The organism is Leifsonia sp. NPDC058230 (assembly GCF_042882245.1).
In the GTDB taxonomy this organism is placed as follows: Bacteria; Actinomycetota; Actinomycetes; order Actinomycetales; family Microbacteriaceae; genus Leifsonia.
Genome location: NZ_JBHVWM010000002.1, coordinates 267,641 through 322,050 on the forward strand (window position 1 = coordinate 267,641; position 54,410 = coordinate 322,050).

The 54,410-nt window shown below is 69.4% G+C and carries 57 protein-coding genes; 26 read left to right on the forward strand and 31 right to left on the reverse strand.

All coding sequences use genetic code 11. The features are described 5' to 3' along the window. Nucleotides 1-99: 99 nt before the first annotated feature. The 3 genes from ACFVV0_RS06895 to ACFVV0_RS06905 are packed head-to-tail and all read right to left on the reverse strand — an operon-like array spanning nt 100 to nt 2,358. Nucleotides 100-726: an FMN reductase gene (locus ACFVV0_RS06895; protein WP_387060195.1), complete on the reverse strand. Its 627-nt coding sequence runs from the start codon at nt 724-726 to the stop codon at nt 100-102. After that, complete coding sequence (locus tag ACFVV0_RS06900; protein WP_387060197.1) at nt 726-1,868, reverse strand: LLM class flavin-dependent oxidoreductase; 1,143 nt, start codon at nt 1,866-1,868, stop codon at nt 726-728. Before ACFVV0_RS06900 ends, ACFVV0_RS06895 begins: the two co-directional genes overlap by 1 nt. Nucleotides 1,869-1,908: 40 nt before the next feature. Then, entirely contained in the window at nt 1,909-2,358 is a 450-nt protein-coding gene (locus tag ACFVV0_RS06905; protein WP_387060200.1) for a VanZ family protein, read from the reverse strand. Nucleotides 2,359-2,404: 46 nt separating this feature from the next. Here ACFVV0_RS06905 and ACFVV0_RS06910 point away from each other — a divergent pair, with 46 nt between their 5' ends. Further along, complete coding sequence (locus ACFVV0_RS06910) at nt 2,405-3,589, forward strand: low temperature requirement protein A (protein ID WP_387060202.1); 1,185 nt, start codon at nt 2,405-2,407, stop codon at nt 3,587-3,589. Nucleotides 3,590-3,603: 14 nt separating this feature from the next. Here ACFVV0_RS06910 and ACFVV0_RS06915 read toward each other — a convergent pair whose 3' ends face one another. The 4 genes from ACFVV0_RS06915 to ACFVV0_RS06930 all read right to left on the reverse strand — a co-directional run bounded on the left by ACFVV0_RS06915 (nt 3,604) and on the right by ACFVV0_RS06930 (nt 7,082). After that, nucleotides 3,604-4,281: a lysoplasmalogenase gene (locus tag ACFVV0_RS06915; protein WP_387060204.1), complete on the reverse strand. Its 678-nt coding sequence runs from the start codon at nt 4,279-4,281 to the stop codon at nt 3,604-3,606. Between the two features lie 112 nt (nt 4,282-4,393). After that, on the reverse strand, nt 4,394-4,663 hold the full coding sequence (gene rpsO / locus ACFVV0_RS06920; RefSeq protein ID WP_387060207.1) for a 30S ribosomal protein S15: 270 nt from the start codon (nt 4,661-4,663) through the stop codon (nt 4,394-4,396). A gap of 125 nt (nt 4,664-4,788) precedes the next feature. Beyond that, on the reverse strand, nt 4,789-5,562 hold the full coding sequence (locus ACFVV0_RS06925; RefSeq protein ID WP_387060209.1) for a VOC family protein: 774 nt from the start codon (nt 5,560-5,562) through the stop codon (nt 4,789-4,791). 47 nt (nt 5,563-5,609) lie between these two features. Beyond that, a complete protein-coding gene (locus tag ACFVV0_RS06930) occupies nt 5,610-7,082 on the reverse strand; it encodes a PLP-dependent aminotransferase family protein (RefSeq protein ID WP_387060211.1) in 1,473 nt (490 codons plus the stop codon). An 81-nt stretch (nt 7,083-7,163) separates the two neighbouring features. Between ACFVV0_RS06930 and ACFVV0_RS06935 the strand changes: the two genes are divergently transcribed. Beyond that, the gene (locus ACFVV0_RS06935; protein WP_387060214.1) at nt 7,164-7,601 is read left to right on the forward strand and encodes a carboxymuconolactone decarboxylase family protein; all 438 of its coding nucleotides are present in this window, start codon (nt 7,164-7,166) and stop codon (nt 7,599-7,601) included. Between the two features lie 67 nt (nt 7,602-7,668). On the opposite strand, the gene ACFVV0_RS06940 is transcribed toward ACFVV0_RS06935, so the two are convergent. Further along, nucleotides 7,669-8,043 carry an FKBP-type peptidyl-prolyl cis-trans isomerase gene (locus ACFVV0_RS06940; RefSeq protein WP_387060216.1) on the reverse strand — a complete coding sequence of 125 codons (375 nt, stop codon included), beginning with the start codon at nt 8,041-8,043 and terminating at the stop codon, nt 7,669-7,671. A gap of 310 nt (nt 8,044-8,353) precedes the next feature. Between ACFVV0_RS06940 and ACFVV0_RS06945 the strand changes: the two genes are divergently transcribed. Next, nucleotides 8,354-9,859 (forward strand): carboxylesterase/lipase family protein, encoded by a 1,506-nt coding sequence (locus tag ACFVV0_RS06945; protein WP_387060219.1) that lies wholly within the window; start codon nt 8,354-8,356, stop codon nt 9,857-9,859. A gap of 14 nt (nt 9,860-9,873) precedes the next feature. Here ACFVV0_RS06945 and ACFVV0_RS06950 read toward each other — a convergent pair whose 3' ends face one another. Continuing rightward, nucleotides 9,874-11,265: an FAD-binding oxidoreductase gene (locus tag ACFVV0_RS06950; RefSeq protein WP_387060222.1), complete on the reverse strand. Its 1,392-nt coding sequence runs from the start codon at nt 11,263-11,265 to the stop codon at nt 9,874-9,876. Between the two features lie 133 nt (nt 11,266-11,398). Between ACFVV0_RS06950 and ACFVV0_RS06955 the strand changes: the two genes are divergently transcribed. Both ACFVV0_RS06955 and ACFVV0_RS06960 read left to right on the forward strand, forming a co-directional pair. After that, nucleotides 11,399-12,895, forward strand: coding sequence for an AlkA N-terminal domain-containing protein (locus ACFVV0_RS06955; protein WP_387060225.1), 1,497 nt, complete (start codon nt 11,399-11,401; stop codon nt 12,893-12,895). A gap of 47 nt (nt 12,896-12,942) precedes the next feature. Further along, a complete protein-coding gene (locus ACFVV0_RS06960) occupies nt 12,943-13,707 on the forward strand; it encodes a glycosyltransferase family 2 protein (protein WP_387060228.1) in 765 nt (254 codons plus the stop codon). Nucleotides 13,708-13,722: 15 nt separating this feature from the next. On the opposite strand, the gene ACFVV0_RS06965 is transcribed toward ACFVV0_RS06960, so the two are convergent. Beyond that, on the reverse strand, nt 13,723-14,598 hold the full coding sequence (locus ACFVV0_RS06965; RefSeq protein WP_387060231.1) for a fumarylacetoacetate hydrolase family protein: 876 nt from the start codon (nt 14,596-14,598) through the stop codon (nt 13,723-13,725). A gap of 92 nt (nt 14,599-14,690) precedes the next feature. Here ACFVV0_RS06965 and ACFVV0_RS06970 point away from each other — a divergent pair, with 92 nt between their 5' ends. Then, nucleotides 14,691-15,611, forward strand: coding sequence for an alpha/beta fold hydrolase (locus ACFVV0_RS06970; RefSeq protein ID WP_387060233.1), 921 nt, complete (start codon nt 14,691-14,693; stop codon nt 15,609-15,611). Between the two features lie 29 nt (nt 15,612-15,640). Here ACFVV0_RS06970 and ACFVV0_RS06975 read toward each other — a convergent pair whose 3' ends face one another. The 6 genes from ACFVV0_RS06975 to ACFVV0_RS07000 form a co-directional block, all read right to left on the reverse strand. Further along, nucleotides 15,641-16,033: a RidA family protein gene (locus ACFVV0_RS06975; protein WP_387060236.1), complete on the reverse strand. Its 393-nt coding sequence runs from the start codon at nt 16,031-16,033 to the stop codon at nt 15,641-15,643. A gap of 104 nt (nt 16,034-16,137) precedes the next feature. After that, nucleotides 16,138-17,661 (reverse strand): aspartate ammonia-lyase, encoded by a 1,524-nt coding sequence (locus tag ACFVV0_RS06980; protein ID WP_387060238.1) that lies wholly within the window; start codon nt 17,659-17,661, stop codon nt 16,138-16,140. A 134-nt stretch (nt 17,662-17,795) separates the two neighbouring features. Further along, nucleotides 17,796-19,178 (reverse strand): aldehyde dehydrogenase family protein, encoded by a 1,383-nt coding sequence (locus tag ACFVV0_RS06985; RefSeq protein WP_387060240.1) that lies wholly within the window; start codon nt 19,176-19,178, stop codon nt 17,796-17,798. 9 nt (nt 19,179-19,187) lie between these two features. Continuing rightward, nucleotides 19,188-19,871 carry a tRNA (guanosine(46)-N7)-methyltransferase TrmB gene (trmB, locus tag ACFVV0_RS06990; RefSeq protein WP_387060243.1) on the reverse strand — a complete coding sequence of 228 codons (684 nt, stop codon included), beginning with the start codon at nt 19,869-19,871 and terminating at the stop codon, nt 19,188-19,190. A gap of 82 nt (nt 19,872-19,953) precedes the next feature. Next, nucleotides 19,954-20,277, reverse strand: coding sequence for a DUF4190 domain-containing protein (locus ACFVV0_RS06995; RefSeq protein ID WP_387060246.1), 324 nt, complete (start codon nt 20,275-20,277; stop codon nt 19,954-19,956). Between the two features lie 106 nt (nt 20,278-20,383). Next, on the reverse strand, nt 20,384-21,844 hold the full coding sequence (locus ACFVV0_RS07000) for an NCS2 family permease (protein WP_387061751.1): 1,461 nt from the start codon (nt 21,842-21,844) through the stop codon (nt 20,384-20,386). A gap of 83 nt (nt 21,845-21,927) precedes the next feature. Between ACFVV0_RS07000 and ACFVV0_RS07005 the strand changes: the two genes are divergently transcribed. Continuing rightward, nucleotides 21,928-23,205, forward strand: coding sequence for a uracil-xanthine permease family protein (locus ACFVV0_RS07005; protein WP_387060249.1), 1,278 nt, complete (start codon nt 21,928-21,930; stop codon nt 23,203-23,205). 15 nt (nt 23,206-23,220) lie between these two features. On the opposite strand, the gene ACFVV0_RS07010 is transcribed toward ACFVV0_RS07005, so the two are convergent. Next, nucleotides 23,221-24,030: an AraC family transcriptional regulator gene (locus ACFVV0_RS07010; RefSeq protein WP_387060252.1), complete on the reverse strand. Its 810-nt coding sequence runs from the start codon at nt 24,028-24,030 to the stop codon at nt 23,221-23,223. Nucleotides 24,031-24,176: 146 nt separating this feature from the next. Between ACFVV0_RS07010 and ACFVV0_RS07015 the strand changes: the two genes are divergently transcribed. Further along, a complete protein-coding gene (locus tag ACFVV0_RS07015) occupies nt 24,177-24,857 on the forward strand; it encodes an alpha/beta fold hydrolase (RefSeq protein ID WP_387060254.1) in 681 nt (226 codons plus the stop codon). Nucleotides 24,858-24,944: 87 nt separating this feature from the next. Here the strand turns inward: ACFVV0_RS07015 and ACFVV0_RS07020 are convergent, their stop codons facing one another. From ACFVV0_RS07020 to ACFVV0_RS07030, 3 genes are all read right to left on the reverse strand, one after another. Beyond that, nucleotides 24,945-25,277, reverse strand: a complete 333-nt coding sequence (locus tag ACFVV0_RS07020; RefSeq protein ID WP_387060257.1) for a peptidase — start codon at nt 25,275-25,277, stop codon at nt 24,945-24,947. After that, nucleotides 25,274-26,485 (reverse strand): anion permease, encoded by a 1,212-nt coding sequence (locus tag ACFVV0_RS07025; protein ID WP_387060260.1) that lies wholly within the window; start codon nt 26,483-26,485, stop codon nt 25,274-25,276. Before ACFVV0_RS07025 ends, ACFVV0_RS07020 begins: the two co-directional genes overlap by 4 nt. Nucleotides 26,486-26,646: 161 nt before the next feature. After that, nucleotides 26,647-29,229: a DEAD/DEAH box helicase gene (locus ACFVV0_RS07030; RefSeq protein ID WP_387060262.1), complete on the reverse strand. Its 2,583-nt coding sequence runs from the start codon at nt 29,227-29,229 to the stop codon at nt 26,647-26,649. Between the two features lie 72 nt (nt 29,230-29,301). Here ACFVV0_RS07030 and ACFVV0_RS07035 point away from each other — a divergent pair, with 72 nt between their 5' ends. The 9 genes from ACFVV0_RS07035 to ACFVV0_RS07075 are packed head-to-tail and all read left to right on the forward strand — an operon-like array spanning nt 29,302 to nt 37,755. Beyond that, nucleotides 29,302-30,843 (forward strand): molybdopterin-dependent oxidoreductase, encoded by a 1,542-nt coding sequence (locus ACFVV0_RS07035; protein WP_387060264.1) that lies wholly within the window; start codon nt 29,302-29,304, stop codon nt 30,841-30,843. A gap of 16 nt (nt 30,844-30,859) precedes the next feature. Next, nucleotides 30,860-32,005: a ThiF family adenylyltransferase gene (locus ACFVV0_RS07040; protein ID WP_387060267.1), complete on the forward strand. Its 1,146-nt coding sequence runs from the start codon at nt 30,860-30,862 to the stop codon at nt 32,003-32,005. A 4-nt stretch (nt 32,006-32,009) separates the two neighbouring features. Next, on the forward strand, nt 32,010-33,227 hold the full coding sequence (gene glp / locus ACFVV0_RS07045; RefSeq protein ID WP_387060270.1) for a gephyrin-like molybdotransferase Glp: 1,218 nt from the start codon (nt 32,010-32,012) through the stop codon (nt 33,225-33,227). After that, on the forward strand, nt 33,224-34,231 hold the full coding sequence (moaCB, locus tag ACFVV0_RS07050; protein ID WP_387060273.1) for a bifunctional molybdenum cofactor biosynthesis protein MoaC/MoaB: 1,008 nt from the start codon (nt 33,224-33,226) through the stop codon (nt 34,229-34,231). The genes glp and moaCB overlap by 4 nt, the downstream gene beginning before the upstream one ends. Further along, entirely contained in the window at nt 34,228-34,641 is a 414-nt protein-coding gene (locus ACFVV0_RS07055; RefSeq protein ID WP_387060276.1) for a molybdenum cofactor biosynthesis protein MoaE, read from the forward strand. Before moaCB ends, ACFVV0_RS07055 begins: the two co-directional genes overlap by 4 nt. A gap of 47 nt (nt 34,642-34,688) precedes the next feature. Beyond that, the gene (locus tag ACFVV0_RS07060) at nt 34,689-35,090 is read left to right on the forward strand and encodes a molybdopterin-binding protein (protein ID WP_387060278.1); all 402 of its coding nucleotides are present in this window, start codon (nt 34,689-34,691) and stop codon (nt 35,088-35,090) included. A gap of 2 nt (nt 35,091-35,092) precedes the next feature. Further along, entirely contained in the window at nt 35,093-35,893 is an 801-nt protein-coding gene (modA, locus tag ACFVV0_RS07065; RefSeq protein ID WP_387060281.1) for a molybdate ABC transporter substrate-binding protein, read from the forward strand. Nucleotides 35,894-35,896: 3 nt separating this feature from the next. Next, nucleotides 35,897-36,700 carry an ABC transporter permease gene (locus ACFVV0_RS07070; RefSeq protein WP_387060284.1) on the forward strand — a complete coding sequence of 268 codons (804 nt, stop codon included), beginning with the start codon at nt 35,897-35,899 and terminating at the stop codon, nt 36,698-36,700. Further along, the gene (locus ACFVV0_RS07075; RefSeq protein WP_387060286.1) at nt 36,697-37,755 is read left to right on the forward strand and encodes a sulfate/molybdate ABC transporter ATP-binding protein; all 1,059 of its coding nucleotides are present in this window, start codon (nt 36,697-36,699) and stop codon (nt 37,753-37,755) included. The genes ACFVV0_RS07070 and ACFVV0_RS07075 overlap by 4 nt, the downstream gene beginning before the upstream one ends. A gap of 83 nt (nt 37,756-37,838) precedes the next feature. Here ACFVV0_RS07075 and ACFVV0_RS07080 read toward each other — a convergent pair whose 3' ends face one another. Both ACFVV0_RS07080 and moaA read right to left on the reverse strand, forming a co-directional pair. Continuing rightward, a complete protein-coding gene (locus ACFVV0_RS07080) occupies nt 37,839-38,087 on the reverse strand; it encodes a MoaD/ThiS family protein (protein ID WP_387060288.1) in 249 nt (82 codons plus the stop codon). Continuing rightward, nucleotides 38,080-39,144, reverse strand: a complete 1,065-nt coding sequence (moaA, locus tag ACFVV0_RS07085) for a GTP 3',8-cyclase MoaA (protein ID WP_387060291.1) — start codon at nt 39,142-39,144, stop codon at nt 38,080-38,082. Before moaA ends, ACFVV0_RS07080 begins: the two co-directional genes overlap by 8 nt. Before the next feature lie 62 nt (nt 39,145-39,206). On the opposite strand from moaA, the gene ACFVV0_RS07090 reads away from it, so the two are divergent. The 5 genes from ACFVV0_RS07090 to ACFVV0_RS07110 are packed head-to-tail and all read left to right on the forward strand — an operon-like array spanning nt 39,207 to nt 44,429. Then, the gene (locus ACFVV0_RS07090; protein WP_387060294.1) at nt 39,207-39,800 is read left to right on the forward strand and encodes a sulfite oxidase-like oxidoreductase; all 594 of its coding nucleotides are present in this window, start codon (nt 39,207-39,209) and stop codon (nt 39,798-39,800) included. Beyond that, nucleotides 39,797-40,537, forward strand: a complete 741-nt coding sequence (locus ACFVV0_RS07095; protein WP_387060297.1) for a ferredoxin reductase — start codon at nt 39,797-39,799, stop codon at nt 40,535-40,537. Before ACFVV0_RS07090 ends, ACFVV0_RS07095 begins: the two co-directional genes overlap by 4 nt. Then, nucleotides 40,534-40,857 carry a DUF6510 family protein gene (locus tag ACFVV0_RS07100; RefSeq protein ID WP_387060301.1) on the forward strand — a complete coding sequence of 108 codons (324 nt, stop codon included), beginning with the start codon at nt 40,534-40,536 and terminating at the stop codon, nt 40,855-40,857. Before ACFVV0_RS07095 ends, ACFVV0_RS07100 begins: the two co-directional genes overlap by 4 nt. 32 nt (nt 40,858-40,889) lie before the next feature. Further along, a complete protein-coding gene (locus tag ACFVV0_RS07105) occupies nt 40,890-42,383 on the forward strand; it encodes an SDR family NAD(P)-dependent oxidoreductase (protein WP_387060304.1) in 1,494 nt (497 codons plus the stop codon). Nucleotides 42,384-42,431: 48 nt separating this feature from the next. Next, the gene (locus ACFVV0_RS07110; protein WP_387060307.1) at nt 42,432-44,429 is read left to right on the forward strand and encodes an amino acid transporter; all 1,998 of its coding nucleotides are present in this window, start codon (nt 42,432-42,434) and stop codon (nt 44,427-44,429) included. Here ACFVV0_RS07110 and ACFVV0_RS07115 read toward each other — a convergent pair. Then, nucleotides 44,398-45,090 carry a LysR family transcriptional regulator substrate-binding protein gene (locus ACFVV0_RS07115; RefSeq protein WP_387060310.1) on the reverse strand — a complete coding sequence of 231 codons (693 nt, stop codon included), beginning with the start codon at nt 45,088-45,090 and terminating at the stop codon, nt 44,398-44,400. The genes ACFVV0_RS07110 and ACFVV0_RS07115 overlap by 32 nt on opposite strands. A 42-nt stretch (nt 45,091-45,132) precedes the next feature. Between ACFVV0_RS07115 and ACFVV0_RS07120 the strand changes: the two genes are divergently transcribed. Then, nucleotides 45,133-45,528, forward strand: a complete 396-nt coding sequence (locus ACFVV0_RS07120; protein ID WP_387060313.1) for a DUF5997 family protein — start codon at nt 45,133-45,135, stop codon at nt 45,526-45,528. Nucleotides 45,529-45,556: 28 nt separating this feature from the next. Here ACFVV0_RS07120 and ACFVV0_RS07125 read toward each other — a convergent pair whose 3' ends face one another. Continuing rightward, nucleotides 45,557-45,976, reverse strand: coding sequence for a DUF1622 domain-containing protein (locus ACFVV0_RS07125; protein WP_387060315.1), 420 nt, complete (start codon nt 45,974-45,976; stop codon nt 45,557-45,559). Nucleotides 45,977-46,025: 49 nt separating this feature from the next. Between ACFVV0_RS07125 and ACFVV0_RS07130 the strand changes: the two genes are divergently transcribed. Continuing rightward, complete coding sequence (locus tag ACFVV0_RS07130; protein ID WP_387060318.1) at nt 46,026-47,309, forward strand: alpha-hydroxy-acid oxidizing protein; 1,284 nt, start codon at nt 46,026-46,028, stop codon at nt 47,307-47,309. Nucleotides 47,310-47,334: 25 nt separating this feature from the next. Here ACFVV0_RS07130 and ACFVV0_RS07135 read toward each other — a convergent pair whose 3' ends face one another. From ACFVV0_RS07135 to ACFVV0_RS07155, 5 genes are all read right to left on the reverse strand, one after another. Continuing rightward, a complete protein-coding gene (locus ACFVV0_RS07135) occupies nt 47,335-47,742 on the reverse strand; it encodes a hypothetical protein (RefSeq protein ID WP_387061755.1) in 408 nt (135 codons plus the stop codon). Further along, entirely contained in the window at nt 47,739-48,167 is a 429-nt protein-coding gene (locus ACFVV0_RS07140; RefSeq protein WP_387060321.1) for a DUF1761 domain-containing protein, read from the reverse strand. The genes ACFVV0_RS07135 and ACFVV0_RS07140 overlap by 4 nt, the downstream gene beginning before the upstream one ends. A 77-nt stretch (nt 48,168-48,244) precedes the next feature. Beyond that, nucleotides 48,245-49,171 (reverse strand): NADP-dependent oxidoreductase, encoded by a 927-nt coding sequence (locus ACFVV0_RS07145; RefSeq protein ID WP_387060323.1) that lies wholly within the window; start codon nt 49,169-49,171, stop codon nt 48,245-48,247. A 42-nt stretch (nt 49,172-49,213) separates the two neighbouring features. After that, the gene (locus tag ACFVV0_RS07150) at nt 49,214-50,242 is read right to left on the reverse strand and encodes a 6-phosphofructokinase (RefSeq protein ID WP_387060326.1); all 1,029 of its coding nucleotides are present in this window, start codon (nt 50,240-50,242) and stop codon (nt 49,214-49,216) included. 102 nt (nt 50,243-50,344) lie between these two features. After that, nucleotides 50,345-50,953: a CYTH domain-containing protein gene (locus ACFVV0_RS07155; protein ID WP_387060329.1), complete on the reverse strand. Its 609-nt coding sequence runs from the start codon at nt 50,951-50,953 to the stop codon at nt 50,345-50,347. 76 nt (nt 50,954-51,029) lie between these two features. On the opposite strand from ACFVV0_RS07155, the gene ACFVV0_RS07160 reads away from it, so the two are divergent. Both ACFVV0_RS07160 and ACFVV0_RS07165 read left to right on the forward strand, forming a co-directional pair. Beyond that, nucleotides 51,030-51,422: a DUF3224 domain-containing protein gene (locus tag ACFVV0_RS07160; RefSeq protein WP_387060332.1), complete on the forward strand. Its 393-nt coding sequence runs from the start codon at nt 51,030-51,032 to the stop codon at nt 51,420-51,422. A 27-nt stretch (nt 51,423-51,449) separates the two neighbouring features. Continuing rightward, a complete protein-coding gene (locus ACFVV0_RS07165) occupies nt 51,450-51,653 on the forward strand; it encodes a hypothetical protein (RefSeq protein ID WP_387060335.1) in 204 nt (67 codons plus the stop codon). A gap of 58 nt (nt 51,654-51,711) precedes the next feature. Here the strand turns inward: ACFVV0_RS07165 and ACFVV0_RS07170 are convergent, their stop codons facing one another. Further along, entirely contained in the window at nt 51,712-53,871 is a 2,160-nt protein-coding gene (locus ACFVV0_RS07170) for a DEAD/DEAH box helicase (protein ID WP_387060338.1), read from the reverse strand. Between the two features lie 194 nt (nt 53,872-54,065). Then, nucleotides 54,066-54,410, reverse strand: a complete 345-nt coding sequence (locus tag ACFVV0_RS07175; RefSeq protein WP_387060341.1) for a DUF6804 family protein — start codon at nt 54,408-54,410, stop codon at nt 54,066-54,068.

Genomic DNA, 54,410 nt, shown 5'->3' on the forward strand with positions numbered 1-54,410 from the left:
GCCCAGCCCCCCCCCCCCCCCCGCCCCCCCCCCCCCGCCCCCCCCCCCCCCCCCCGCCCCCCCCCCCCCCCCCCCCCGCGACTCGGTGGACCGCAGCGGCTACTCGGCCTGGAATCCGCCGATCGAGGCGAAGTCGCCCTCGAGCGCGAACGGGTCCTTGACGCGCGAGCTGCGGTCGGAGGCCGCGACCAGCGCCGCGAACTCCCCCGCAGCGCGGTCGATGCGGTCGGGCAGAGCCTTGACCGTGTCGGCGCCGCTCCCCCAGTCGGCCGAGGCCGCGTAGACCGAAGTCGGAACGACGACGCCGTGGAGGTAGGTGAACATGGGTCGCATGGCGTATTCGAGGGCCAGGGAGTGGCGCTCGGTGCCGCCGGTCGCACCCAGCAGCACGGGCATCCCGTCGAGCGCGGTGGGGTCGATCACATCGAAGAACGACTTGAACAGCCCGCTGTAGCTCGTGGTGAAGATCGGGCTGACCGCGATGAGGCCGTCGGCCCCGGTCACGGTCTCGATCACGTCGGCCAGAGCGGGGCTCGGGAAGCCGGCCAGGAGGTTGTTCGTGACGTCGCGAGCGACGTCACGGAGCTCGACGACCGTCACGTCGGTCTCGATCCCCTGCTCGGTGAGCCGGCGCACCGTCGCTTCGGCGAGCCGGTCGGCCAGGAGCCTGGTCGACGACGGCTGGCTGAGGCCGCCGGAGACGACGGCGATCTTTCGTGCGGTCATCACTTCACCTCCGAGGCGACAGCGGCGGACTCCACGGATGCGGGCTCGACGGCTGCAGCCAGCTCGGCCGCGTCGCGCTCCGCCACCAGGGCGGCGTGGGTGGGCCCATCCGAAACCCCGGCGGGACGCAGCGCGTCGAACTCCTTGCGGAGCACGGGCACGACCTCGGAACCGAGGATGTCCAGCTGCTCGAGTACGGTCTTCAGCGGAAGGCCCGCGTGGTCCATCAGCCAGAGCTGGCGCTGGTAGTCGCCGACGTAGTCGCGGAAGCCGAGCGTGCGGTCGATGACCTCCTGCGGGCTCCCGACGGTGAGCGGGGTCTGCGACGTGAACTCCTCGAGCGACGGACCGTGTCCGTAGACCGGGGCATTGTCGAAGTACGGCCGGAACTCGCTGACGGCGTCCTGCGAGTTCTTCCGCATGAACACCTGACCGCCGAGGCCGACGATCGCCTGCGCGGCGGTGCCGTGACCGTAGTGCTCGAACCGCTGACGGTACAGCGCGATCATCTGCTGGGTGTGCGACGCCGGCCAGAAGATGTGGTTGGCGAAGAAGCCGTCGCCGTAGAACGCCGCCTGCTCCGCGATCTCGGGGCTCCGGATGCTGCCGTGCCAGACGAACGGAGGAACGTCGTCGAGGGGGCGCGGCGTGGACTGGAAGCCCTGCAGCGGTGTGCGGAATTTGCCCTCCCAGTCGACGAAGTCCTCACGCCACAGCTTGCGCAGGAGCGCGTACTTCTCGATCGCCAGCGGGATGCCCTGTCGGATGTCCTCGCCGAACCACGGGTACACCGGGCCGGTGTTCCCGCGCCCGAGCGTGAGGTCCATGCGGCCGCCCGACAGGTGCTGCAGCATCGAGTACTCCTCGGCGATGCGCACGGGGTCGTTGGTCGTGATGAGCGTCGTGGCGGTGGACAGGATGATGCGGTTGGTCTTGGCCGCGAGGTAGCTGTTGATCGCGACGGGGCTCGATGGGAAGAACGGCGGGTTGTGGTGCTCGCCCATTGCGAACACGTCCAGTCCGACCTCCTCGGCGTGCTGCGCGATGGTCAGGACATCCTGCAACCGCGACGCGTCGGTCGGGGTCTGACCGGTGGTGGGGTCGGTGGTGATGTCGCCGACGCTGAAGATACCGAACTGCATGTGACTGCTCCAATTCAATGCGTTTGCATGGATATCCGCTTCAACGGGGATCGGGTCCGGAGTATTCCCGGTTCGGGATCGGGCGTCTCGCCAGGGAGAACGCGGCCACGAGGGCGATGCCGAGCAGCGTTCCGAGCGTGTTGGCGATGAGGTCCCGCACGTCGCTCACCCTGGTCGGGATGAACAGCTGCGCGCCCTCGATCAGGCAGGTCGCCGCGACTCCGACGGCCAACGCGAGCCACCACCGCCGTAGACCGAAGAGCAGGGAGAACATCACGCCCATCGGGATGAACAACACGACATTCGCGGTGAACTCGACGCCGTCGTAGGTCAGCCAGGACAGCAGGGCGCTCCGCCGGAGCACGGCGAGCAGCTGACGCACGAACCCATCCGGTCCCGCATCCGCCGGCTGAGGGCCGAGAGTGAGCCAGCCGACGCACAGCACGTACACCAGCGTGAGGACGCTGAGAACGGGATGGCGGCGGGTCATCCCCTCATCGTGGCGCAACCTGGCCGCGAGTCGATAACAATGTCATATGACCTCCGGCTTCCGCATCCGCATGACCGGCCGCGCCATCGACGAATCGCATCGTGTCTCCAGTCCGTTGGAGCTGTTGTTCGACCTCACCTTCGTCGTCGCGATCGCCCAGGTTTCGGCCCAGCTCGCCCACCAGACCGAGGAAGGCCACGCGCTCGATGCGCTCGGCCCCTATCTGATGGTCTTCTTCGCGATCTGGTGGGCGTGGATGAACTTCACCTGGTTCGCGTCGGCCTACGACACCGACGACGTGCCGTACCGGCTGACGACCATGGTGCAGATGGGCGGCGTGCTCGTGCTGGCCGCCGGGGTGCCCTCCGCATTCGAGGATCAGAACTTCACGGCGATCGTCATCGGCTACCTGATCATGCGTGTCGGGTTGGTGAGCCAGTGGATCCGGGCGGCGATCGAGCATCCTGAGGGCCGGACGACCGCGATCCGGTATGCGGTCGGCATCTCGGTCGTGCAGGTCGGCTGGGTGAGCCGGCTGGCGCTCCCCGCCGAGTGGGGCGGGTGGACCTTCATCGTTCTCGCACTGCTCGACCTCTCCGTGCCCCTCTGGGCCGAACGAACGGGCATGACCACGTGGCACGCACACCACATCGCCGAGCGCTACGGCCTGTTCACGATCATCGTGCTCGGGGAGTCCGTCTCCGCAGCGACGATCGGTGTGCAAGGCGCGCTCGCGAACGACGGCTTCAGCGGCGAGCTGGTGGTCATCGCGGCGGCAGGGCTCGTGCTGCTCTTCGCGCTGTGGTGGCTCTACTTCCTCGAACCGGCGGCGGCGGGGCTCACCAAGCGGCGCAACCGCTCCTTCTACTGGGGATACGGCCACTATTTCGTGTTCGGCTCGCTCGCTGCGATCGGGGCCGGGCTCGAGGTGGCGGTGCAGCGCGGCACGGCGCACGCGGAGGTCACGGCGGCGGGGATCGGCTACTCCGTCGCGATCCCGGTCGCGTTGTTCCTGGTGCTGCTCTGGGTGCTGCACGCTCCGCTCGTGCCGGAGGTGGTCATCCAGCCGGTCAAGACCGTGATCGCAGTCGTCCTCGTGCTGCTGCTGCCGCTGGCGGCCGGGCTCATCGGGCTGGGCGGAGTGATCATCGGGATCGCGCTGGTCACGGCTGCGCTCGTGGCCGCAACGCTCATCGACCTGGCGGTGCGTGCATCCCGGGCGGCCGCCTGACCCCTGATCCTGTGTCAGCGCACGCCGGGGACGGCGAAACGCGGCAGCTCGGCGGTGCTGGATGCCGACCTCACGTGCCGCACGATCCCCCAGACCATGAGCCCCTGGCCCGCCAGATAGGTGAGCATGATCAGGAAGTCGACCTGCCAGAGCGCGAAACCGGGGAGGAAGCGGTCGAATCCGAGCAGCGAATCGGAGACGAGGAACGAGGCCGAGCCGATCGCGATCCAGCGGTTGCAGGCTGACCCGGAGACAGCGAGGGCGCCGAGCACCAGGCCGTAGACGGCGAGCGGGGCGAGCAGCGGGCCGGCGTGCGGCGCGAGGATGCCGATGAGGGCGACCCACCAGACCAGGTAAATCGCCGCCCACCATTGGGGACGTCGCCGGATGCGCATCCGCCGCCAGAAGAGCACCAGGTAGGCGAGGTGGCCGAGCAGGAAGAACGCGAGGCCGATCAGGAAGCCGATCCCGGCATCCATCAGCGAGAGGTCGCCGAGCCAGCCCGAGACGATGGCGAGCGATCCCAGCAGTGCGACCTCCCCACGCCGCCGCGGCAGAGCCCAGAGCAGGGCGAGCAGCAGGGCCGGCATCAGCAGCGGCTTGGTGATCGTGCTCACCGCCTCGGAGCCGAAGAAGAGGGCGAGCAGGTGCAGGATGCCGACGACGGTGTACGGCAGGAACGGGAGTGCCACAGGGAAGACTCTAGAGCCCGCTCACACGAAAACGGGCCGCCACCCGCAGGTGACGGCCCGTTCGCAAGAAGCTCGCGGTGTCAGGGAAGAGCTGCCGCGCAGGCTCCCGACGTTATCGACGCAGGCCGAGACGCTCGATGAGCGAGCGGTACCGGTTGATGTCGATGTCCGACAGGTAGCCGAGGAGGCGGCGACGCTGGCCGACCAGGAGGAGCAGGCCACGACGCGAGTGGTGGTCGTGCTTGTGCTCCTTGAGGTGCTCGGTGAGGTCCTTGATCCGCTTGGTCAGGATTGCAACCTGGACCTCGGGGGATCCGGTGTCACCGGGGTGGGTCGCGTACTCTTCGATGATCGCCTTCTTGACGTCTGCATCAAGTGCCATAGAGGGGATCCCCTTTCTCTCGTTGCGCGGTGCCCTGGGCCGTATGCCTGGGCTCTCTTTATCCGCGGCCGTTCAAACGGCAACCTGGAAAGCTTACCAGACCCGTCCCGGCCCCGGCCCCGCGCTCATGCGGCCTCGGGCTCCGGTTCGAGCAGCGCGAACGCGCCCCCGAACGGGTCGACGACGCTCACCCACCGGCCGACGCCCGGGGCGGACGCACGCTCGCCGCGAACCGCGCCGCCGAGTTCTGTGAGGCGCACGACGGCCGCGTCCAGATCGGCCACGTTCAGGTAGACGAGCCAGTGGGGAGGGATGTCGGCCGCGGGCTCGATCGCGCCGGCCACGCTGGTCTCCCCGACGTCGAAGAGAGAGTAGACGCCGTCGCCCATCGGCATCTGGCTGGTGCCGACGCCGAGGACGTTCTCGTAGAAGTCGAAGGAGTTCTCGCATCCCGCCTCGACGAGTTCGAGCCAGTCGACGGCGCCCGGCTCCTCGCGCAACCAGGGCGAGTCCTTCTCCTTCTGCCAGAGGCCGAAGACCGCGCCGAGCGGATCGGCGACGATGGCGAGCTGCACACCGGGTGCGAGCTCACCGGGCGGGAGGAGCACGTTTCCGCCCCCGGCGGTCGCTGCGGCGGTCGAGGCGGCGATGTCGTCGACCGCGAAGTAGGTGGTCCAGACCGAGCGGCCGTTCTCACCGAAGGAATCGGGCAGCGGGCCGATCGCGGTCACCGGGACACCCCGCATCATGGCGACGGAGTACCCGCCGGTCTCGGGTGATGCCGGCGGTACGTCCCACTCGAACAGCTGTCGGTAGAACGCTGCGGCGCCGGCCTGGTCCGTGCTCTGGAGGTCGACCCAGATCGGTGTGCCCTGCGGAAACGAGTCGGTGATCGGCATGGCCACACCATACGCCGGGGCCGCACGGCACGCGAGCGGAAAATCGGTCACGGAGCGGGCTGCGGATGAGCGGAGCGCGCGACCGCGCGCGCCAGCAATCGAAGACCGTCGGGCACGTCCTCCGGCGCGATGGCGCCGAACCCCAGGAGCAGTCCGCTCTGAGTCCGCGCCCCCGCGATGAACCGGCTGAGCGACTGCACCGCGACACCCGACGCTGCAGCGTCCGCGGAGACCCGGTCTGCGTCGAAGGGCTCCGTCGGGTCGATCGGCACCAGGCAGAGATGGAGGCCGGCGACCGACGGCACGATCCTCAGGCGGTCGCCGAGGAGCGCATCCACGTGCTCCACGATCTGCTGCTGACGGCCGCCGTACACCTTCGTGGCACTGCGCACGTGCCGGGCGAACCCGCCCGTGTCGACGAAACGGGCCATGGCCGACTGGGTGACGCCGTCGTTGTGCCAATCGGTCAGCCGTTTCGCGGCGCGCAATGCGGGCATCAGCGAGGGCGGCGAGACGAGGAAGCCGAGCCGGAGCGTCGGCAGCATCGTCTTCGAGAAGGTGCCGACGTAGACGACACGTCCCTCGCGATCGAGGCTCTGCAGCGGATCGAGCGGACGGTCGGCGAACCGGAACTCGCTGTCGTAGTCGTCTTCGATGATCACCGCGTCGTGGGCCGAAGCCCAGGCGAGCAGGGCCGCACGGCGCTCCAGCGACAGAACGCTGCCGAGCGGGAACTGGTGCGACGGGGTCGTGTAGATCAGCGCCGCGCGAGACGGCAGCGCATCGACCCGGATGCCCTGCTCGTCCACCGGCACCGGGACGATCCGGGCGCCCATCGACTCGAAGAGCTGGCGAACGGGCGGGTACCCCGGGTCTTCGACGGCCACGACGTCGCCGGGCTCGAGGAGCACGCGCCCGATCAGGTCGAACGCCTGCTGCGCGCCGCTGGTGATCAGGATGTCGTCGGCCACCGCATCCACCGACCGCGCGACCCCGAGATGCCTGGCCAGTGCCCGGCGCAGGTGCTCGAGGCCCGCCGGGTCCTGGTAGTAGTGACCCGAACGCCGGATGCCGCCCCGCAGTTCGGCGGCGACCAGCCGCCGCCACTGCTCGAGCGGGAACAGACCGGGATCGGGCGAGCCGACGCTGAAGTCGTAGGCGATGGGAACGGGCTCCGCCCAGAGCGGATCGTGGAGCTCGCGCCAGCGCGCGGTGGGTCTGGCCGCTGTGCGCGCGTCCCGGACGCTGCTCGTGCGACCGGCGCGACCGGCGCCGGAGGCGGGAGGCGCGACGACGAACGTGCCGGAGCCGACCCTCGATGCGAGATAGCCCTCGGCGGTCAGCCGCTCGTAGGCGACGGTGACCGTGGTGCGCGAGACCGACAGCTGGGCGGCGAGGTCGCGCGTCGCCGGCAGGCGTTCGCCGTGTCGCAGGCGTCCGTCCCGGATGGCGTCGCGCAGCTGGCGGTAGATGCGGTCGGCGCGGTCGCCGCGGCCTTCGATCTGTACGTGGACGTCCACTCGCGCCTCCCGGAATGGTCTGGTGAGAACCGTGCGAATTGGATCTTACAACCGTCCAATGACACTTCTACGCTCGAAGACATGACAGAACGAATCGACATCGCCTCCCTGGCTCCCGAAGGCTACCGAAAGGTCATCAACCTCGACGGCTACATCGGCCGGCAGATCGAGGAGCCGCTCGGCAACTTCATCAAGCTCCGCGCATCCCAGCTCAACGGATGCACCTTCTGCGTCGACATGCACTCGGTCGACCTGCAGGCGTCGGGCGTCCCGCTGCGCAAGACCTTCTCCGTGATCACCTGGCGCGAGTCGGAGTGGTTCACGCCCCGCGAGCGCGTGGCGCTCGAACTGACGGAGGCCGTCACGCTGATCCAGGGCGGCGTCTCCGACGACCTCTACGCCCGCGCCCTCGCCGAGTTCGGCGAAGCCGGTCTCGCCGACCTCATCCTGGCGATCGGCCTCATCAACATCTGGAACCGCATCGCGATCCCCACCCACCTGCGTCCACCGGCGCTCTGACACACAGAGAGAATGCTCCCCCAGCAACGCTGGAGGAGCATTCTCCTGTTCGGGCCTCGGAACCGGATCAGCTCACGCCGAGGAGATCGATCACGAAGATGAGGGTCTTGCCCGACAGGGGGTGCCCGCCACCGGCGGGACCGTAGGCGAGCGCGGGCGGGACGGTCAGCTTGCGACGGCCGCCGACCTTCATGCCGGGGATGCCCTCCTGCCAGCCCTTGATGAGGTTGTTCAGCGGGAAGTTGATGGACTGCCCACGGCTCCACGACGAGTCGAACTCTTCGCCGGTCTCGTACTCCACGCCGAGGTAGTGCACGTCGACCTTGGAGCCTGCGGTCGCCGCGTCGCCGGATCCCTCGACGATGTCGACGATCTCGAGCTGCTCGGGGGCGGGCCCCTCGGGCGCGTCGACTTCGGGCTTCTGGTTGGTGTTTTCTGACATGGGATCCATCCAACCGGGTCTCGGGTGACGCGTCAAAGGGCGTTCGCTGAGCGCGTGACCCGCCGGGCTGTCCGAAATTCGCTCTTGCGCTCCTCGGAGAAGCGCGGCACCCTGGAGGTAGATCAACAGATCAACTCGTCGTCCGGGAGAGTCGCAGGCATCGCCGCACCACCGGACGATGAGTCTGTTAACGGCCGTTCTCCGGGGATTGAGTTCCCCGCGTCCGTCGCTCATACTCGATACCTAGTAACAGTAGGTTTTGTCGCGCGGCTCCGTGAGGGCCGCAACCGACTCGACGATGAGGAGTGCCGTGTCCCCCGAAGTCACCACCACAGCGGGCCGCGTCCGCGGACTGCAGCGCGACGGATCGATCGCCTTCCTCGGCATCCCTTTCGCCGAACCTCCCGTCGGCGAGTTGCGGTTCGCCGCCCCGGTGCCGCATGCGCCCTGGACCGGCACACTCGACGCGACCGCGTACGGCGCCACGGCACAGCGCGAGACGCTCGCAGAGATCACGCTCATCCCCGAGCCGTCGATCCCCGGCGACTCGACCCTCAACGTCAACGTGTTCACCCCCTCCCTCCCCGATGCCGGCGATCCGGATGCACTGCTCCCGGTGCTCGTGTACATCCACGGCGGTGGGTTCGTCGCGGGCTCCCCCGCAAGCCCTTGGTATGACGGCGCCGCTTTCAACCGCGACGGGATCGTCACCGTGTCGCTCTCCTACCGGCTGGGCTTCGACGGATTCGGCTGGATCGAGGATGCGCCCCACAACCGCGGCGTGCGCGACTGGGTGCTCGGGCTCGAATGGGTGCGCGACAACATCGCCGCGTTCGGCGGCGACCCGGCGCGGGTGACCGTCGCCGGGCAGTCGGCGGGAGGCGGCGCCGTGCTCTCCCTGCTCGCGGTGCCTGCCGCCGCATCCCTCTTCCACCGGGCGATCAGCCTGTCGGGGGCCACGAGCGACCTGCCGCTCGATGAGGCGGAGAAGCTCGGCCGCGAGCTCGCTGCCCTCGGCGGCGTGGCGCCCACCCGTTCCGGTCTCGGCTCGCTCGACGAGCGGACCGTTCTCGAGCTGCAGGGGCGGGTCGCATCTCCCACCGTCGAGGCCGACCAGTCCGGCGAGTCCGGCGATCCGCTGGCTCCTCTCGTCCGGTTCGCCACGGGCGGTCTCTCCTGGGGCCCCGTCGTCGACGGCGAGGTGCTGCCCGAGTCCGTCTCGGCCGCTCTGTCCCGAGGAGTGGGGGCCGACAAGGAGCTCGTGCTCGGCGCCACCGACAACGAATTCGTCATGGCCCTCGCCCCGCAGGCCGAGGCGCTCTCCGCGGTTCCGGCGGCGGCGATCCTTTCGGCGTTCGGCCTGCCGGAGGCGACGGTCGCCGCGTACATCGACGCGCATCCGTCGCGCGGCACCGCCGACCTGATCGGGCAATACGTGACCGACCGGATGTTCCGGGTCACGGCCATCACGCTCGCCGCAGAGCGCGCACGCAGCGGCGCGCCGACCTGGCTGTACCGCTTCGCGTGGCCGTCGCCGACCATCGGCAACTCCTGCCACTGCCTCGACGTCCCATTCTTCTTCGACTGCCTGGCCGCCGAGCGCGTGGCGTACCTCGCCGGACCGAACCCGCCGCAGGAGCTCGCCGACGAGGTGCACGGTTCCGCGGTGGCGTTCGTCAGCACCGGCGACCCGGGCTGGACTCCGTTCGACGAGGCCACCCGGAGCACGCGGGTGTTCGACGTCCCGACGCACACCGAGACCGACGGCTACACCGACGTGGCCGCGCTCCTCCCGGTCGCGCGCACGTCGGCCTGACCGCGCTCGGGGCCTCAGCCGAAGACTTTGCCGGGGTTGAGGATGCCGAGCGGGTCGAAGACCGACTTGAGCTTGACTTGGAGGTCGTAGGAGTCGGGGCCGAGCTCGTCGGCCAGCCAGCGGCGCTTGAGCACGCCGACGCCGTGCTCGCCGGTCAGGGTGCCGCCGAGTTCGATGGCCGTGCGGAAGAGGTCGTTGGCCGCATCCCAGACCTCGGGAGGAACCTCCGTGCCCGCGTACACGAAGTTCGGGTGCAGGTTGCCGTCGCCGGCGTGAGCGACGGTGGGGATCGGGATGCCGTAGCGCTCGCTGATGCGCTCGATCGCCGCGAACATCTCGGGCATCCTCGAACGGGGCACCGACACATCCTCGATCAGCACTTCACCGGTCGCTTCGAGCGCGGGGTGGAATGCCCGCCGGATCGCCAGTAACCGCTCGCCCTCCTCGGCGTCGGCGGAGACGCGGACGGTCCCGCCTGACTCGCGGACGAGCTCCGCGGCGGCAGCGGCGTCCGTCGCCGAGTTGAGGCCGTCGAACTGGACGAGCAGGTAGCTCCCGCCCCCGGTGGCGCCGAATGCGGCGGCGATGGTCTGCTCGCCGAGGTAGGCGGCGATGCGCTCCAGCGATGGGCCGTCGAGCAGCTCCATGACGGCCGGGCGGAGGCGGGATGCTGTGACGCGCGCCGCCGCTGCCGCCGCGGTCCGCACATCCGGGAACGGGGCGCCGATCGTCGTCGCCGAGCCGGGTGGGACGGGGAGGACGCGCACGGTCGCGCCGACGATGACGCCGAGCGTCCCTTCCGAGCCGACGAACAACGCGGTCAGATCGAACCCGGTGACGCCCTTCACGGTGCGGTGGCCGGTCCTGATCAGGCGGCCGTCGGCGAGCACGACGTCCAGCGCGAGGACCGCCTCCCGGGTCACGCCGTATTTCGCGCAGAGCAGCCCACCGGCGTTGGTCGCGATGTTGCCGCCGACCGTCGAGATGGCCTTGCTGGCGGGATCCGGCGCGAACCAGAGGCCGAACGGCTCGAGGGCGGCGTTGAGGTCGGCGTTGATGACGCCGGGCTCGACGACCGCGAGCTCGTCTTCGACCGAGATCTCGAGGATGCGGTTCATGCCTGCGACGCTGATCACGATCGCCCCGTCGGTGCCGTTCGCTCCCCCGGCGAGGCCGGTCCCCGCTCCGCGCGGGACCACCGGCACCCGGAACTCGCTGGCGGCCTGCACAGCGGCCTGCACGTGCGCGACGGTCGTTGCCTTCACCACGGCCAGAGGGCGGCCCTCGGCGACCCAACCCGACTTGTCGGTGCGGGCGGCCTCAAGATCGGCCTCGTCGACACTGAGAACTCCGGCGGCGACCGCCTCTTCGCCGAGGGCGGCCGCTAGCCAGTCGAGAACGTCCATGTCGTTCACCTTACGGATGTCCGGGGCGTCCGGCCGAATCGGCGGCGCATCCCGTCGCGCGTCGCCCGTCTGCACCGCGGGTGATGTCCGAATTCCGCTAACGAATGTCGGTGCGCAGTGTCAGGCTTGTTGCATGGCCCCAGAAACCGACAAGCTCGCCGACCCGGTCTTCGCCGAACGCTACCGTGCCATGAGTGCGCGCGACGCTCGCTTCGACGGCCAGTTCATCACCGGCGTGCACTCGACCGGCATCTACTGCCGCCCCAGCTGCCCCGCCGTCTCCCCCAAACCCACCAACGTCACCTTCTACCTCACCGCGGCCGCCGCCCACGAGGCCGGGCTGCGCGCCTGCAAACGCTGCCTCCCGGATGCGGTTCCCGGCTCCCCCGAGTGGAACGTGCGCGACGACCTCGCCGCTCGGGCGATGCGCCTCATCGCCGACGGCACCGTGGAGCGCGAGGGCGTGCCCGGACTCGCACACCGGCTCGGCTACACGCCGCGCCACCTCGGCCGCGTGCTCGTCGCCGAGCTCGGGGCCGGCCCGCTCGCCCTCGCCAGGGCCCACCGGGCTCAGACCGCCCGCCTCCTCCTCGCCGGCACGGAGCTGTCGATCACGGATGTCGCATTCGCGGCCGGCTTCACCAGCGTGCGCCAGTTCAACGAGACCATGGCCGACATCTACCGCACGACACCGGGCGACATCCGTGCGGCTGCCAAGGGGCGGCCTGCGGTGCGCTCGCATCCCGGCGCGTCGCGTGCCGCATCCCTCACCCTGCGTCTGCCCGCGCGGGCGCCGTTCGACGGAGCCGCCGTCCTCGGCTTCCTCGCTGCGCGCGCCGTCACCGGGGTCGAGGTCGGCGGAGACGGCGCATACGCTCGCGCACTCGCGCTGCCGAACGGTCCGGCGGTGGTGAGTCTGAGCCTGGGCGGCACGGATGCGTCACCGCACGTCGTCTGCGAGGCCACCCTCTCCGACGTCGCCGACCTCGCGCCGCTGGTGGCGCGCATCCGCCGGCTCCTCGATCTGGATGCGGATGCGCAGGCCATCGATGAGGCACTCGCCTCCGATCCCGCCCTCGCGCCGAGCGTCGCCGCGGCGCCGGGCCGTCGTGTTCCCGGTGCCGTCGACGCCGAGGAGATCCTGTTCCGGGCCCTGATCGGGCAGCAGGTCTCGGTGCCAGCAGCCCGAACGGCGCTCGCCCGGCTGACGGATGCGCTGGGCGAGCCGGTCGACCTCGGCGGCTTCACGAGGCTCTTCCCGACCGCGAGACAGATCGCCGAGCACGGGCGCGAGGTCCTCCGCGGTCCGGCGAAGCGCATCGACGCGATCGTCGACACCGCGCGGGCCCTGGCGACCGGCGAACTCGTGATCGACGTCGGCGAGTCGCGGGAAGAACTGGAGGCGCGGCTCCTCGCACTCCCCGGGATCGGACCGTGGACCGCAGGCTATGTCGCGATGCGGGTGCTCGGCAGTCCCGACATCCTGCTCACGAGCGACCTCGTCATCCGCCAGGGCGCAGCGAAGCTGGGGCTGCCGAGCGAAGCCCGCGGCCTCGCCGAGTACGGCGCGCGATGGGCGCCGTGGCGCAGCTACGCCGGAATGCATCTCTGGCGGTCATCGCAGGCGTAGGATTTCTGACGGACGAATCCGTGGGACCGGTGAGGAGGGATGACGACGTGCCCTCCATCACCGTAGTCATCCCGGCCCTGAACGATGCCGAGATGCTGGCGCGCTGCCTCGACGATCTCGCCGCCCAGCTCCGCCCCGCCGACGAGATCGTCGTCGTCGACAACGGCAGCACCGACGAGACCGCGGCCGTCGCGCGGGCGGGCGGCGCCCGGGTCATCGGCGAACCCACCCGCGGCATCTGGCCGGCGACCTCGGCCGGCTACGACGCCGCGAGCGGTGAGATCATCGCGCGTCTCGACGCCGACTCGCGGCCGCCGGTCGACTGGCTGCTGCACATCGAGGCGGAGTTCGTGGACTCCCCCGACATCAGCGTGCTCACCGGGCCGGGCATCTTCTACGACGGCAACACGCTCATCGCGGGGCTCGGTCAGACCCTCTACATCGGCGGCTACTTCTGGTCGATGGAGCTCTGGCTCGGGCATCCCCCGATCTTCGGCTCGAACTTCGCCATGCGCCGCGAGGTCTGGGACCGGATGCGCGGGCGCGTGCACCGCGGACTGCGCGCGATCCACGACGACCTCGACCTCGCCATCCACCTCGACCCCGACCAGCTCGTGCGCTACGACGAACGCCTCACGGTCGGGATCTCGGCACGGCCGTTCTCCACCTGGCGCGGGTTCGGACGCCGGCTCGGCTGGGCGTACACCACGCTCCGGATGCACCTGCCGGAGGAGTCCCCCTGGCGTCGGCGTGCTGCACGCCGCCGCTGGGAAGAGGAGCACGCGCAGGAGCTCCCCGGCGCCGTCGCCTGAGGGGCCGCCCGCGATTCAGGTGACGCGGCAGTACGTGGTGAGGTATCCGATCCCCCCGATGGACACCGTCACGGTGGAATGGTCGCGCAGGAACACCGGGGGCGTGCGGGAGTAGCCGGCACCACCGGGGCTGCCCGTGGAGATGAGAGTGCCCGGCTGCACCGTCGCCGAGCGGGAGAGGAACTCGATGATCTCGGCCACGGACCGCACCATGTCCGCCGTCGAGGCATCCTGGAGGATCGTGCCGTCGACGTTCGTCGTGAGCCACAGATCCTGAGGGTCGCTGATCTCGTCGGCCGTGACCACGACGGGGCCGTTCGGCGTGAAGCCGTCGAACGACTTGCAGCGCGACCACTGCGCCTCCGAGAACTGCAGGTCGCGGGCGGTGATGTCGTTCACGACGGTGTAGCCCCAGACGTGGTCGAGGGCGTCTCGCACCTGCACGTCCCGGGCCGGCTTGCCGATGATCACCCCGAGCTCGGCCTCGTAGTCGACCTGGGTGGTGAGATCCTCCGGCCAGGTCGTGGTCCCCTCGTGGCCGGCGAGCGAGTTGGGCCAGAGCGAGAAGACGGTCGCCGCCTTCTCGCTGCGCAGCTTGAGCTCGGATGCGTGTGCCGCATAGTTGGCGCCGATCGCGATCACCTGCGGGGGACGCAGCACCGCGGATGCGTGACGCAGCCCGCGCACCGGCGTCAGGGAGGTGTGCTGGGCGATCGCGTTGTCGACCACGGCACGCACGTGCGCGAGACCGTCGTCGCCCCGCTCGATGAGCTCCTGGAGATCGCGCGGCGCCCCGTCCATCACCTCGTCGAGAAAGAGGGCGCCGTCGCCGATGATCGCTGCCAGACGCGGCGTCGGGTCTGTTGTGGAACTGAGGTGCGAGAATCTCACCGGTCAAGGCTATCTTCCACGGTCGACTGTTCGAGCATCGCGACGCGCCCACCGTGCCTGCAAAGGTCGTGAGTGTCGGCTAGCGTTGTCCTGTGTCCATCGGTGAAAGGCGGCCCGGAGTCGCCGGAGGCGACGACGAAGCCGCACGTCTCGATGCCGGGCTTCCCGACATCGACTGGTCCGTCGCGCCTGTCGGCGCACGGTTCTGGCGGTTCCCCGCGCCCAGCGGCGAGCTCGCGGTCGTCGAGCTCGGCGACCCGTCCGACCCCCGGGTGGTGCTCATCCCCGGTGTCACGGGCTCGAAAGAGGACTTCTACCTGCTCGCGCCCATCCTCGTCGCCGGCGGGTATTTCGTGCAGAGCTTCGACCTCGCCGGGCAGTACGAATCGGCCGATGCCGGGCCCGTTCCCGGCGGTCACTACACCTACGAACTCCTGGTCGGGGACGTGCTGGCGTTTCTGCGTTCCGCCGAACCGGCTCACGTGCTCGGCTACTCGTTCGCGGGGGTGCTCTCCGAGCTGGCGCTGGCCGAGCATCCTGAGCTGTTCCGCAGCCTCACCCTGCTGACGACGCCGCCGGAGCCGGGCCAGGCATTCCGCGGTGTGCGCATCATCGGCTGGCTCAGCTGGTTCCTGAACGGCCACCAGGGCGCGGGTCTCATGATCTGGGGCATCGTCACGAACAAGAACAAGGTGCCCGCGAGCCGTCTCGCCTTCGTGCAGTCGCGGTTCTCGCTGACCCGCCGATCCAGTGTCGACGACATCGTCGGTCTGATGAAGCGGGTTCCGGATGTGCGCGAGCGCGTCGCACAGAGCGCGGTGCCCGTGCTGGTGGCCACCGGCACCCACGACCTGTGGCCGACGCACTTGCACGCCGCGAACGCCCAGGCCCTCCGCGCCACCCTCGCCGTCTACACGACGGGCCACAGCCCGTGCGAGACAGCGCCGCACCAGCTCGCCCGCGACATGCTCGCCCTCTTCCGCCGGGCCGAGCGCGCCGATCAGCGCCGCTGAGGAGACCGCGGGCCATCCGCGCCCGGCCGTCAGGGCTCGGGGATCATCGCCACCGCGTCGATCTCGACGAGAGCGCCCGGTCGCGCCGGCGTGACGGCGAGGACCGTGACGGCGGTGCGACGGCCACCCCAGACCGACTGGGTCGCGGCGTAGCCGTCGGTGGGGTCGATTCCCGCGGCGAGATAGATCGTCAGTTTGGCGACGTGCTCGGGGCCGCTCCCGGCCTCGGCGAGCACGGCGAGGAGGTTGCGCAGTGCCTGCTCCGTCTGGGGTCCGAGTCCGTCGAGCAGCGCGCCGGAACTGTCCGTTCCGTTCTGCCCGCCGACGTAGAGCGTCGGCCCAGCGGGAAGGATCATGCCCTGAGCGAAGGCGGGGCTCTGATACAGCTGCGGCGGGTCGACCGGTGTGGGCTGACTGGTCATGGTGGTATCCCTTCGGTCGGATATCCCCCGAGTATCGCGCCGGCCCCCGACACTGCACCACCCTCCGCGCTCGCGTCCCGTCGAACAGGCGGCACGCTCGCCGGTCACTCGGTGAGGTCGTTCGCCTTCACGATGGGGACGGCGCTGGTGATCACCTCGATGCCGCTGAGGCGGGCGGGCGACAGGAGCTTGGTGACCTCCTCGCGGCTCATCAGCTTGGCGTCGACGACCATGTCGGCCACGTTCGCTCCGGTGAGCAGCGCCGTCTTTGCGAGGGCCGCCGCCGCCGAGTAGCCGATGTGCGGCATGAGTGCCGTGATCACCCCGACCGACGAGCCGACCATGGCGCCGAGGCGCTCCTCGTTGGCGGTGATCCCGTCGACGCAGTTGACGCGGAGGGTGTGGAAGGCCTGGGTCATCCAGGTGACGCTCTGCAGCAGGGAGTGGGCGATGACGGGTTCGAAGGCGTTCAGTTGGAGCTGACCGCCCTCCGCGGCCATCGTCACGGTGACGTCGGCACCGGCGACCGAGAAGGCGACCTGATTGACGACCTCCGGGATCACCGGGTTCACCTTGCCGGGCATGATGCTGGAGCCCGCCTGGCGCGGCGGCAGGTTGATCTCGCCGAAGCCCGCCTGCGGACCGCTCGAGAGCAGACGCAGGTCGTTGCAGATTTTGGAGAGCTTGATCGCACTGCGCTTGAGCGACCCGGAGAACGACATGAACGCGCCGGCGTCGCTGGTCGACTCGATGAGGTCGGGAGCGGTCTCGAGGTTGAGCCCGGTGATCGCGTTCAGATGGCGCACGGCGGCAGCGGCGTATCCGGGGTCGGCGGTGATCCCCGTTCCGATGGCGGTTGCGCCCAGGTTGATCTCGGCGAGCAGCCACTTCGTCTCCGTGAGGCGGGCGTGGTCTTCGGTGAGTGTTGTCGCGAACCCGTGGAACTCCTGGCCGAGCGTCATGGGCACCGCATCCTGGAGCTGCGTGCGGCCGACCTTGAGAACGTGACGGAACTCCTCGCCCTTCGCCGCGAACGAGTCGCGCAGCAGCGCGAGCTGGTCGAGCAGGTGCGAGAGCGCGAAGGTCAGGGCGATCTTGATCGCCGTGGGGTAGGTGTCGTTCGTGCTCTGGCTGCGGTTGACGTCGTCGATCGGGCTGATGAACTGGTAGTCGCCCTTGTCGTGGCCGTCCAGTTCGAGGGCGACGTTGGCGATGACCTCGTTCGCGTTCATGTTGGTCGAGGTTCCGGCACCCCCCTGCATCACGCCGACCACGAACTGGTCGTGATACGAGCCGTCGATGATGAGCTGGCAGGCGCGGTCGATGAGTTCGGCCTTGTGCGCATCCAGAACCCCGATCTCGAGGTTGGCGCGGGCGGCCGCCTGCTTCACGCAGGCGAGGGCGACGATGAGGTCGGGATAGACGGAGATCGGCCGCTTGGCGATCTGGAAGTTCTCGAGTGCCCTCGAGGTGTGGACCCCCCAATATGCGTGGGCGGGAATGTCTCGCGTTCCGAGCGAGTCGCTCTCGGTTCTGACCGGCCCGCCGTCGGGTGTGGGCGCGGGAACGTCCGAAACGTTCTCGCTGGCATCCACGACCGGAATCGGGCGGGTCTTGGGTTCTTCCATCGTCGAGCTCGGGGAAATCACGGTGGCTCCATTGCCTCTCGTTGTGCGTTGGCAGACTGCTGTCGTCGACGGTTCGTGGCCATCGACACCTCTAGGCTACCGCGCTCCCCTGGCAGTGGCGGGAGCATTCCGGGTCAGCCGAGTCTGCGGAGGAGACCGCGCGCGAACCTGTCCTTCGCCTCGGTGTACGGCGGATAGATGAGCTTCAGGGTGTCGGGTTTCAGCGACTTGGTCAGCACCGCCTTCTCGTGGCTGAACGTGCGCAGCGAATTCTCGCCGTGATAGGCGCCGCTGCCGCTGTCGCCGACGCCGCCGAACGGCAGGCCTCCGACGGCCAGATGGGCGGCCGGAACGCCGAAGCCGACCGCTCCCGAGCTGGTCTCCGTGAGGATGCGCTTGCGCACCCTGGTGCTCTCGCTGAAGACGTAGAGAGCGAGCGGCTTGTCGCCGGAGGTGATCACCGAGATGGCGTCGTCGAGCCCCGACACGGTCACGATCGGCAGGATAGGACCGAAGATCTCCTCACGCATCAGGGGCGCGTCGCGGGGCACATCCGCGAGCACGGTCGGGGCAACGTAGCGGGACGCCGGGTCGGTGGATGCGCCGGTGACGACGGTGCCCGCATCCAGCATCCCGGCGAGGCGCTCGAAATGCGGCTCGTTGACGATGCGGCCGTAGTCGGGGCTCGTGGAGGGGTCCTCGCCGTAGAGCGCGCGCACGGCACGCTCCAGAGCGGGGGCGAGCCGGTCGGCAACGGCCGCCGTCGCGAGGATGTAGTCCGGGGCCACACAGGTCTGGCCGGCATTCAGGAACTTGCCCCAGGCGATCCTCTGTGCTGCGGCGTCGATGTCGACCGTGTCGTCGATGTACACCGGCGACTTGCCGCCGAGCTCCAGGGTGACCGGGGTGAGGTTGCGAGCGGCGGCGGCCGCGACGATGCGCCCGACCCGTCCGTTGCCCGTATAGAAGATGTGGTCGAACCGTTGCTCCAGCAGCTCGGTCGTCTCCTCGACGCCGCCCTCGACGACCGCGACAGCACGCGGGTCCAGATACTCGGGGACCAGGCGGGCCATCACGGCCGACGTCGCCGGAGCGAGCTCGCTGGGCTTTAGGACGACGGCATTGCCCGCTGCAATGGCGCCGACGACAGGCGCGAGCAGCAGCTGCACCGGGTAGTTCCAAGGAGCGATCACGAGGACGACGCCGAGTGGTTCCCTGACGATGGAGGCGCGGGCAGGCAGCAGTGCGCCCGGCACCGCGACACGACGCGGGCGCAGCCACCGCCGCAGATGCCTCACGACATGGTCGATCTCGCCGACGACGAACCCGATCTCGGCGATCTGCGACTCGGTCGGGTTCTTCGCGAGGTCGGCGAGCAGGGCATCCTCGAACTCGGCGGAGCGCTCGGTGAGCATGCGGCGCAGGGACGCCAGCTGGGCGAGCCGCCACGACAACGGCTTGGTGATGCCCGATACGGAGGTGTGGCGGAGAGCTTCGACGGTCTGAGCCAGGGTCATCCCGCAATCCTAGGGCCGAGCCACGGCTCGGTATTCCAAATCCTTGATCGCGTGTCCGAGGCGTTCGCCGCGGCGTTCGAACCGGGTGACCGGGCGGTCCTCCGGCCGCGCGACGAAGCCGCCGGGGCCGGCGGCGTTCACGAGGCCCTCGCACGCATCCAGCACCCCGATCATGTGCGCGGCGTAGTCCTCCCAGTCGGTGGCCAGTCGCAGCACACCGGCCGGCTTGAGCACTCGCGCGAGCAGCTCGGCGAAGGCCGGCTGTACAAGCCGTCGCCGGTGGTGGCGGGATTTGGGCCACGGGTCGGGGAAGAAGATCAGCACCTCGTCGATGCTCGCCGCGGGGAGGTCGTCTTCGAGCACCTCGACCGCGTCGTGACGGATCACACGCAGATTCGTGAGGCCCCGGATGTTCGCCTCGTTGAGCGTGCGGCCGACCCCGGCGCCGTGCACTTCGACTCCGACGAAGTCGCGTTCCGGATGCAGGGCCGCGAGCGCGAGCAGGTTCTCTCCGTCGCCGAATCCGATCTCGACGACACGCTCCGCGTGACGACCGAACAGCTCGTCGAGAGCGAGCGGCCCCTTCCCGTGGTCGATCCCGTAGACCGGCCAGAGCTCGTCGAGGGCGCGTTGCTGGGCCTCGGTCTTGCGTCCACGGGTGACGAAACTGCGCGGGCGGGTCGGATTCTCCACCCGACCAGTCTCCCAGTTCCGGCGGGGACAAAAGATCGACGCCCTCCGGGAAGCCGTCCGGAGGGCGTCGAAAGGGTGGGGCCTACAGGAACGCGAACGGCAGGAACGCGAGTCCGATGCCGGCGCCGACGATGGCTGCCAGGGCGATGAACACGGCGCCCGCCAGCATCACAGCGTTGAGCACGATGCCCCAGACGGCCATGGTCTTGCTCGCCGGCTCCTGCTTGAGGGCCAGGATGCCGAGCACGAGTCCGGCGATCGGCGCGATGAAGGTCCAGCTGAAGACGATGGAGGCGAGTCCGAGCACGAGGCTGGTGATGCTGAGCGTTTTGCTCTCGGGCTGCGGGGTGGCGGTGGGTGCCGCATAGGCGGCATACGGTGCCTGGTGGTCTGCGACGTTTGTCATGGTGACGGGTCTCCTCGGTTGTTTTGGTACTCCCAAGTCAACCGGCGGGCCGTTCGGACCACCATCGGGATATCCCCCGATTCCTCTCAGGGGAACCCCCGAATCCTCAGTGGGGCAACACCGCCTCGATCGGTCCGCGGGCGAAGTAGACCAGGAATCCGGCGGCCACGATCCACAGCAGCGGGCTGATCTCGCGCGCCTTCCCTGCCAGTGAGCGGATGATCACCCAGCTGATGAAGCCGACGCCGATGCCGTTCGCGATCGAGTAGGTCAGCGGCATGACGATGATCGTGAGGAACACGGGCAGCACACTGGAGAACTCGCTGAAGTCGATGTGACGGATCTGCACCACCATCAGAGAGCCGACGACGACCAGGGCGGCGGCCGCCACCTCGAGCGGCACCACCTGGGTCAGCGGGGTGAAGAACATCGCGAGCAGGAAGAGCACACCGGTGATGACGCTCGCGAAGCCGGTCTTGGCGCCCTCACCGATGCCGGAGGCGGACTCGACGAACACCGTGTTCGACGACGAGGACGTCGCACCGCCGACGACAGCCCCGACGCCCTCGACGATCAGCGCGGACTGCAGGCGCGGGAAAGTGCCGTCGTCGGCCGCCAGTCCGGCCGAACGCGCGAGCCCGGTCATCGAGCCCATCGCGTCGAAGAAGTTGGTGAAGACCAGCGTGAAGATGAGCATCACCGCGGCGAGCGCACCGATCCGGCCGAACGAGCCGAAGAGGTCCACCTGACCGACCAGGCTGAGATCCGGGAGGGAGACGAGCGACGTCGGGAGCTGCGGCACGGTGAGGTTCCAGCCGGCCGGGTTCTTGCCCCCCAGCGAGGGACCGACGTGGACGATCGCCTCGACGATGATCGCAACGACGGTGGCAGCGACGATCCCGATCAGCAGCGCGCCCTTGACCTTGCGCGCCATCAGAACTCCCATGATCACCAAGGCGAGCAGGAAGATCAGGGTCGGCACCGTGGCGATGGAGCCGGCCTCGCCGAGCTGCACCGGCGGTGACGCGAGGTTCGTCGACCGGACGAAGCCGCTGTCGACGAACCCGATGAACGCGATGAAGAGGCCGATTCCGACAGTGATCGCCGTCTTCAGCTGCGCGGGCACGGCATTGAAGATCAGGCGGCGCAGTCCGGTCGCGGCGAGGAGCACGATGATGAGTCCGTTGATCACGACCAGACCCATCGCCTCCGGCCAGGTGAGCACCTGCACCACGCTGACGGCGAGGAATGAGTTGATGCCGAGGCCGGCCGCGAACGCGAAGGGCAGACGAGCGATCAGCCCGAAGAGCACCGTCATGAAACCGGCGCTGAGCGCGGTCACCGCGGCGACCTGGGTCCCCTGCAGGGAGTGCCCCGCCACATCCGGTGTGCCGCCCAGGATGAGGGGGTTGAGGATGACGATGTACGCCATCGTCACGAACGTCAGTACCCCACCGCGAACCTCGGTCGCCCAGGTCGTGCCGCGTTTGGTGATCTCGAAGAAGCCGTCGAGCCGCCCCTTGAGGGTCGGCGCGGGCGAGGCGGGTCTGGCCGGTGCGGAAATGATGGTCTCCCGTAGTATCTCGTAGGGGCTGTCACGCGGATCGCGTCCGGACAAGCCTAGAGCCCATCTCGACACGAAGGACATCGATGGCACTGCCCTGGAAACTGCACGGTGACGGCAAGAACGTGGGGGCGTCGGAGATCGTCCTGCCCGGCGAACGGCTCACCTGGCCGAGAACGATCGGTCTCGGAGCTCAGCACGTGGTCGCCATGTTCGGCGCGACGTTCCTCGTGCCGGTGCTCACGCACTTCCCGCCGAGCACCACGCTGCTGTTCTCCGGAATCGGCACGATCCTGTTCCTGCTGATCACCGGCAACAAGCTGCCGAGCTACCTCGGGTCGTCGTTCGCGTTCATCGCGCCCATCACGGCGGCGACGGCGAGCAACGGGATGGGCAGCGCCCTCTTCGGGATCGTGGCGGTCGGCGTGCTGCTCGCCATCGTCGGCGGAATCGTGATCCTCACGGGCACGGGCTGGATCGACGCGCTCATGCCGCCGGTCGTGGCCGGTGCGATCGTCGCGCTGATCGGCTTCAACCTGGCGCCCGCGGCCCGCGACAACTTCGTCAAAGCGCCCTGGACGGCCCTCGTGACCCTGCTCGCGGTCATCCTGTGCACCGTGCTGTTCAAGGGCATGCTCGGGCGTCTGTCGATCTTCGTCGGCGTCGCGGTCGGCTATGTGTTCGCCGTGTTCGCCGGCCAGGTCGACTTCTCGGCCGTCGCAGAGGCCGACTGGATCGGTCTCCCTCAGTTCACCCTCGCCGCGAACCCGTTCCAGTTCCCCGCCCAGACCTTCGGCATCCTGCCCGCCTTCCTGCCCGTGGTGCTCGTGCTGGTCGCCGAGAACGTCGGACACATCCGGGGCGTGGCACAACTCACCGACCCGTCGGTCAACAAGCTCACCGGCCGCGCTCTCTTCGCCGACGGCCTGGCGACCACGATCGCCGGCCTCTTCGGTGGCTCGGGAACGACGACGTACGGCGAGAACATCGGCGTGATGGCCGCGACGAAGGTGTACTCCACCGCCGCGTACTGGGTGGCGGGCATCGTCGCCGTGCTGCTCGGGCTCTCCCCCAAGGTCGGTGCCGTGATCAACACGATCCCCGCGGGCGTGCTCGGCGGTGTGACGACGGCTCTCTACGGACTCATCGGCATCATCGGCGTCAAGATCTGGATGGACAACAAAGTCGACTTCTCCAAGCCGGTGAACCAGTTCACGGCGGCAACGGCGCTCATCGTCGGAATCGCGGACTTCACGCTCAACATCGGCCAGCTCACCTTCAACGGCATCGCCCTCGGCACCATCGCAGCGATCGTCGTGTACCACCTCATGCGTACGGTCGCGCGCCTCCGCGGCACCGACTGACGAGGCGGATGCGCGTCAGCTCGGCGAGGTGCGCCCGGTCGGGTGCTGCGGCACGCGCGCGGTGTTCTGACGACCGGTCCGGTAGCGTCCCGGGGTCGTGCCGAGGATCGCGGTGAACGCGGTGATGAAGCTGCTGGGGTTCGCCCATCCGCAGGCGTAGGCGGTCTGGGTGGTGTCGCATCCATCGGCGAGGAAGATGAGCGCGTGGTAGATGCGCAGCTGGGTGCGCCACTCGTAGAAGGTCATGCCGAGTTCGGTGCGGAACAGGCGGCTGAGCGTGCGGCTGCTGGCTCCGATCCTGCGTCCGAGTTCGGCCAGTGGGGTGTTGTCCGCAGGGTCTTCGTGCAGCATCCGGGCGATGGCTTGCAGTCGGTCATCGTGCGGTTCGGGCAGGTGCAGGGGTTGTTCCTGCGCTTCGCGGAGCTCGTCGACGAGCACGCGTAGGAGCCGGGCGTGGGCGGGGCGACTGTCGTCGGGCCCGGCCTGGTCGTCGTTGCGGGGGCCGGTCAGGGCGAGCAGGGCTTCGCGGGCGAGTCCGGAGGCCAGGAACACCGTGGGACGACCGGGTAGGAGCCCGGCAAGGTCCGGCGCGAGGAAGACGATGCGCATGTCGGTGTCGCCGTGGGCTCGGTGGTAGTGGGTGAAACCCGCGGGGATCCACGCGACGCGGTTGGCGGGGACGATCGACGTGCCGCCCTCGGTGTGCGCGGCCAGAACGCCGCTCGCGGCGTAGACCAGGTGTCCACGGCTGTGAGACTGCAGACTGCTCGTTCCCCCGGACGGCCAGAGGTGCCGCCCACCGGACGCCCACAGGTGTGAGGTCACGCTGGTCTGGGGAGATTGGCGGCGAGCGGGCATCGATTGGCATTCTATCGGTCGCCAGCCAGGACCGGTCACGGTCACACTGATTTTCGCGAACGGTCTTCGATCAGAACGAGATCGAGATCTCGAATGGAAAGGAAGCAAGAAACATGGCGACATTCGTCCTCGTGCCCGGTGCGTGGCACGGCGGCTGGGCCTTCGAGTCTGTGGTACCCCTGCTGGAGCGCGCCGGCCACACCGTCCACGCCCTGACCCTCACCGGTCTCCGGCCCAACGACGACGCAGCGACGGTCGCGGCCGCCAACCTCGACACCCACGCAGACGACGTCCTGGGGCTCCTCGATCGCGCTCGCATCAGCAGCGCGACTCTGGTCGGCCACAGCTACGCCGGAATGGTGATCGCGGCTGCCGCCGACCGTGCAGAGGGCAGGGTCTCACGACTGGTTCACCTCGACGCCTACGTCCCGCGGGACGGCGAGTCGTGCTGGTCGTCGACGTCCGAGCAGTACCGGCAGGACTTCGTCGCCGGCGCCGCGGCCACCGGCTACGCCGTCGAACCCCCGTTCCGTGCGCCGAACGGCGGCGATCCCCGACGCCGCCCGCATCCCTTCGCCTCGCTCTCGCAGAAGATCCGGCTCACCGGCGCGCACGCGGAGGTCCCCCGCCGTGAGTTCGTCTACTGCTCCGGATGGGAGGACCGCACGCCGTTCGCCGAGCTCCGCGCCCGACTCGACGCCGATCCCGAGTGGCAGGTCCACGACCTCCCCACCGGCCACAACGCCATGCGAGAGGCACCCGAGGCCGTCGCCGCCCTGCTGCTCGACGTGTAAGGCGGGCAGGAGAATTCGGGCGACACGTACAACGGGGTCGCGTGGACGCCTTTGTCCGCGCGGCCCCGTTGTGTCCGGGGGTCGGTGCTACTGGTGGAAGAACGGGATGATCAGGTACAGGCCGTAGAGCACCGCGGCTCCGCACAGCGTGAAGCACGCGTAGGCGCCTGCGACGGCCGTGCGCTTCTGCCCATCGGTGAGCGGGTTCTTCTTCGTGGCCTTGCGCGCCTTCTTGGCGGCGCGCGCCGCCTCCTCCGGGGAGATGACGGTGATCGCATCCGTGAACTCGACCGGCTCCACGTATGGTGCGCGGCCGGCGACCGCGAGAAGACGCGTGCCGAGAGCGTAGAACGACACCACGACGCAGGACCCTGCGAGAGAGGCGACGAAGACGACGAAGAAGGCTCCCCAGTCGATCATGCTGACTCCTTCTTCGGGTCGCGCGGCTTCTTCAGCGGCTTGACCTTCTTGATCCGGACGGCGCGTCCCGAAGCGGCGACCTCGCTGGCGCCCTGCACGGGCGCGACGGCGTTCTCACTGCGCACACTGCTGCGCCGCGAGAGCACGAAGATCGTCGTGATGACGGCCACGGCGAGCACGGTGTCGATCAGGATGCCGAGGGGACCGAATCCCGCGAGGAACGCGGCGACCCCGCCCACGAGCCCCGCCGCGGGCAGCGTGAGCAGCCAGCCGAGCGCGATCCTGCCGGCCGTCCCCCACCGCACGGAGGCTCCCCGGCGGCCGAGTCCGGAGCCGATGACCGATCCCGAGGCCACCTGGGTGGTCGACAGTGCGAAGCCGAGATGGCTGGATGCGAGGATGGTCGCGGCCGTGCTGGTCTCGGCGGCGAAGCCCTGCGCCGGCTTGACCTCGGTGAGGCCGCGACCGAGGGTGCGGATGATGCGCCAGCCGCCCGAGTACGTTCCGATCGCGATGGCGAGCGCACACGAGACGACCACCCAGGGCTCGGGGCCCGAGCCGGCCGTCTGCAGACCCGCGGAGATCAGGGTGAGGGTGATGACGCCCATCGTCTTCTGCGCGTCGTTGGTGCCGTGCGAGAGCGCCACCAGTGACGACGAGAAGATCTGGCCGTAGCGGAAGCCGCCGCGCCCATCCGGTCGCCCGTCGTAGCGTCGCGTGATCCAATACGCCAGCTTGGTGGCGGAGTACGCGACCACACCCGCCGTCACGGGAGCGATGATGGCCGGCAGGATGACCTTGTCGAGCACCACGAGGAAGTCGACGGCCCCGAACCCGACGCCGACGATCGCTGCGCCGATCAGGCCGCCGAAGAGTGCGTGACTCGACGACGACGGCAGACCGAGCAGCCAGGTGACCATGTTCCAGATGATCGCCCCGACCAGACCCGCGAAGATCAGTTCGGGCGTGATCTGCACGCCGCCCTCGCCCTCGTTGATGATGCCGCCCGAGATGGTCTTGGCGACCTCCGTCGAGAGGAAGGCTCCGACGAGATTCAGCACCGCGGCGAGCGCAACGGCCACCTTCGGCCGCATGGCTCCGGTCGCGATCGGTGTCGCCATCGCGTTCGCGGTGTCGTGGAAGCCGTTGGTGAAGTCGAAGAAGAGGGCCAGTGCGATGACCAGTACGACGATGAGGGTGAGATCCACCGGCGCCTTTCCAGGGTGCAGTGTCGTTTCGAAGCACAGTCCATCCCGCGCCAACGATTCATCGGGATTTCATGCGAATGACCTGGCGCTGATGCGCGACCACGACGATAATCACACGCCCTCGCGTGCAGGTCAATTCGGGATCGGGCGCACTCCGGTCGTCAGAACCGGTCGACCGCTGTGATCCGCAGCACGGCGACGCCCGCTTCCGCGGAAGCACCGAGCAGTACATCGGCGCTGATCCCCCAGTCGTGGTCTCCCGCCGGGTCGGCGAGAATCTGCCGCACCCGCCACACGCCGTCCGCCGCTGCGGGGGTCTCGTCGACGACCAGCATGGCGGCGGAACGGGCCGCGGCATCCGTGCCGATGGCGTCGTGGTCGTCGTAGTACGACTCCAGCGCTTCATCCCAGTCGAGCGCGGTGAACGACGGGGCCGCCGCTCCGGCGAGCCCGGCCGCCTCGGTTTCGAGCGCGCCGAGCTCCTCCACTCTGTCGAGCGCTGCGAGTTGCACCCGGCGGAACAGTTCATTGCGCACGAGCACGGAGAACGCGCGCCGATTGGTCGTGACGTTGCGCGGCGCCGGGGGCGCGATCTCGGTCGACTCGGCGGCGTGCCTGGCGGCATCCGGGTGGATGAGCTCCTCCCACTCGTCCAGCAGGCTCGAGTCGACCTGGCGCACCAGCTCGCCCAGCCACTCGATGAGGTCGCGGAGGTCGTCGGTGCGCAGTTCGAGCGGAACCGTCTGTCCGAGCGCCCGGTACGCGTCGGACAGGTAGCGCAGCACGACGCCTTCCGAGCGCGCGAGCTTGTAGAACGCGATGTACTCCCCGAACGTCATCGCCCGCTCGTACAGGTCGCGTACGACCGCTTTGGGGCTGAGCTCGAAGTCGGTGACCCACGGCTGGCTTCCCGCGTAGGTGACGAACGCCTCGTGCAGCAGCTCGTCGTGGGGCTTCGGATGCGTGACCGCCTCGAGCGCCTCCATCCGGTCGTCGTACTCCACCCCCTCGGCCTTCATGGCCGCGACGGCCTCGCCGCGCGCCTGGAACTGCTGCGCCGACAGCACGGGGCGCGGATCGTCCAGCGTCGCCTCGACCACCGAGACGATGTCGAGCGCGTACTCGGGCGATTCGACGTCGAAGAGTTCGAATGCGGCGAGCGCGAACGGGGAAAGCGGCTGATTGAGCGCGAAGTTCGGCTGCAGGTCGACGGTGAGCCGGATGCGACCGCCCACGTTCTCCACCACCCCGGCCGTCAGCAGCGAGCGGTACAGCCCGAGTGCCCGGCGCGCGAGGGCCAGCTGACGCTTCCACGGCTCGTGATTGTCGAACACCAGCGAGCGGACGTGCTCGAACACATCGCCGCCGCGCCCGACGATGTTGATGAGCATCGCACTCGTGATCTGCATCGACGACGTGAGCGTCTCCGGCTCGGCGTCGATCAGCTTGCGGAACGACGGCTCGCCCCAGGAGACGAAACCCTCCGGCGCCTTCTTGCGCACGATCTTGCGGCGCTTCTTCGGATCGTCGCCGGCCTTCTCGATCGCCTTGATGTTGTCGCTCTCGTGCTCCGGCGCCTGGGCGACGACCGTTCCCGCCGTGTCGTAGCCGGCGCGTCCGGCGCGTCCCGCGATCTGGTGGAACTCGCGGGCGTTGAGCTGGCGCATCCGGGTGCCGTCGAATTTGGTCAGGGCGGTGAACATCACCGTGCGGATCGGCACGTTGATGCCGACCCCGAGCGTGTCCGTTCCGCAGATGACCCGGAGCATCCCGCGCTGGGCGAGCTGTTCGACGAGCCTGCGGTATTTGGGCAGCATGCCGGCGTGGTGCACGCCGATACCCTGGCGCAGCAGCCGCGACAGGGTCTTGCCGAACGAGGTCGTGAACCGGAACTCCCCGATGAGTTCGGCGATCGCATCCCTCTGCTCGCGGGATGCGATGCGCGCGCTCGAGAGGGCCTGCGCGCGTTCCAGGGCGGCCAGCTGAGAGAAGTGCACGATGTAGATCGGAGCCTGCCCGGTGCTCAGGAGGTCCTCGACCGTCTCGTGCGCCGGGGTGACCTCGTAGAAGAAGTGCAGGGGAACCGGTCGCTCGACGCCCGTGACGATCGCGGTCTCGCGCGCGGTCCTGCGGCTCAGATCGGTGGCGAGGTCGCTCACGTCGCCGAGCGTGGCGGACATGAGGATGAACTGGACCCGCGGCAGCGTGAGCAGTGGCACCTGCCAGGCCCAGCCCCGGTCAGGGTCGGCGTAGAAGTGGAACTCGTCCATCACCACCTGGCCGACCGGCGTGTCCTCGCCGTGGCGCAGCGCCAGGTTGGCCAGGATCTCAGCCGTGCAGCAGATGATCGGCGCATCGGCGTTGACCGACGAGTCCCCCGTCATCATGCCGACGTTCTCGGCGCCGAAGATCTCGACGAGAGCGAAGAACTTCTCCGAGACGAGCGCCTTGATCGGAGCCGTGTAGAAGCTCCGTTCCCCGTGGGCCAACGCGGCGAAATGCGCCGCGACGGCGACGAGCGACTTGCCGGTTCCTGTGGGTGTGCTCAGGATGAGGTTCGCACCCGAAACGATCTCGATGACGGACTCGTCCTGTGCCGGGTACAGGCTGATCCCGCCTGCCTCGGCCCACGAGACGAAGGTCTCGTAGACCGCGTCGTCGTCGAAGGAGCCTGGGCCCGCGTATCCGGGGATGTCCTGCACCCGGAGGCGGCGAGCGGCGACGGACTGTTCTGCGTCTGGCATGGTCCACCAAGCCTCCCACGCATCGCGCGTGCCTTTCGCCTGAGTCACAGGTTGCCGTCCTAGCCTCACGACATGGTGAGGTTGGATCGCGCGTCGTTCTGGCGCTCGGCAGCGGCCGGCGTCGCTAGTGTGCTCGCCGGTGTCGGGGCGGGAGAGCTCGTCAGTGCGTTCTTCGTGCAGAACGGCAGTCCGGTACTGGTCGTCGGCGCACTGGTCATCGACCTGGTGCCCGCGTGGTTGAAGGATGCGGTCATCGCGCTGTTCGGAACGGGCGACAAGGTCGTGCTGGTCGTCAGCCTCGGGGTCGTGATCCTCGTCGGGGCGGGGCTGGCCGGATGGCTCGAGTGGCGGAGGCCGCCGCTCGGGCGCATCCTGATCGGCGTCGGTGGCGCGCTCGGCGTGCTGGCCGCGTCGACGCGCGCAGGTGCCGACTGGCTGGACGTCGTTCCGTCAGTGATCACCGCGGTGGTCGGCATCCTCACGCTCGCCTCGCTGACGTGGATGCTGCGCGGCACCACCCCGAGCCGGGTCGCCCCGAACGGTTCGGTCACCCGGCGCAGATTCGTCACGGCGACGGGCGCGACCGCGGCAGGCGGCGTCCTCGCCGTGATCGTGGGGCAGGTCGTCGCATCCGGTTACCGCGCGGCCACGGCTGCGCGTGCCGCCTTCCACCTTCCGTCGCCCGCGGTGACGGCTCCGCCCATCCCGGCGGGCGCATCGTTCGACATCCCCGGCCTCTCGCCGGTCATCACGCCGAACGCCGACTTCTACCGCATCGACACGGCGCTGCAGATCCCGGGTATCGACCCGGCGAACTGGCGCCTCAAGATCACCGGGATGGTCGAGAACGAGGTCGAGCTGACCTTCGCCGAGCTTCTGAAGCTGCCGCTCGAAGAGAGCACCACGACCCTCGCGTGCGTCTCCAACGAGGTCGGCGGCAACCTGATCAGCAATGCGACCTGGCTGGGCTACCCCATCCGGCATCTGCTCGCCCGGGCGAAGCCGACCTCGGGCGCCGACATGGTGCTGTCGAAGAGCCAGGACGGCTGGACCGCCGGAACGCCGATCGAGGCCTTGACCGACGAACGGAACGCCATCCTCGCGGTGGGGATGAACGGGCAGCCCCTGCCGCTCGAGCACGGGTACCCGGTGCGGATGGTCGTGCCCGGGCTCTACGGCTACGTCTCGGCCACCAAGTGGGTCGTCGAACTCGATGTCACCCGCTTCGACAAGGCGACCTCGTACTGGACCGACCGCGGCTGGTCGCAGCGCGGCCCCGTCAAGCTCGAATCCCGCATCGACGTGCCGTCCGCCGGCAGCCAGGTCGCCGCGGGAACCGTCGCCGTGGCCGGGGTCGCCTGGTCGCAGCACGTCGGTGTGAGCGCCGTGCACGTGCAGATCGACGATGGCCCGTGGCAGCAGGCCGACCTCGCCGACGCGATCTCGATCGACACCTGGCGCCAGTGGAAGTACGCGTGGCCGGCCACGAAGGGCACGCACAGCATCCGGGTGCGCGCCACCGACGCGAACGGGCTCGTGCAGACCTCGAAGGTGGCCGACGTCGTCCCCAACGGCGCCACCGGGCTGCACCGGATCACCGTCACCGTCGCGTAATCGTTAGCCTGGAGGCATGGCCATTCCGCCCCTTGTCGAGCCCGGTCCGGACCTCCCGCCCGAACGGCAGGAACGCTACGCCCGCACCGCTGTCCTCCCCGGCTTCGGGATGCTCGCTCAGCGCCGCATCCGCAACGCCCGCGTGCTCGTGGTCGGCGCCGGCGGGCTCGGCAGCGCGGTGCTCCCGGCGCTCGCCGCTGCAGGATTCGGCACCATCGGCATCGTCGACGGCGACCGGGTGGAGACGAGCAATCTGCCGAGGCAGAGCATCCACACGCCGGCCGAGGTCGGCAACGCCAAGGTCGACTCGGCCGCCAGGGCGGTCACAGCCCTCGACGCCGAGACCGTGGTCCGCACCTTCGAGACGATGCTGACGGCCGGGAACGCGCTGGACATCCTGGACGGCTTCGACCTGGTGCTCGACGGCAGCGACAACTTCGAGACCCGCTACCTCGTGAACGACGCGGCCGTGCTCGCGGGGATCCCGGTGGTCTGGGGCGCGGTCGATCAGTTCGGCGGGCAGATCGGCGTCAGCTGGGCGGAGCACGGCCCGCACTACCGCGATCTGTTTCCGCTCCCGCCCGAACCCGGGAGTGTGCTCAGCTGCGCAGAGGCCGGCGCCCTTCCGTCCGTGTGCGCGGTCGTCGGCGGGGTGTTGGTGAGCGAGGCGATCAAGCTGGTGACCGGCGTCGGGGATCCGCTGCTCGGCCGGGTGCTGGTCCACGACGCTCTCCGCGCCGGCTTCCGCGAACTGCGCTACGAACGTGACCCCGAGGGCGTGCCGGTCACGGCGCTGGCCGTGGAGCCGCCCGCCACGGACTCGCTCGCCACGGACTCGCGGGCCGCCATCACCCCGGCGGAGTTGCAGGCCCTTCTCCTCGCCGACGCGCCCGTGACGTTGATCGACGTCAGGGAGCCCTGGGAGGCGGATGTCGCCGAGATCCCGGGTACCCTGCTCGTCCCGCTCGGAGTCGTTCTCCGCGACCCGCTCGGGGTCGCGGAACGCCTCGGCGACGACCCGCTCGTGATCGTGTGCCACCACGGTCCGCGCGCCGAGCTGGCACGCGAGCGGCTGGCCTCCGCGGGAGTGAGCGGCCGGGTGCTGACCGGTGGAATCGACGCCTGGGCACGGGACATCGACCACGACCTCGCGCGATACTGAACCCATGACCTCCCGGACCACGGTCGACCAGCACGCCGCCCATATCGCCGCGCTGCTGGCTCCGGCTCTCGCCGCTCGTGCCACCGAACTCGTCCCGCTCGAGAACGCGCTCGGCCGGGTCGTCGCCGACGACGTGCCTTCACCCGTCGACCTCCCGTTCTTCCGCAACTCGCAGATGGACGGCTTCGCGGTGCGCGCGGCGGACGTCGCCACCGTGCCCGTCGCCCTCGAGGTGAGCGGCGACATCCCCGCCGGGCACACGATCCCGGTGGTGCTGATCTCGGGAACGGCCATCCGCATCATGACCGGTGCGCCCGTGCCCGAGGGGGCCGACGCGATCGTTCCGGTCGAGGACACCGAACTGATACTCGGCCGCGACGACGACCTGACCGGGGCCGTGGTCGAGATCAAACGGTCGCGGCTACCCGGCGAGTACGTGCGCGAGCGAGGGAGCGACCTTCGGCAGGGCGAAGTCATCGTTCCGGCTGCAACCCGGCTGGGACCACGGCATCTGGCGGCCCTCGCTGCCGCCGGAGTCGCGCAGGTGACCGTTCGGGAGCCGGTGCGGGTCGGGATCCTGACGACCGGATCCGAGCTCGTTCGCGACGACCGCCCCGCCGAATTCGGGCAGATCTTCGACGCGAACGGGATCGCGCTGGCAGCGCTGGTCGAACAGGCCGGCGCATCCGTCTCCTACCGCGGTACCAGCGACGACGATCCGGCCGCCTTCCGGAAGGTTCTGGATGCGGCGGTCGCCGCGAGCGATCTGGTCCTGACCTCCGGAGGCATCTCGAAGGGCGCGTTCGAGGTGGTGCGCGATGTTCTCGAGCCGCTGGGAGCGGAGGTGACGACGATCGCCATGCAGCCGGGCGGGCCGCAGGCGACCGCGGTGGTGCACGACGTGCCGGTCGTCTGCTTCCCGGGAAACCCGGTGAGCACGCAGGTGTCGTTCACGGTGTTCGTGCGCGGCCTCCTGCTCCAGGCGGCCGGCCTGCCCGCAGCAGTGACGGCGCAGGCAGCGCTGGCGGCACCGATCCACTCGATCGCCGGCAAGCGCCAGTTCTTACGGGGCCGGCTGACGGAGCCCTCGCTCGTCGAGCAGGTCTCGGGGCCGAGTTCGCACCTCGTCGCCGGAATGGCGCGGGCCGACGTGCTGATCGATGTCCCGGCCGACGCGGTCGACCTCACGGCCGGCACCGACGTGACAGTCTGGACGCTATGAGCGAGCTCACCCACCTCGACGGCGACGGACGGGCCAGGATGGTCGACGTCGGCGGCAAACCCGAGACCGCCCGGATCGCCGTGGCGCGCGGTCGTTTCGTGACCACCCCCGAGGTGGTGCGGCTCGTTCGCGCCGACGACCTTCCCAAAGCCGACGTGCTCGCCACCGCGCGCATCGCCGGGATCGGCGGGGCGAAACGCACCTCTGAGCTCATCCCCCTGTGCCATCCGCTGCCTCTGAACGCGGTGAGCATTGATTTCGAACTCGACGCGGAGGCCGGCACGATCGACATCGAGGTCACCGCTAAGACGACCGGCCGAACCGGTGTCGAGATGGAGGCGCTCACCGCCGTCGCGGTCGCAGGGCTGACCCTGCACGACATGGTCAAGGCGGTCGACCCTGCAGCGAGCCTCACGGATGTGCGGCTCGCGTTCAAGAGCGGCGGCAAACGCGGCGAGTGGCGGCGCCACGACGAGGCGGCGGCCCCGGCGGCGGCTCCGGCGGATTCGATAGCGCCCGTGCATCCGGCTCCCAGCGCGGTCGTCCTGGTCTCCTCGACCCGCGCCGCCGCCGGCGAGAGCGAGGACACGACGGGACCCGTCATCGCTGCCTGGCTCGACGGAAGCGGCTTCCCCGATCCCGTCGTCAGGGTCGTCGCAGACGCGGACATCGCCGTAGCCGTGCGCGACGCGGTCGCCGCGCACCCCGCCGTCGTGATCACCACGGGCGGCACCGGGGTCGCGCCCGGTGACCGCACTCCCGAGGCCACCGCTGCGGTGCTCGACCGCGAGCTTCCCGGCGTGGCGGAAGCCCTGCGCGCCCGCGGGCTCGCAAGCACGCCCATGGCCGCGCTCAGCCGCGGGCTGGCCGGTGTCTCGGGCGAGACGATCGTGGTCAACCTGCCCGGTTCGCGCGGCGGCGTCGCCGACGGCCTCGCCGTACTCGGCGACCTGCTCCCCCACCTGGTCGATCAAGTGCGCGGAAGCGCCGGGCACAGCGCATGAGCTTCGTCTTCGCCAGGGTCAGCACCGACCCGCTCGACACATCGACCGTCGACGAGTTCGTCTGGAGCGCCGAATCCGGCGCCGTCGTGGCCTTCCAGGGGATCGTGCGCGACCACGACGACGGCCGCGGGGTCGTCTCCCTGGACTACCGCGCGCATCCGGATGCCGAGCGGTTCTTGCTCGAGTGCTGCGAGGCGGTCGCCGAGCGCACCGGTTTGCGGGTCGCCGCCGAGCACCGCGTCGGCTCGCTCACGGTCGGCGACCTGGCTCTGATCGCGGCTGTGGCTGCGCCGCACCGCGCCGAAGCGTTCGCCGCCTGCGCGGAGCTGGTCGAGATCATCAAGGCGCGCGTACCGATCTGGAAGCGCCAGCATTTCGCCGACGGTGCCTCCGAATGGGTCGGACTGTGAGCCGCTGACACTTAGCAATCCGCGGATGCGGCTGTAGCATCTGATTCATGCCGCAGATTCGGGTGAAGGACGCTGCTCAGTTCCTGGGGGTCAGTGACGACACGGTGCGCCGCTGGATCGAAGCCGGAATGCTCGAAAGCGCCAAAGACGACGCGGGCCGTGCGGTCGTCGACGGACTCGAGCTCGCGCGGCTGGCCAAGCAGAATGCGGTCCTTCCGGTCGATCCGTCGGACGTCGAGCGGTCGGCCCGCAACCGCTTCGTCGGCATCGTGACCGACATCGTCGTGGACAAGGTCATGGCGCAGGTCGAGTTGCAGTGCGGTCCGCATCGGGTGGTCTCGCTCATGAGCTCCGAGGCCGTCCGCGAACTCGGACTCGAACTCGGGTCGGTCGCCGTCGCGGTCGTCAAAGCCACCACCGTCATCGTCGAAACGCCTCGAAGGGACTGAAGATGCGCATCCGCACCGTCACCATCGCCGCCGCCGGGGCCATCGCTCTGGCCCTCGCCGCGACCGGCTGCTCGGGGGGCGCGGGCTCGGCGAGCTCTTCGCCCAGCCCATCGGCGTCCGACGAGCTGAGCGGCACCGCGACCGTCTTCGCCGCCGCCTCGCTGACGGCGACGTTCACCGAGCTCGGCAAGAAGTTCGAGGCCGCGCATCCGGGGACCACGGTGTCGTTCAGCTTCGCCGGCTCGTCCGACCTCGTCACTCAGATCACCGAGGGCGCGCCCGCCGATGTGTTCGCCTCAGCCGACGAGGCGAACATGAAGAAGGCCACCGATGCGGGAGCGACCGCCGGAGATCCGGTCGATTTCGCGACCAACGTGCTGGCGATCGCGGTGCCGCCGGGCAACCCCGCTCACATCACGTCCTTCGCCGACCTCGCCAAGCCCGGCGTGAAGACCGTGGTCTGCGCCCCCCAGGTCCCCTGCGGCGCGGCGACGGCCAAGGTCGAAGCATCGAGCGGGGTGACGCTGACGCCGGTGAGCCAGGAGTCCTCGGTCACCGACGTACTCGGCAAGGTGAGCTCGGGCGAAGCGGATGCGGGAATCGTCTACGTGACCGACGTGAAGGGTGCGGGCTCGAAGGTCGAGTCGGTGCCGTTCCCCGAGGCGGCGAGCACGGTCAACACCTACCCGATCGTCGCCCTGAAAGACGCCAAGGACGGCACGCTGGCCACCGCGTTCGTCGACTTCGTGACCGGCCCCGACGGCCGGAAGGTGCTCGAAGCCGCCGGCTTCGGGGCGCCGTAAGCCGTGCGGTCCTCCCCCTCGGACGGGTTGGGCGTCCCTCGCTGGGTCATCGTTCTCGCTGTGCTGGGCGGCCTGTTCGTCCTGCTTCCGCTCGTCGCCCTGATCGCGCGCGTCGACTGGGCGCACTTCCTGCCCCTGGTCACATCTCCCTCGTCGGTGGATGCGCTGCTGCTCAGCCTGCGCACCTCGATCGCCGCGACCATCCTGTGCGTCGTGCTCGGTGTCCCGATGGCGGCGGTGCTCGCCCGGGTGCGCTTCCCGGGACAGCGTGTGCTGCGAGCGCTGGTGCTGCTTCCGCTCGTGCTGCCGCCGGTCGTCGGCGGTCTCGCGCTGCTCTACCTGTTCGGCCGACGCGGGATGCTGGGGGGCGTCCTCGACGTCGCATTCTCGACCACGGCGGTCATCCTCGCGCAGACCTTCGTCGCCCTTCCGTTCCTCGTGCTCAGCCTGGAAGGCGCGCTGCGCACGGCCGGAACGCGCTACGAGGCGGTGGCCGCGACTCTCGGAGCGCGGCCGAGCACGGTCCTGCTGCGGGTGACCATGCCGCTGGTGCTGCCCGCTCTGCTGTCTGGGGCCATCCTGTCGTTCGCCCGCGCGCTGGGCGAGTTCGGCGCGACGCTCACCTTCGCCGGCAGCCTGCAGGGGGTCACCAGGACCCTGCCCCTCGAGATCTACCTCCAGCGCGAGACCGACCCGGATGCGGCCGTGGCGCTCTCGCTCGTGCTGATCGTCGTCGCGGTCATCGTCGTCGCAGTCGCACACGGAGCCGGCGAGCCCGCTCGTCGTCGCCGGAGGGTCACGCCGTGAGCGTGCAGCTGCAGGCCACGCTCGCAGAGCGGAACGTCGACCTGTCCTTCGACGTTGCGACGGGCGAGACGGTCGCCGTCCTCGGCCCCAACGGCGCCGGCAAGTCGACGCTGCTCGGGATGCTCGCCGGGCTCGTGCGGCCGGACGCCGGCAGCGCATCCCTGGGCGACCGCACCCTCTTCGACCTCCCCCGGGTCTGGACGCCTCCCCACCGGCGCGGGATCGCCCTGCTCGCCCAAGAGCCCCTGCTCTTCCCGCACCTCACGGTTCGGCACAACGTCGAGTTCGGCCCGCGCACCGCCGGCCTCTCGCGTGCCGAGGCACGCCGAACGGGCGAACACTGGCTGGCCGAGGCGGACGCCGCGGAGTTCGCCGACCGGCATCCGTCGGAGCTCTCCGGGGGTCAGGCGCAGCGGGTCGCGATCGCCAGGGCCCTGGCGGCCGAGCCGAGTCTGCTCCTGCTCGACGAACCGCTCTCGGCGCTGGATGTGACGGGAACCTCGGCCGCACGCCAGATGCTCGGGCGCGTGCTCGACGGACGGACCGCCGTCATCGTCAGCCACGACGTGCTCGACGCATACCTGCTCGCCGACCGGGTCGTCGTGCTGCGTGACGGCCGCATCGTCGAACAGGGCCCGACGCGAGCCGTGCTGGAACGGCCGCGTGAGCAGTTCACCGCGGAACTGACCGGCGTGACCCTGCTCACGGGCCGCCGCACCGCATCCGGACTCGTCACCGACAGCGGCATCGCGATCACGGCCGTCGCCGTCGAACCCGTCGAGACGGATGCACGGGTCACGGCCACTCTCCGCCCCGCGGAGGTGCGTCTCGCGCCGTCAGAGAGCCGGCTCGGCGCAGCCGCAGACCCGGGCACGGACAACCGCGTGCCGGCCGTCGTGCTGGACCTCGAACCGCGCGGCGACCTCGTCCGCGTGCGCACCGACTCCTACGCAGCCCTCGCGACGCCCGGCGTCGTCGCCGATCTGGCCCTCGGCCCAGGCACCCCGGTCACCCTGACCTTCCCCGCGACCGCGGTCTCCCTCTACCGGGCCTGATCGCGCGAGTCGCGGCACATCGACCTTCCCGCGCTCGCGGAACGTCGATCTGCCGCGAGTCGGCGGGTGCAGCCTGGGGCGGGTCAGCCGCCCGCGAAGGGCGGGAGCACGTCGACCGTGGCGGTGATCCGACGCGCGGGGTCTCGGGAGACGACAGCGTCGACGAGGAACGAGCCCGATCGCAGCACCCGCTCGATGCCGGATCCGTAGCGCGCGAGCAGTTCCTCGCGCAGCGCACCCAGGGTCGGCTCGTCGAGGGCGATGTGCTCCTCTGCCCGGCCGGTCGCCTCTTCGGCTGCCGCGAAGTAGCGCACGAGAACGGTCTCAGCCACCGATCGCCCCCATGCTGCGCTGCGGCGGCGCGAATCCCTGGCTGTCGATGCCGTGTCCGGACTGCTTGTTCCACATGGCCCCGCGCCACCAGCGGGCGATCTCTGCGTCGTCGGCACCCCCGCGCAACAGCCCGCGCAAGTCGGTCTCGTCGTCGCCGAACAGGCACGACCTCACCGTCCCCTCGGCCGTGATCCTGGTGCGGTCGCAGGCGGCGCAGAACGATCGGGTGACGGATGCGATGATCCCCACGGTCGCCGGCCCACCGTCCACGAGCCACTCCTCGGCCGGGGCGGACGGGTCGTCGCGACCCTTCTCGGTGAGCATGAACCGAGTGCCAAGCACGTCGAGCAGCGAAGCGGCGGTGACCATGTTGTCACGCGCCCAGTTGTGGTCGGCGTCGAGAGGCATCTGCTCGATGAACCGCAGTCGGCAGTCGTTCTCGATGGCCCAGGCGAGCAGTTCGGGCGCGCCGGCGAGCGTCTCGCGCATCAGCACGGCATTGACCTTCAGGGGGGTGAGACCGGCGTCGTGCGCGGCGCGGATGCCGGCCAGCACCGCCGGCAGCCTGTCGCGACGCGTGAGCGACGCGAAGTGGCGGCGGTCGACCGTGTCGAGTGAGATGTTGACGCGCGTGAGCCCGGCATCCACCAGGTCCCGGATGCGGTGGTCCAGCCCGATCCCGTTCGTCGTCAGCGAGAGATCGACACCGGGCGCGGCATCCGCCGAACGGGCGACGATCTCGGCGAGGTCGGCCCGCATCAGCGGCTCGCCTCCGGTGAACCGCACCTCGCTGATCCCGAGGTCGCGAGCCCCGATCCCGACCAGACGCCCGATCTCCGCCGGGGTGAGCAGGTGCTCGCGGGCGATGCCGGGCAGGCCCTCGGCGGGCATGCAGTACGTGCAGCGCAGCGAGCACTTCTCGGTCACCGAGACGCGGAGGTCGCGCGCGACTCTGCCGAACCTGTCGACCAGACCGGGCACATCCGGACGGCCGGCCAGGCTCGGCGCGCTCTGCACTGCGAGGCGGGCAGGGAGTCCGAGATTGACAGCGGTCACCTGTTCACACTAGACCGGCTTGGACCGTAGACCGCCGGCTGGTTACGGAATAGGCTCCGCGTATGGGAATCATCTCCTCAGGTTTCCTCGGCCGTCGCCGCACCGAGGATCCCCGCCTGCCACCAGGCCAATACCAGACCGACGGGTTCCCCGTGCTGTCCGCGGGCCCGACGCCTCGAGTTCCGAAAGACCAGTGGGCGTTCACGATCACGACCGAGAAGGGCGTGGTGCACCGCTGGAGCTGGGACGAGTTCATGGCTCTACCGCAAGACGATGTCGCGACCGACATCCACTGCGTCACGAGCTGGTCGAAGCTCGGCACCTCCTGGCGGGGCGTGACGCTCGACACTCTCTTCCAGGGCGTCCAGACCGACTGCGAGTACACGATGGCGCACTCGTTCGGCGGGTACACGACCAACGTGCCCCTGGCCGACCTGCTGGGCGGCAAGGCCTGGGTCGCGCACACCTTCGACGGCTCCGACCTCGCGCCGGAGCACGGTGGACCGGCCCGGCTGCTCGTCCCCCACCTCTACTTCTGGAAGAGCGCGAAATGGGTGAGCGGACTCGAAATGATGCGCCGCGACTCTCCCGGGTTCTGGGAGCAGAACGGGTACCACATGTACGGAGACCCCTGGCTCGAAGAGCGTTACGGGTGAGCAGTGCCTGGCGGGTCGGCGAGCTGGTCGGAGCCGCATTCGAGACGCCCACCGCACGAACGCTCAGGATCCGCATCCCCGGGTTGCACGGGCACGTCGCCGGGCAGCACGTGGACATCCGGCTCACGGCGCCCGACGGCTACCAGGCGGTGCGCTCGTACTCGATCGCCTCGGCCCTCCCCGGGGATGAGCTGGAACTGACCGTCGAGGAGCTCGCTGACGGCGAAGTGTCGCCGTATCTCGTGCGCGGCCTCGCCGTCGGCGACAAGCTCGAGGTGCGTGGACCCGTCGGCGGCTGGTTCGTCTGGCGGCCGGGCGACGACGGCCCCGTGCAGCTGATCGCCGGCGGATCGGGAGTGGTCCCGCTGGCGTCGATGGTGCGCGCGCACGCTGCCGCCGGGAGTGCGGTCGGCTTCCGGCTGCTCTACTCGGTGCGGATGCCCGGCACGATCTACTACCAGCACGAGTTCGACAGGCTCGAGAAGGATGCCGCGGCACCCCTCGAGATCACCTACGTCTACACTCGCGTCGCGCCGGCGGGCTGGCCGGTGCCCGCAGGCCGCTTGACGGCGCAGGCGCTGAAGGAGCACATCCTGCCCCCCGAGGCCTCTGCGATGTTCTTCATCTGCGGGGCGACCGCGTTCGTCGAGTCGGTCTCCGATTGGCTCGTCGCCGCCGGGTACGACCCCGACCGCATCAAGACCGAGCGCTACGGCGGCGTCGGAGGCGTGTCATGAACGATCTGAACTACCTCGACGGCAATGTGGCCGCCGGAGTCCTCTCCGAGATCTTCTCGGTCGACGTGACCAGCGCTCGCGGTATGTGCGCCCACTGCGGAGACATGACCGTGGTGGCCCGGGCACGCGTCTACCCGAACGATCACGGAATGGTCCTGCGCTGCTCCTCGTGCGGCGACGTGCTGGCGATGGTGGTGGAGCAGCCGGGGCGAGTCTCGATCGACCTGCAGGGTATGGTCTGGCTGCAGCTCGCGGTCGAGAACGGACCCGGCAGCGAGCCGGACGACGAGCCGACGGAGGACTCGAGCGCTCGCGAGTAGGAGCGTCCAGCATCCTCGCCTAGAATTCTCCGGTGCTTCCCGATACCCCCTCCATCGATCCCGACGATCTCGCCGCTGCGCTGCGGGTGCTCGAGACCCTTCACGAGCTCGACGAGGAGCACCCTGACTTCATCACCGTGCGCCGGGCGACCGCGCACATGTTCAAGTCGGTCAAGCAGGCGCGGCGCAAGGCCATCCGCGACGCGGTCGCCGAGAACGACCGCGCCGTCGTCGCCGCGACGGCCACCGGCGCCCCCGACCGCATCGACGACGAGACCCGCGGTGTCGATCTCAGCGCCAGCGTCACCGGCGCCACCGCGGGCACACTGCTCAAATCGCGCGCGTGCTACATCTGCAAGCAGCACTACACGCAGGTCGACGCGTTCTACCACCAGCTGTGCCCGGACTGCGCGGCCTTCAGCCACGCGAAGCGCAACGCCCGGACCGACCTCACCGGCAAGCGCGCACTGCTCACCGGCGGCCGCGCCAAGATCGGCATGCACATCGCCCTCCGCCTGCTGCGCGACGGCGCGCACCTGACGATCACGACCCGCTTTCCGCGGGACGCGGTGCGCCGCTTCTCCTCGCTGCCCGACTCCTCGGAGTGGTTGCACCGTCTCCGCGTGGTCGGCATCGACCTCCGCGACCCGGCCCAGGTCGTCGCGCTGGCCGAGTCCGTCGCCGCCCAGGGCCCCCTCGACATCCTCATCAACAACGCCGCGCAGACCGTGCGCCGCTCCCCCGGTGCGTACTCGCTGCTCGCCGAGGCCGAATCGCAACCGCTGCCCGACGGTCCGCTGCCCGAGATGGAGACGTTCGGGCACACCAACGACCCGCATCCGCACGCCCTGGAGGCGTCGGTGGCCGCGCATCCGCTGCTCTCGGTCGCGAGTCTTGCCGGAACCGTCGGCGCCCTCGCGCATCCGGTCGCCGTGACCGCGGACGAGCTGGCCGGGCTCGCAATGGCGCCCGGCTCGTCCTCGCTCGCCAAGCACGCCGACGGAACCGCCATCGACGCCGGCGGCCTGGTGCCCGACGTTAACCGGGTCAACAGCTGGACCCAGGCCGTTCAGGATGTGGACCCGCTGGAGATGCTGGAAGTGCAGCTCTGCAACACCACAGCTCCGTTCCTGCTGATCAGCCGTCTGCGCGCCTCCATGGCCGCGACCGACGGGCGGGCCTACGTCGTGAACGTCTCCGCGATGGAGGGTGTGTTCGGCCGGCAGTACAAGGGCCCGGGGCATCCGCACACCAACATGGCGAAGGCCGCTCTCAACATGCTCACGCGCACGAGCGCCCGTGAGATGTTCGAGACCGACGGCATCCTGATGACCAGTGTCGACACCGGCTGGATCACCGACGAGCGGCCGCACTACACGAAGGTGCGACTCGCCGAAGAGGGCTTCCACGCCCCGCTCGACCTGGTCGACGGTGCGGCGCGTGTGTACGACCCGATCGTGCGTGGCGAGGCCGGCGAAGAGCTGCACGGTGTGTTTCTCAAGGACTACCGCGTCTCCACGTGGTGACGGGTACTGTGATCCTCAGTAGTAGCAGCCGGTAGACGAAGGATCCCGATGTCCAGCACTCCTGCCGAGCAGGCGCCCGAACGCACGGAACCGGGTCAGGCTCACCAGGTTCCCCGACCGGCGAAGGGCGGTCGGCTGCGGCACTGGCTGCTCTCGGGCCTCATCGATGAGCGCGGCGACCATCAGGGTCCGCACGCACGCAACCCGCAGCGCACCCACAGCTGGTGGCAGGTGATGTGCCTCACCGGTGTCGACTACTTCTCCACGCTCGGCTACCAGCCCGCCATCGCGGCCCTCGCCGCCGGGGTCGTGTCGCCGTTCGCCACGCTGGTGCTCGTCGCTCTGACCCTGCTCGGCGCTCTTCCGGTGTACCGCCGGGTGGCCCGCGAGAGCTTCCGGGGGTCGGGGTCCATCGCCATGCTCGAGCGCCTGCTGCCGTGGTGGGCGGGCAAGCTGTTCGTGCTGGTGCTGCTCGGATTCGCGGCGACCGACTTCATGATCACGATCACGCTCTCGGCGGCGGACGCCTCGGCCCATGCGATCGAGAACCCGTACGCACCCAGCTGGTTCCAGGGCAACCAGGTCGGCATCACCCTGGTGCTCCTCGCCCTCCTGGCCGCCGTGTTCCTCAAGGGCTTCCGCGAGGCGATCGGCATCGCCGTCGTGCTCGTGGCCGTCTACCTCGCGCTCAACCTGGTCGTGATCGCGACGACGATCGTGCAGGTGTTCGAGCATCCGACCGCCATCGACGATTGGTGGGTCGCTCTCAACACCCAGCACGGCAGTCCCGCCCTGGTCATCGGGTTGGCCCTGCTCGTCTTCCCCAAGCTCGCGCTCGGCCTCTCCGGCTTCGAGACGGGTGTCGCGGTCATGCCGCAGATCAAGGGCGCGCCGGACGACGACCCCGACTACCCGAAGGGGCGCATCCGTGGTGCGGGACGGCTGCTCACCACGGCCGCACTGATCATGAGCGGCTTCCTGATCACCTCCAGTTTCACGACGACCCTGCTCATCCCGCATCAGGAGTTCGAGCCGGGCGGCGCGGCGAACGGCCGTGCCCTCGCGTATCTCGCACACGAGTACCTCGGCAACATCTTCGGCACGGTCTACGACATCAGCACGATCCTCATCCTGTGGTTCGCCGGGGCGTCGGCCATGGCCGGGCTGCTCAACCTCGTGCCGCGCTACCTTCCGCGCTACGGGATGGCGCCGCAATGGGCCAGAGCCGTGCGGCCCCTCGTGCTGGTGTTCACCACGATCGCTTTCATCATCACGCTGGTGTTCGAGGCGAGTGTGGATGCGCAGGGCGGCGCGTACGCGACCGGCGTGCTGGTGCTGATCACATCCGCCTCCGTGGCCGTCACCCTGTCATCCCGCCGCAAACGGCAGACGAAGCGGATGTGGGCCTTCGCCGTCATCACGGCGATCTTCGTCTACACCACCATCGTCAACATCATCGAACGGCCGGACGGTCTGCGCATCGCCAGCCTGTTCATCATCGGGATCCTGGTCATCTCGATCGTCTCCCGCATCGGCCGCTCCTTCCAGCTGCGGGCGACCTCCGTGACCCTCGACGTCACCGCGCTCGACTTCGTCCTCGAAGACGCCGAGGAGGCCGAGATCCGCATCATCTCGCACGAACCCGACGTCGACACCGACAAGGAGTACGCGCAGAAGAACAAGGACGAGCGCAAGTTCAGCCACATCCCTCAGCGCGCCCGCACGATCTTCCTCGAGGTGTACCCGTCGGACTCGTCCGATTTCGAGGAGGACCTGGTGGTGCGGGGCGTCGTCAAACACGGCTACCGGGTGCTGGAGGTCAGGAGCGGCAACGTGCCCAACACGATCGCAGCCGTGCTGCTGGAGATCCGCGACGTGACCGGGGTCGTACCGTCGATCTACTTCGAGTGGACCGAGGGCAACCCGATCTCGAACATGTTCCGCTTCCTGATCACGGGCGTCGGCGAGGTGGCGCCGGTGACCCGTGAGGTGCTCCGCGAAGCCGAGAAGGACGTCAAGCGCCGCCCCGCCGTGCACGTTTCCTGATCTGACCGCCCTGCTTCTTGCGCTTCGCCGCCGCTTCTCGCGCCGACGCCTGACGCTTGGCCTTCTGACGCTCGGCCTTCTTGCGCTCGGCCTCCTGGCGCTTGGCGGCCTCTCCCGCCGCGACCTCGGGATTGCGTGAGCTGTGGGCCGAGCGTCCGCGCACGATCCCGATGAACTCGTCGACGAGCGGATGCTGCGCTCCACGCGACCAGGCCAGCGCGACCCTGCTGGGCTCCGCGTCCTCGAGCTTCATCGCCGTGACATCCTTGCGCCGGAACGCCTTGGCGATGGACTGCGGGAACACGGCGATCCCCTCACCCGCCGCGACCCGCCGGATCACCGCTTCGGCGTCGGCGCCTTCGAGGAGGGTCTCGTCGGCGAGGTCGGCCAGATGCAGGTCCTTCTCGAGGGTGAGCAGGTGCTCGTGGTGCATGACCACGACGATGTTCTCCTCGTACAGCGGAATGACGTGCAGCCCGTCCGTGTCGAGCGGCTCGCGCACGAACGCCATGTCCGCCGCGCCGTCGAGGGTGGTGCGCTGGTCGGCGAGCTCCATGCGCACGACCCGGAGCTCCACATCCGGGTGCCGCTGTTCGAACACCCGGGTCCATTTTCCGATCGTGACGCCGAGCGGGAACGCGATCGTGAAGGGTGACGCCATGCTCGTAAGGGTACCGGCCCCGCCGGACGATACCCTGGACCCATGAGCCCGGAGAAGAAACCCCAGACGATGAAAGCGGCCACTGCGGCCAAGAAGCTCGGGATCTACCTCCCGGCGGCGCCCGCGGAGTTCCGCGACCGCGAGATCAGCCGTACTGAGCTCGCCGAGCTGACCGCCCAGCCGCCGGAGTGGCTCGCCGCTCTGCGCGCCGACGGCCCGCATCCCCGCGAGGTCGTCGCCCAGAAACTCGGCATCTCGATCAGCGGCCTCGCCCGTTCCGGCATCGACGAGGCCCTGACCACCGCCCAGATCAAAGAGCTGCTCGTGGCGCCGCCCGCCTGGCTCGTCACCGAGCGAGCCACCCAGGCCGAGGTGCACGCCGAGAACGCCCGCGTCAAGGCCCGCAACGCCGAACGCGCCGCCCGCGCCCAGCGCTAGCGGCACGCGCCCACTTGTCGTCGCTGCCTCAGGGGGTTCCGGATGCGCGGGGCGACGCCTCGCCGGCGCCGGCGGCCGCCCGGGCGAGCACCTCGGGCCCGGTGACCAATGCCCGGCGCCACGGCGCGACCCCGTCGATCTCGATCTGCAGCGAGAAGCTGAGCACCGTGCGGATGAGCACGATCAGAGCCAGCACCAGAGCATCCGTCAGCGACGGGGCCGAGGTCACCGTCTTGACGAGGTCGGCCGCGACCAGCACCTCGAGTCCGAGCAGGATCACCCCGCCGAAACTCTCCCGCAATGTGCGGAACGCGGTCGCTCCGCTGCGGGTGCGGATCCAGGAGCGCACGGCGATGCCGATCGCGACGACGAACCCGATGGCCATCGCCGACACCCCGACGACCTCGAACGCGAGCGAGATGGTCTCGAAGAACGTCTGACCGAACATGGCATCATGCTCCCACACCCCGGGAGCCCGGCGGTGCAGAATGAGCAGCATGCCCTCCAGCGCCGGACGCGACACACAGTCGGAGATCTACCGTGCCGGCGTCTCCGGCCGGAAGCCGCGCATCCCGACCGCGTTCCCGGACCTCGAGCGCGCGGCCCGGCGCGCGATGTCCCGCGCTGCCTTCGCCTACGTCGCGGGCTCCGCGGGCCTGGAGCGCACGGACGCGGCGAACGTCGCGGCGTTCCGTCGCCACCGCATCCTGCCGCGCGTCCTCCGCGACGTCTCCGAGCGCGACCTCGGCATCGACCTCTTCGGCAGGCGCAGGGCCACTCCGCTGCTGCTCGCACCGATCGGCGTGCTCGATCTCGCGCATCCGGATGCCGACTCGGCCGCAGCGCGCGCGGCCGCGGCACTCGACATCCCCGCTGTGCTCTCCAACCAGGCGTCGACGCCGATGGAGGAGGTCTCCGCTGCGATGGACACCGTGCGCCCGGGCGCGAGCCGCTGGTTCCAGCTCTACTGGAGCTCGTCCGAGGAGCTCGTGGCCAGCTTCATCGATCGTGCCGAGGCATCCGGATGCGAGGCGATCGTCGTCACGCTCGACACCCATGTACTCGGCTGGCGACCGCGTGACCTCGATCTCGGCTACCTGCCGTTCAGCCGGGGCCGGGGAATCGCCCAGTACACGAGCGATCCGGTCTTCCGCCGCCTGGTGCACGAGCGCCTAGCAGCCGGCTACCGCCGCGGCCGAACGCCGGTGACGCCCGCCACCATCGCATCCCTCGTCAGCATCGTGCGACACCACCCCGGAACGATGCTCGGCAACCTGCGTTCGAGCGAGCCGCTTGCGGCCATCGAGACCTTCCTCGACGTCTTCGCGAACCCCGCCCTCACCTGGGACAACCTGGATTTCCTGCGCGAGCGCACTCGTCTGCCCATCGTGCTGAAGGGCATCCTGCACCCCGACGACGCCGACCGTGCCATCGACGCAGGGGCGGATGCCGTTCAGGTCTCCACCCACGGCGGCCGACAGCTCGACGCGGAGATCGGCAGCCTCGACGCGCTGCCCGCGATCGTCGACCGCGTGGCCGGACGCGTTCCGGTGCTCTTCGACAGCGGTGTCCGCAGTGGAGCGGATGCGGTGATCGCGCTGGCCCTGGGCGCCAGCGCCGTCGCCATCGGCCGGCCATACGTCTACGCGCTCGCGGTCGCCGGCGAAGCGGGCGTGCGCGAACTGCTGCGGAACACGGTGGCCGAGTTGGACATCACGCTCGGTCTGGCCGGCGCGCGAAGCGTCGCCGACCTCGGGATGGACGTCCTCGCTCCGCGGTGACGCCACTGCGCGCTGGGGAGCCGTCCTAGGGGACGGACGCGCCGATCAGCGAGAGGAGCGCCTGCCCGTAGGCCGTCGCGGCGTCTTCGTCCTCGAACATCCGCTCCTCGCCGGTGAGCACGATGCTCACGCGGTAGCCGTCGGCCGTTCGCGCGAGGTGACGGAAGGAGGCGCCGAGGAGCTCGCGCAGCTGATCCTCCCTCGGGATCCAGAGGGCGTCCTCGACCGCGAGCGAATCGAGCGCCCACTCCGTGGTGCCGTTGAAGCCGAGGATCGTTCCCGTGTCGAACTCGTGCGGCTCGATGGTCATGTCGCTCACGGTGAACCGGTCGCCGGCGAGCTCGGCACGGTCGATCGCGAACGTGTCTCCGGCTCCGGGCTGCCAGCGCAACCCCGCCGTGCGGAGCTCCCGGGCCAGGTCGTCGCTGATCATGCGCCGGCCGGCGGCCACACGCCGATGATGATCGCCATCACGACGATCGTCACGAGTTCGTGGGCCAGGTTCAGGATGGTGAGCCCGCTCGGCCGCCGGTCGAAGGCATCGTGCGTGATCATCCGTGCCGCCGTGAAACCCGCCCAGAGGATGACACCCGTCAGGAGCGCGTTCCAGAAGAACGAGCCGCCGTAGAAGTTGAACGCGATGTCCGTGGCGCCCGCGAGCACCCAGGCGGTGATGAAGCTGACGACGACGGTGATGATGATGGGGAAGACCGCCCCCTGCCTCATCGACTCCTCGTCGTGGCCGACGGCCTTCATCCAGTACTTGCCGAACACTCCCCGCGCGTACCAGATCGAGCCGATGACCATGCTGGATGCGGTGGCGATCAGCACCGCCCAGTAGTTGATGGCAGGAACCACGATGTCCTCCTCTGTCGTGCTCGGAGTCTAGCGGCCCGCTGGTCGGAGGCCGTCGCGCGACGCGAGCGCGCGCAGCGTCACTCCGTGACCATCACGATCTTGCCCCGTACGTGCCCGACCTCGAGGCGCTCGTACGCCTCCGCGACCCGCTCGATGGGGTAGATCGAGTCGAGCGGCAGCACCAGTTCGTTCTCGACCAGCAGCTGCGCGAGCGCCACGAGATCCTCGTTCGTCCCGCTCGATCCGCCGACTGTGGCGGCCCCGCGGGCCTCCGGCCCGTACGCCGCGATCGTGTTGATGCGCTCCGGTGGAACACCGAGCTCGAGTGCCGCATCGATCGTCTCCGGGCCGTGATTGTCGAGCACCGCGGTGATCCGGTCGCCGTCGTCCAGCACCTCCAGCACGTTGTCGACCAGCCTGTCGCCGTACTCGACCCCGATCACGCCGAGGCCGCCCAGATACTCGTGGTTCGCTTCGCTCGCCGTGCCGATCACCTCGGCGCCCGCCCGCACGGCCAACTGTGCGGCGAGCACCCCGACCCCTCCGGCCGCGGCACTGACGAGCACCGTGTCGTGCTCACGCAGGTGAAGGGATGCGACGGTCGCCATCGCCGTGCGCCCGACCGTCGCCAGAGCGCCGGCGACCTCGAACGTCAGCGGAGCCGGCTTCACGACGACCTGTCCGTCCTCCGCGACGATCGTGAAGTCGGCGAGAGACGAGAAGGGTGCCGTGCCGAACACCGCATCACCGACCTGGAACTTCGTCACACCCTCGCCGATCCCCTCGACGAAACCCGAGAAGTCGTGGCCGATGCCGCTCGGAAGCGTCACCCCGAGCATCCCGGCGACGCGCTCATCCCGGTACACCTTGCAGTCGAACAGGTTGAGACCGGCCGCCATCACGCGCACCAGCAACTGGCCGGGTCCCGGCCACGGCCGTTCCTTGTGCACGAGCTTCAGATATTCGCGCGAACCGAACTCGTCGAACTGAACGAACCTGGGCACATCAGCTCCTTCCGCCTGTGCGGAGAGCTTAGTCCTCGGGACTCAGCCGAACAGCAGAGCGGCTTCGTCGTAGCGGGCCTGCGGCACCGTCTTGAGGCCGCCGGTCGCGTCGGCGATCGAGACGTTGACGACATCGGTGCCGCGCAGCGACACCATCGAGCCCCAGCGCCCCTCGTAGACGGCGTCGATCGCGGCCATGCCGAGGCGTGTCGCGAGCACCCGGTCGAAGGCGCTCGGAACGCCGCCGCGCTGCATGTGACCCAGAACGGTCGCGCGCGACTCGATGCCGGTGCGCTCCTCGATCATCGGGGCGAGCATCTCGCCGATTCCGCCGAGGCGGGGGCGGTTGAAGGCGTCGAGTCCCTTGTGGGAGTGCGCCTCCTCCATCGTGTCCAGGTGGAAGCCTTCGGAGACGACGAGAACCGGGGCCCGGCCGCGGGTCCGCACCGACTCGACCCACTCGACGACCTGCTCGATCGACTGCGGCTGCTCGGGGATGAGGATGGCGTGTGCGCCCCCCGCCATCCCGGAGTGCAGCGCGATCCAGCCGACGTTCCGGCCCATGACCTCGACGACCATGCAGCGCTGGTGCGACTCGGCGGTCGTGCGCAGCCGGTCGATGGCCTCGGTCGCGATCTCGACGGCGGTGTCGAAGCCGAATGAATAGTCGGTGGCCGCGAGGTCGTTGTCGATGGTCTTGGGAACGCCGACGATCTTGATGCCGGCGTCGGTGAGGCGCCGTGCCGCGGTGAGTGTCCCCTCGCCGCCGATCGCGATGATCGCGTCGATCCCGTTCTCGTCCATCATTCGCTGGATGTTCTCGGGCCCGCCCTTGTCGCCCTCGAACGGGTTCGTACGGCTGGAGCCGAGAATGGTGCCTCCCTGGCGGGAGAGACCGCGCACGCTGTGCCGGTCGAGCGGCATGATGTCGCCGTCGACGACGCCGCGCCAGCCGTAGCGGAAACCGGCGAACTCAGAGTCGAACACACGATCGCCCTTGAGGACAGCGCCACGGATCACCGCGTTCAGTCCCGGGCAGTCGCCGCCGCTGGTGAGAATGCCGATTTTCATACTGCTCCCTGGGATGTTTTTCCTACGTGTGAATCATGCCTGACGCTCGCCCGCAGCACAAAAGCGGCCGCTCGCCCGGTCGCCGCGCGTGAAGCCCGCGTCTCAGAGACCGAGTGTGCGAGCCAGTTTGGACGAACTCGCGGAGACCTCGGCTCCGACGTCGAGGAGCCGACGCTCGATCTCGTCGAGCAGCGCGGTGCGCGCCTGGCGGGTGTCGGGCGCGCCGCCGAGCAGCTCGACCTCCCACTCGCGCCACGAGCTGGTGCCGCCCGAGCGCAGGTTCTCGGCCTCGACATGATCGTCGCACAGCTCGGCAACGGCGAAACCTGCCGCGTCTTGCAGGATGGTCGTGATGCGGCGATTGGTGACCCGGGCGATCGGCTGCAGGTGCGCATCCCCCACCCGTTCGCGGAGCGTCTCGAGCAGCTCGGCCGGGGGCTCGTCGCCCTCGCCGAGCGGCCAGTGGAGTTCGATGCGACCCTCGTCGCCGGGCAACTTGACGTGCCAGCCCTCGTCCGAGCCGCCGCGCCTGATGCGAACGGCGACCTTCTGCTGCGCCAGGGCCAGATCAGCCGTGTCGACGTAGAGTGCGACGAGCTCGTCCGTCGACGGCTCGCTCTCGAGTGCGACGGCCCCCGCTCCGATCAGTCGCGGCGGGACGGCGGTGTCATCGACGTCGTACTTTCGTTCGATTTCGATCTGGGAGTGCATCCCCCTTGTTTAGTGCAGAAGCGGCTCTGTCGCGAAATTGCAAGACCGGATCGTTATGCGGTCGTATCGTCGGAGAATGACCGAGACCGAGACCATCACCGCCCGCTTCGACGTGACCGGCTGGGATCCGGCAGACCTCGCCGGCCTCGACGGCGACTGGGTCGGCGCCGTCGTCATGCGCAAGATGTACACCGAGGGCCTGACCGGAGAGTCCGTCGCCCACTTCATCTCCTCCGGCACCGAGGAGAGCCGCGGGTACCTGGCCGCCGAACGGATCACCGGAACCCTCGGCGACGGGCGAAGCGGGTCGTTCACGGTGCATCACGGCGCCCTGCAGCATCCGAGCGACGACTCGGCGTTCGGCTACATCATCCCCGGTACCGGCACCGGAGACTTCGCGGAATTCGCCGGGCCGGCGCGCATCCTGCACGACGACCGCGGAGCGTATTTCGTCTTCACCCTGGCCTGACCGGCGAGCCCGGCGTACCCTCGCAGCATGAGCGAGAGCGACCCCCGTCGCGATGGCGACGAAGACCTGGACGCCTTCGTCGAGGCGAAGGCCGCCGACTACGAGCCGGCGGCGCAGATCCACGACGAGGACGACTTCCCGGTGAACCTGGACGAGCTCTACGAAGACGATCCCGTGCCCGACGAGGACCGGCCCGTTCCCCTCGATCCCGACGACGCCGAGATCTCCTGACGGCGACGGTCGACCGACCGTCTCGCCCGGCTGATCTGAGCCCGCCGACCGGCCGGGATCAGTCGAGCGCTTCGGTGAGCAGGTGGATGAGCGCGTCCAGCTGCACCGAGTCGGCCGAGCCGGGCTCGACGTCCGACCCGTCGAGCGCACGCGCGGCGAGACCCTGCTTGGCGTCGATGAGCTCCGCGATCTTGGAGTCGATCGTCTGCGCGGCGATGATCCGCCACGCGGTGACCGGCTCCTCCTGGCCGATGCGGTGCACGCGGTCGATCGCCTGCGTCTGCTCGGCGGCGGTCCACGAGAGCTCGGCGAGCACGACGTTCGACGCGGCCTGCAGGTTGAGGCCGACGCCTGCCGCGGTGAGCGAGCACACCGCCACCGACACCTCCGGGTCGTTATTGAACGCGTCGATCTCCTTCTGACGCGCCAGCGCGCTCTGATCTCCGCGGATCGACACCGTCTTCAGGTCGCGAGCGGCGAAGTGGTCTTCGGCAGCATCCATCACGTCGATGTGCTTGGCGAAGAACACGACCTTGCCCACCGAGCGCGCGAGCTGTGCGGCGTAGTCGGAGGCGAGGTTCGCCTTCGCCTGGCCGATCTTGCGCACCATCGTGAAGACGTTGTCGCCCGACTTGGCCGACTTCGACTCCTCGAGCTCGGACTGGGCGACGAGACGGATGAGGTGCCTGCGGTGCGCCTCATCGTCGCCGTCGAAGCTGTCGGGCCGGCCGGCAGCCGACGCGCGTCGGAACTTCGCGACCAGACGCGCGGCGAGCTCCTTCTCGGCCTGCCGCACCGAGCGGCCGAGGTCGTCGTCGAGCTCGACCGGCAGGTCGACCACCCGGCGGCTGGGCAGGTCGGCGGCGACGTCGAGCTTGCGGCGGCGAACGATGCCCATGTCGATGACGGATTCGCGCGCCGCACTGTAGAAGCCGAAGTCGGCCGGGGTCAGCTCGGTCTCCTCGAGGCGCTGCATCAGTTCGGGGGTCGGCTTGTTGCCGTCGATCCAGCCGAGGAACTGCCAGATCGCCTTGAAGTCGTCGATGTCGTTGATCAGCGGGGTTCCGGTGAGCGCGATCAGCAGCGGGTCTCCGGATGCGCGGATCGCGTCGGCGAGACCGAGAACGTACTTGGAACGCTGCGAGTGCAGGTTCTTGATGAAGTGCGCCTCGTCGACGACCATGCCCTTGAAGCCGAGAGTGCTCAGCCAGGCCAGGTGCCGGTCGAGCACCTCGTAGTTGACGATGACGACGTCGGCGAACGCATCCAGCCCCTCACCGTCGCCGTGGATGACCGTCGCGCGGCGGTGCGGAGTCCAGAGCTCGACCTCGCGTGCCCAGTTCATCTTGACCACGTTGGGCACGACGGCAAGCAGCGGGTACGCCCCCGCGACCGACGCGGCGAGCAGCGACTGCGCGGTCTTTCCGAGGCCCGGCTCGTCGGCGAGCAGAAAGCTCCGGTGACCGAGTCGCGCGCTCTCGATGAAGCGTGCCTGGTGGTGCATGAGTTCCATGCCGGGAGGGGAATACCGGTCGATGGCCGGGGCCGGCGGCAGGTCCATGCTGGCCGCCTGTCCGCCCGCGCCGTACTCGAACGACTTGAAGAGAGGGCCGAGCAGCTCCCACGAGTCGAGTCGCCGCCGCGGCGCCGGTGTCGCCGCGGCCGCCTTCGAGAAGTCGGGGGCGAGGAAGGGGTTGGAGAGCTGGCGGGCACGAACCGACTGCGGGATGACCTGCTTCTCGGCGAGTTCGGCAGGGATCATGCTCTCCTGCTTGGCCGGCGGCCGCTCCATCGTGATGATCAGATCGTCCGGGCTCAGTTCGGTGCCGGATTCGAGGAGCCAGTCGCGTCGCATCTTCTGCGCCGTCGCGGTGGGCGGAGCCTCGCTCTCGAGCAAAGAGATCAGCGAGGTGTCGCGCGCGGCCGTCTTGGCGAGGATGGTCGCGATCCCGTCGAGGCGCTTGAGCTGCTCAGCGCGGGCGGCGTCGCTCAACTCGGTGTCGGCCTTGGCCCGTGCCCGTTCCTCGCGCATGAGGAACGCGATGACCTGGAACTTGGTGCGGTTGGTGGGGCCGAGCTTCTTGCCGTCCGCGGCCTTCGCCTCCACTTCGCGCACCTTGCGGGCGAGCACGGGGATCAGCCCGTCGTTGTTCGCGTGGCGCGCGCGCCGCTGCTGCTGCGGGCGCGTCGAAGACGTGCGCTGACCGGAACGAGACATGGTCCTCCAGTGGGAGAGGGCGGTCGCCGAGACCGCGTGCGCCGCTGCCGGAAGGGGCGGGACGCCGGTAGACGTGAGAAGTTCGACGCGGCGGCCGGATGCAGAATCCGGATGCGAACGCCGACGTACGCACCACAGAACGTGGCACACCGACAGTTTACGCGACGATCCGGCCCGGAGGCCACACTTCGGTGTTACCGGCGTTGCTCGGTCGGAACCTTCACGTTGACGGCGACCGCGATGAACAGCACAGCGCCGGCGATGTGCAACCCGCGGAAGAGCAGATCGTCCATCGAGATCGGCCAGACGGGGTTCCAGATGACCGCGATCGGGATGAGCCCGGCGAGCCACCACCACTGCTTCGCCTGCCCCGCGAAGACGCACAGGATCAGGGCGAGAACGCTCACGGCGTATCGCACGTACAGGTACCACTCGCCCCCGACGAGAGCCAGGCCCGCGATGAGCACGATCGCTCCGAGGATGCCGGGCGCAAGGGCCGTGCGGTTGAACGCGGGCTGCTGGGAGGCTGGGCGGGACAC

Bases quoted from the DNA above. Each gene is read 5' to 3' on its own strand.
- ACFVV0_RS06955 (WP_387060225.1), top strand. From the start codon at position 11,399: ATGGCCCCAGAAACCGACAAGCTCGCCGACCCGGTCTTCGCCGAACGC.
- ACFVV0_RS07160 (WP_387060332.1), top strand. From the start codon at position 51,030: ATGACCGAGACCGAGACCATCACCGCCCGCTTCGACGTGACCGGCTGG.
- ACFVV0_RS06925 (WP_387060209.1), bottom strand. From the start codon at position 5,562: ATGCCGATCACCGACTCGTTTCCGCAGGGCACACCGATCTGGGTCGAC.
- ACFVV0_RS07040 (WP_387060267.1), top strand. From the start codon at position 30,860: ATGGCCATTCCGCCCCTTGTCGAGCCCGGTCCGGACCTCCCGCCCGAA.
- ACFVV0_RS07120 (WP_387060313.1), top strand. From the start codon at position 45,133: ATGAGCCCGGAGAAGAAACCCCAGACGATGAAAGCGGCCACTGCGGCC.
- ACFVV0_RS07155 (WP_387060329.1), bottom strand. From the start codon at position 50,953: ATGCACTCCCAGATCGAAATCGAACGAAAGTACGACGTCGATGACACC.
- ACFVV0_RS06905 (WP_387060200.1), bottom strand. From the start codon at position 2,358: ATGACCCGCCGCCATCCCGTTCTCAGCGTCCTCACGCTGGTGTACGTG.
- moaCB (WP_387060273.1), top strand. From the start codon at position 33,224: ATGAGCGAGCTCACCCACCTCGACGGCGACGGACGGGCCAGGATGGTC.
- ACFVV0_RS07090 (WP_387060294.1), top strand. From the start codon at position 39,207: ATGGGAATCATCTCCTCAGGTTTCCTCGGCCGTCGCCGCACCGAGGAT.
- ACFVV0_RS06935 (WP_387060214.1), top strand. From the start codon at position 7,164: ATGACAGAACGAATCGACATCGCCTCCCTGGCTCCCGAAGGCTACCGA.
- ACFVV0_RS06910 (WP_387060202.1), top strand. From the start codon at position 2,405: ATGACCTCCGGCTTCCGCATCCGCATGACCGGCCGCGCCATCGACGAA.
- ACFVV0_RS06995 (WP_387060246.1), bottom strand. From the start codon at position 20,277: ATGACAAACGTCGCAGACCACCAGGCACCGTATGCCGCCTATGCGGCA.
- ACFVV0_RS07115 (WP_387060310.1), bottom strand. From the start codon at position 45,090: ATGGCGTCACCCTTCACGATCGCGTTCCCGCTCGGCGTCACGATCGGA.
- ACFVV0_RS07130 (WP_387060318.1), top strand. From the start codon at position 46,026: ATGCCCTCCAGCGCCGGACGCGACACACAGTCGGAGATCTACCGTGCC.
- ACFVV0_RS07015 (WP_387060254.1), top strand. From the start codon at position 24,177: ATGGCGACATTCGTCCTCGTGCCCGGTGCGTGGCACGGCGGCTGGGCC.
- ACFVV0_RS06980 (WP_387060238.1), bottom strand. From the start codon at position 17,661: ATGGAAGAACCCAAGACCCGCCCGATTCCGGTCGTGGATGCCAGCGAG.
- ACFVV0_RS07030 (WP_387060262.1), bottom strand. From the start codon at position 29,229: ATGCCAGACGCAGAACAGTCCGTCGCCGCTCGCCGCCTCCGGGTGCAG.
- modA (WP_387060281.1), top strand. From the start codon at position 35,093: ATGCGCATCCGCACCGTCACCATCGCCGCCGCCGGGGCCATCGCTCTG.
- ACFVV0_RS06975 (WP_387060236.1), bottom strand. From the start codon at position 16,033: ATGACCAGTCAGCCCACACCGGTCGACCCGCCGCAGCTGTATCAGAGC.
- ACFVV0_RS07060 (WP_387060278.1), top strand. From the start codon at position 34,689: ATGCCGCAGATTCGGGTGAAGGACGCTGCTCAGTTCCTGGGGGTCAGT.
- rpsO (WP_387060207.1), bottom strand. From the start codon at position 4,663: ATGGCACTTGATGCAGACGTCAAGAAGGCGATCATCGAAGAGTACGCG.
- ACFVV0_RS07150 (WP_387060326.1), bottom strand. From the start codon at position 50,242: ATGAAAATCGGCATTCTCACCAGCGGCGGCGACTGCCCGGGACTGAAC.
- ACFVV0_RS07100 (WP_387060301.1), top strand. From the start codon at position 40,534: ATGAACGATCTGAACTACCTCGACGGCAATGTGGCCGCCGGAGTCCTC.
- ACFVV0_RS06950 (WP_387060222.1), bottom strand. From the start codon at position 11,265: ATGGACGTTCTCGACTGGCTAGCGGCCGCCCTCGGCGAAGAGGCGGTC.
- ACFVV0_RS07005 (WP_387060249.1), top strand. From the start codon at position 21,928: ATGGCACTGCCCTGGAAACTGCACGGTGACGGCAAGAACGTGGGGGCG.
- ACFVV0_RS07165 (WP_387060335.1), top strand. From the start codon at position 51,450: ATGAGCGAGAGCGACCCCCGTCGCGATGGCGACGAAGACCTGGACGCC.
- glp (WP_387060270.1), top strand. From the start codon at position 32,010: ATGACCTCCCGGACCACGGTCGACCAGCACGCCGCCCATATCGCCGCG.
- ACFVV0_RS07035 (WP_387060264.1), top strand. From the start codon at position 29,302: ATGGTGAGGTTGGATCGCGCGTCGTTCTGGCGCTCGGCAGCGGCCGGC.
- ACFVV0_RS07110 (WP_387060307.1), top strand. From the start codon at position 42,432: ATGTCCAGCACTCCTGCCGAGCAGGCGCCCGAACGCACGGAACCGGGT.
- ACFVV0_RS07055 (WP_387060276.1), top strand. From the start codon at position 34,228: ATGAGCTTCGTCTTCGCCAGGGTCAGCACCGACCCGCTCGACACATCG.
- ACFVV0_RS07020 (WP_387060257.1), bottom strand. From the start codon at position 25,277: ATGATCGACTGGGGAGCCTTCTTCGTCGTCTTCGTCGCCTCTCTCGCA.
- ACFVV0_RS07170 (WP_387060338.1), bottom strand. From the start codon at position 53,871: ATGTCTCGTTCCGGTCAGCGCACGTCTTCGACGCGCCCGCAGCAGCAG.
- ACFVV0_RS06940 (WP_387060216.1), bottom strand. From the start codon at position 8,043: ATGTCAGAAAACACCAACCAGAAGCCCGAAGTCGACGCGCCCGAGGGG.
- ACFVV0_RS06895 (WP_387060195.1), bottom strand. From the start codon at position 726: ATGACCGCACGAAAGATCGCCGTCGTCTCCGGCGGCCTCAGCCAGCCG.
- ACFVV0_RS06985 (WP_387060240.1), bottom strand. From the start codon at position 19,178: ATGACCCTGGCTCAGACCGTCGAAGCTCTCCGCCACACCTCCGTATCG.
- ACFVV0_RS07125 (WP_387060315.1), bottom strand. From the start codon at position 45,976: ATGTTCGGTCAGACGTTCTTCGAGACCATCTCGCTCGCGTTCGAGGTC.
- ACFVV0_RS06900 (WP_387060197.1), bottom strand. From the start codon at position 1,868: ATGCAGTTCGGTATCTTCAGCGTCGGCGACATCACCACCGACCCCACC.
- ACFVV0_RS07135 (WP_387061755.1), bottom strand. From the start codon at position 47,742: ATGATCAGCGACGACCTGGCCCGGGAGCTCCGCACGGCGGGGTTGCGC.